Genomic DNA, 57,671 nt, shown 5'->3' on the forward strand with positions numbered 1-57,671 from the left:
AATAACAATCTTCAATCTCTGCGTTTTGGGCGGCGTAAAACTTCAGCGCTTCGGTATTCGTATCGGCGATCTGCCACTTCAGAAGGCGGCATTCGTGGCGCTTACCCACTTCCAATAGTGCATCCCAGAGTTGCTGTCCGATGCCCCGGCGGCGGTAGGCCGGGTCCAGTACGAAGTCCTCCAGGTAGATCATGCGGCCCTTCCAGGTGCTGTAAGTGAGGTAGTACAGGGCCATGCCTACTACTTTTTCCTCCTCCGTAGCTACGAGGGCCTTGAAGTAGCCCGCCGCAAAATCCCTTTCGTAATCGGCGATCGTAGCCGTGAAATCTGGCAGGTGGCCAACGTATTCCGCCAGTTCCGCCACCAGCGCGTGGATGGCGGGCAAATCTTTCAATTCAGCGTCTCTGGTTGTGATGGGCATGGTACAAATTTTTAGCAAAGCTAATAAGCGCACCACCGTAAATTTGGGCGCTGCCGCAGGTGCCTTGCGAATGGGGAATAAACAAGGGTACGCTGCCGGCAAAAGACTATATCTCAATGGCTGAATTCCAACTCCACGAAGACCGGATCCGCAAAAACCTGGAACTGATCGCCGACGTAGCCGCCGCGGCCGACGTCCGGATCATCCTCGCCCTCAAGGCCTTCGCCTACTGGCCCGCCTTCCCCATTTTCGCGGAATACCTGACTGGCGCAACGGCCTCCAGCCTCAACGAAGCGACGCTCATCCAACGGCACTTCGGGAAGGCCCCCCACGTTTACGCCCCGGTTTACGTACCGGAGGAATTCGACCAGGTCCTTTCGCTGGCGGGCCACCTCACTTTTAACAGCCTGACCGAACTGGAACGCTACCGTCCTCAGTGGGAGGATTCCTCCGTAAGCGTAGGCCTTCGCGTCAACCCGGAATACAGCCCCGTCGCTACGGACCTTTACAACCCAGCTTCCCCCCGGGGCCGGCTCGGTGAAACCCTGCCCAATCTTCCGACTAAGCCTCCTCCAGGGCTCAAGGGTCTCCACGTCCACACTCTCTGTGAATCTACGGCAGCGCAAACGGCTACACTGATTGAAAGGATCAAAGCCCAGTTTGGCCACTATCTCGGCCAGTTGGAATGGCTCAACCTCGGCGGCGGCCACCTAATGACGAAAGCCGGCTACGATGTGGATGAGTTGGTTCGGACACTTCGACAACTCCGCGAACGCTACCCGAACCTGGAGGTGATCCTGGAACCGGGCTCCGCCATGCTCTGGAATACGGGAACGCTGAACGCCCGCGTGCTGGACATCGTGAACAACTACGGCACCCAAACCCTGATGCTCGACGTGAGCTTCACCTGCCACATGCCCGATACGCTGGAAATGCCCTACCGCCCGGAGATCCGCGGCGCCAGCACGACGGAAGACCCCACTTACCCCTACGCTTACCGACTTGGTGGGATGTCCTGCCTCGCCGGTGATTACCTCGCTGAATACTACTTCCGCCAGCCTGTCCGCCCCGGCGATACCCTGATCTTTGAGGACATGGCCCATTACACCACTGTGAAAACGACGATGTTCAACGGCGTCCCTCACCCAGACATCGTATTACTCGACGCCGATGGGGAGGAACTCCACCGGCGCTCCTTCAGCTACCAGGACTACGAAGCGCGGATGGGCTAGGACTTGCGTATATTTCACTAATAGCCACGATACGCCTGTGACGTCTCCCCTCTCCTTTGGAGAGGGGCCGTGGGAGAGGGCTATGCGAATTCACGAACATTAGTAGAAGCCCTCTTTAGTGATCTTGTCTTGGACAATGACCTATTCCGCGGAAGAAGGGTCGGGGACCTCCGCCTTCCCCGTAGCCGTCTGAATAAAGTATACGCCCGCCAACATCACCACCCCCGCCAGGATGGTTTGCTTGGTGACGACCTCCCCGTTCAGCAAAGCACCCAACACGACGGCAACGACTGGATTGACGTAGGTATTCGTCGCCGCCTTATCCGGACTGACACGCGACAACAAAAAATTGAAAGCGGAAAAAGCCAGAATCGCGCCAAAGAGCACCAGGAACACCCAGGCCAGGGCGGACTTCAGGCTTACCTGCTCCACCGCAAAGCCGTCCCAGTCATTCGCCGCAAAACTGAAGGCGAGTAGCACGGCCCCACCCACCAGCATCTGCATGGAGGTGGCCCGAAATTTATTTTTTCCCATGTCCAGCTTCGGCGTCAGCGTCATGCCGAAGGCCCAGCAGCCCATCCCGAAAAGGATACCGAGAATTCCCTTGTAGGCGCCGTCCCCCGTCAGCGTAGCCGGTTGGTTGATGAGCAGAAACATCCCGCCGATGCTGACGGCCGCACCGATAAACGCTTTCGGGCCGGGCCGCTCGGTAAAGACCAACCACATGATGAGCATCACCAGCAGGGGCTCGAAAGCGATGATGAGCGCCGTCGTACTGGTAGGCACCCATTGCTGGGCCCAGACGACCGTACCGGTACCCATCGTCAGGAAAAGTATCCCAATCAAACCGCAGTTAAGGAACTGGCGCAGGGTCGGCGTGCCGCGGTCCCCAAAGAAAAGTGATAGGATCCACAACAGTACCCCGGCCGTGAGAAAACGGGCACCGCCCATCCCGAAAACGGGCAAAGTTTCAATGGCCCAGTAATTGGCCAGGTAGGTCGATCCCCACACAAAATAGGTGGTGAAAAAGGCGGCAACGATGAGCCACTTTTCTTTTTGCATGGGTTGGTTTACTGTGGGGTACGGATGAAGAAACGCAAAGGTAAACGCTCGCACTTGCCCACGCTGATAAAGCGTATCTTTGCGGCCCAAATTTGAAATCTTATGACTCGTTTCGTATCCACCCTGTTGCCGGCCGTGCTGTTCGTAACTCTGGCCACGCTCACCAGCTGCCAGCCACAAGAAAATGCAGCGTCTGCATCTACCACCACGGATGCAGCTAGCCACCAGGGGCTCAACCTGGTCTTCATCCGCCTCGATAGCCTGCAGAACGGCTACACCGCGCTGGCGACCGAACTCGACCGCTTGGAAACCAACGCCAACGCGGCACAGGAGAATATCCAGAAGGAAGTAGTTGCCCTGGAAAACGAAGTGCGCAAACTCCAAAACCAGGCCCAACAGGGTCTCCTTACGCCGAATAAGATCAAGTCGGAACAGCAGCGCATCGCCCAAAAGGAGCAGCAGATCATGCAGCAGCGGGACATCGCGCTGGGTAGTATCCAGGAAGACCAGATGCGGCTTCAGACGGAATTCGGCATCAAGGTGAAGGACATCCTCCGCGAACTGCGCGACGAGAAAGGTTACGACATGATCTTCAACGAAGGTGGCGGCAGCGGCCTGCTGATGGGCGCCGATGCGATGGACATCACCCCACTCGTCCTCGAACGCCTCAACGCCATGGAGGATACGACTGAAGCAGACGCTGAGGCGACGGAAGAGTAGCTCGCTTGTAGTCAGCGCAATAAGCCGGCTTCTATTTTAGCCTATAAACAGCGGCACAGTAGCTTAATCGCATCCACCCGCAGGATGGGGTATTCCTCGTACCCCCCGGCCCAAAATACCCGAACGTAATCGATCGCTTCCCGCTGCAGCGTACTCAACTCGTTGCGCTTTAGTGGGTAGTCGACGTCGTAATTGAGGGTTTGCTGGAGGTGGTTGACGATGCCGACACTCTCCCGTTCTCCTGAAAGGACGAGGCTGCGGCCATCCAAAAAGTGGATACTAAGTGAAGGTCCCTGGGGCAGTGTCCCGTAGGCATTTCGCGCTACGGCATTGCTGAATCCAAACTGCAAATGCAGAAATGCAGATTGGTTCTGATCCCGACTCACGTACGCGGAGGCCGTCAGGTATTCTTTTCCTTCCAGAAAGGGACGGAGGCTCTCTTCGGTGAAGCTGAAGAAGGGTAATAACGGCGTCTGGGGTTGGGCTCCATTGCTTGCCTTGGGGGCGGGGACTTGCCGGCAGGGGAGGGGCTCGCGGATTCCGTCCCTTGCTTTGGCTGGTCCGTAGCCCGTGAACTCCGCTTCTTTGGGGTAGAGTAGGGATAGAGTGCGGTCCTGCCCGGTGGGTCGATCTACGGACTCCAGCCGTTTGGCGGTGCGGCGGCGGTCTTCATTGTAAGCTTTCACGAACTTGCCGGATTCTAACAATCCTTCAATTACGCCGACTTGCTGCTGGGCGTCGGCCTCGTCGTCCTGGGCCTTGATCTCCAAATCCTTGGCCAAATTGAAGCGGCGGCTGAGGGCGGAGAGCTCCGTCAGGTTACCGGCCCGGCGGGCGGCGTCCATTTCATTTTCCAGTTGTTCTCTGTTGGTCGTTGCGGCGCTGGCGCGGGTGCTGGCTAAGGATAATGCAGTGCGCGCCAGGTTGAGGCGGCGTTCGGCGATGTGGCGGAGGTCCGCCTCCGTCGGGGTGAGGGCATCACCGAGGGGTTCGATGTTGACGGAGAGGACGGTATAGGCTGCATCGTCTCCAGCTGCCCCCGTCACCGGTTGCCCGTCGTTAAAGTAGCGGGCGGACCCATCCGGTTGGACGATGATCTTTTCGCCCGTGGCCGTCGTCCGTAATGCTTGCCCATTTCCTGGCACCTGCGCCAGCGCCCAAATCCCCGCGCAAAGCAGGATGGGAAGACAGGATCGACTGGTTGAAGGGCGGAAAAGCATGGGGCGAATATACGGCCACGCGCGTGCCTATATTTGCGGCCGTGCTACCACTCCTCTTCAAAATTGGTTTCCTACCGGTGGATATCTGGGATTTCCTGGACATCTTCATCGTAGCGGTACTGCTGTACCAACTTTACCGGCTGCTGAAGGGAAGTATTGCCCTGAATATTTTCGTGGGGATGGTCCTGCTCTTCCTGAGCTACCAGGTGTTTCAGGCGCTCGGGATGGACCTGCTGAGTAGCATCCTGACCCAGTTCATCAACATCGGTTTCGTCAGTCTCATCATCATCTTCCAACCGGAAGTGCGCCGCTTCCTGCTGCTGCTGGGGACGAACACCCTCAAGCAACGGGATTCAGTTTGGGGCCGCCTGCTCGGAAAGGAGGAAGACGTGCACGCCAACTCCCCCGAACTGGAAGATATCAGCCGGGCGTTTCTCCGGATGGCGCGCAGCAAAACCGGTGCCCTGTTGGTCTGCACCCAGGAGGCTGACCCGGCCACGGTCATCACCGGCGGCACGGCCCTGCATTCGGACATCAGTTACGGACTGCTGGTGAGCATCTTCCACAAAGAAAGCCCCCTGCACGATGGCGCCGTCGTGATAGAAAACCGGCGCATCACCAGGGCCAGCGCCATCCTCCCCGTCTCCGAAAATGAGGACTTGCCTAAATCGGTAGGCCTGCGCCACCGCGCCGCCGTCGGCGTAACGGAAAAGATCGACGTGGTCTGCTTCATCGTCTCCGAAGAGACCGGCAAGATCTCCTTCAGCAAAGGCGGCGAGCTGGAGCGGGGGATTACAGAGAAGCGGCTTAGGGGGTTGTTGTTGGAATATCTCTGAGGATTCTCGATTCTCGATTTGCTGCGCAGTACTTCGTGCTCTCGATTGGCGATTCTTGATTTGCTGCCGCTGGTTCAGTCGCTTCGCTCCGCTACCGCTGTGACAAATGCGGGAGCACGCAGTGCGACAAAGCCGTACGGTAGCTAAATCAGTCCTTACTTATCGAGAATCGAGAGTACGACGTATTGCGCAGCAAATCGTCAATCGAATTTTGATAACTGCGTTGCTGTTTCGCGATCGCTACCGCTGAAGCACTTGCGGGAGCACGCAGTGCGACAAAGCCGTGCGGTAGCTAAATCAGTCCTCGCCAATCGAGAATCGAGAATCGCCAATCATTTCAGCTTAATCTCCTCATCATCCCCATCATAAAACTTGAACGTCGTGATCGGGAAGTCACTATCCTGCACGATGTTGAGCCAGCGGTAATACTTCAGGTACCACTTCATCTGCGTGCTCGGCATGCCACGCTTGAGGTAGGCGGCGATGAAGGGGTGCACCTTGAGTTTCAGCTTGGCCTTGGGCCGTGACTCCATGATGAAGTTGAGGTCGCGTTCGATGTCATCCGTCAGCAGGAGGGTAGCGTTGACTTTGCCGGTGCCGCCACAAGTGGGGCATTTCTCGGCGGTGGTGATCTTCACCTCGGGGCGGACCCGCTGGCGGGTGATCTGCATCAGACCGAACTTGCTGAGGCCGAGCACGGTGTGCTGAGCGCGGTCGTTCTTCATGGCCTTGCGCATGATGGCGAGCAGTTGCTTGCGGTGCTCGGCGTCGCGCATGTCGATGAAGTCGATGACGATGATGCCACCGATGTCCCGTAGCCGTAGCTGGCGGGCGATCTCTTCGGCGCATTCGGAATTGACCTTGAAGACGGCCTCCGCCTGGTTCTGGCTCGGCATCTTGTTGCCGCTGTTGACGTCGATGGTGTGCATCGCTTCCGTATGCTCGATGACGACGTAGGCGCCGGAGGGTAGGGTAGCCGTCTTGCCAAAACTGCTCTTGATCTGCTTCGTGACGCCGTTGACGTCAAAGATTGGCTTATTGCTCTTGTGTAACTGGACAATACCGGCGCGCTGGGGCCCGGAGATGTCGGTGACGTACTTGCGGGCAGATTCGTAGAGCGCCTTGTCGTCCACCACAATCTTGGTGAAGTCCGGGGTGAGCAAATCACGGAGGAGGCCCGTGGTTTTGTCCACCTCGCTCAGCAATTTCGCGGGCGCTTGTGCAGTTTGGGCGGCTTCGTAGATCTCTTCCCACTTGGCCATGAGGAGTTCGATCTCTTCGAGTAGGTCGCCTACGCCCTTACCCTCGGCGGCAGTGCGGACAATCACCCCAAAGTTTTGTGGGCGAATAGATTCGACCAACACGAGCAGACGCTTCCGTTCTTCCGTCGTGCTGATCTTTTTGGAAACAGCGACCGTCTGGTTAAACGGCGTGATGACGATGTAGCGTCCGGGAATCGTGATCTCACAGCTCAGGCGGGGCCCCTTCGTGCTGATGGGCTCCTTGAGTACCTGAGTGATCACGGTGTCCTTCCGTTTCAGGACTTCGTCGATCTTACCGGTTTTCACGATCTCCTTTTCCATTTGGAAATCACCTAGCCGTGCCGTTTTCTGCTTCTTGGAAGCGGCACCGCGGTACCATTTCTGGAGAGAGCGGACGCGTGGGCCCAGGTCGGTGTAATGGAGGAAGGCATCCTTTTTGTGGCCAATGTCCACGAAGGCGGCATTCATTGGGGCGCTGACGCGCTTGACCTTGCCGATGAAGACGTCACCAACCATGAACTGGTCGGTCGCTTTTTGTTTGTGTATCTCTACGAGCCGACCGTTTTCGATCAGCGCAACCTCAACGTCGGAGCCGCTGGAGGATACTATCATTTCTTTTTCCACGCCAGTTAGCGTTTAGGGGGAAGGCCCGGTCTCTTGCGGGTCCGGCGTTGGGTAGGTACCCAAAACACGTTTGGCCCTTCGCGATGCAGTGATCGGAAGCGGCGCAAGGGGGCTCAACCAAATAATTTAGAGTGTACCGGGTAGTACGGTCAAACGCAGCCGTTAGTGGCCCTGGATATCAAATGGAAACGGAATACAAACCCGGAATACGTGGCGATGCTGGCCACGGGAAAAAGGCAGCGTCCGCGAGTGGCACCCGTTAAGTTGGCGGGTGATCCGTTCAGTCGGATACGCGGTGGATGGACGGGGGTACGGCAATCTGATCGCTTTCAGCTCTGCACTGGGGGGAAGTTGACCGAGGCCGTGGTGTCCATAATTAGAAGGGAACCTGACCGGGGTAAAGATCTTGGAGAATGGAGTAGCGAACCTAAATCGGGCTCGGGCTACCGTGGCAGAAGTGAAAATTGAATGACCGACGTATCTGGCCTTGGTGTTGCGTGTTAGTGTAGTAGGTGTTCTTAATTGGTAACGTAAGGGCGCAAAACCTAAACCTAGAGGGACGTACGTCCGAAAAACTTGGATTTGATAAGGAGTTCGTTTACTCCGTTTCGATAAGGAATCAGTGGGCCAGTTGTCTGACGGGCGAAGGGCATACTACCACTCGCGGCCGGCTCGGGGAATAAACCCAAAGCCGGCCGGATATCGGTAGTTAATTCATTCACGAAGAAAAGGGCTAGCACGAGAACGTGTGGCCCTTTAGGTCGCTAAGACTTATTTCTTCTTCTTGTGGCGGTTCTTGCGCAGACGCTTTTTCCGCTTATGGGTAGCAATCTTATGACGCTTCCGCTTCTTTCCACACGGCATAGTTAGTCGTTTAGGGTGATGAAAAATGGTTGACGAAGTGCCGAAGCACGTATATAGTACACCCGGAGGGTAGCTATTGTTGCTTTTTAGCGGTTCTCTGCTCGAGCACTGCCGTACAACGGGCCGCAAAGATAGCCGATTTTTCGGGATTCCCGAGGTTTTCGTAGACGCGCGCCAGCGGGCAGAGGGCATCCGGGTTTTCCGGAGTGAGTTCCACCGCTTTTTCGAGGCGTTGCGCGGCCTTTTCAAACTGGCCGGTCTTGATGGCCAGCTGTGCGAGGGTAGTGTACACCCGGACTTCCTTTGGATACTGCTTCTCAATGTCCCGCAGCATCATGATGCCTTTCATCGGGTTTGCTAAAGAGGGCGCATCCGTATAGGTGAGAGCAAGGTTGATGCGGTTGTCCACGTTATCCGGCTCCAGACTGATGGCTGCCTGGTAGGCTTCCACCGCCTGCTCGGCGCAGAACTGGCGGGTCTTTTCATCACTTGCTTCCTGGCGGAGGCAGATGGTGAACGTCGTGGCAGCGATGGACCAGGCCTCACCCGTGTTGGTATCATCCGCAATACGGCGGGCGTAGATTCCGGAGATGGCCGGGTGGCCAGCCTGGTACCACTCGCCAGCGAGTTGCTCGTGCAATTCCCGTCGTTTGCCGTCGTCCGTCTGCGTTTCGAGGCGCTCTTCGAGGCTGGCCAGCGTCGCCATTTGGGCCGGAGTCAGACTGGCGCGCGCCGACCGAATTAAACTTTCCAACCCGGTAGACGCCGAGGGGCGGGCTACCAAACCTTCTTCCAAATCGGGTGGCTGTACGCTGCAAAACTGAAAGGTCACCAGCGTGAGGAGCGCGGTGATGGCAATGGCGATGTACTGGCTTTTTCCCATGGGGTTAAAGGTTGGCGGGTAGCCGGGGCGACCGGTTATGAGCTTACTCCTGGTCTTCCGGCAGGGCCGTTACCTTGTCCTTCACCTGCTCAACGAAGATCTTGGCGGGCTTGAAAGAGGGGATGTAGTGCTCGGGGATTTCAATGGCGCGGTTCTCCTGAATGTGGCGACCCACTTTCTTAGCACGTTTCTTGACGACAAAGGAGCCGAAGCCACGGATGTAGACATTCTCACCGTCCGCCAGGCTACCCTTCACTTCTTTAAAGAAGGCTTCGAGGGCGACGAGCACGTCCACTTTAGGTACGCCCGTCGTGTCGGCGATGTTGGCTACGATATCTGCTTTTCTCATGCTAAATCTTGTTGTTGTTGGGGGCTGATTTCTAAGGGGGTGCAAATATCGTAATCTTTCGCACAGTGGCCTATCTTTTTACATTATTTCTTTACAAATCAGTTAGTTACGCCCAAATGCAAGGTGGGGGAATTACCGCGGTACTGGCCTGTTTTTAGCGTAACTTTGCCGTCATAATCCTCAATCCATTCCCCAATCACTGATTGTTACTTAACCCTGCTGGGCACCGCCACTTCCCAGGGCGTACCCGTCATCGGGTGCGACTGCGCCGTTTGCCGGTCGGCTGACCCCCGCGACACCCGGTTGCGGACCAGCGCTTTGCTCTCCGAAGGGGACCAACATTTGGCCATCGATGCCGGCCCGGACTTCCGCACTCAAATGCTACGGGCGAGCGTACAAGAGTTGGCGGGCCTTATCCTCACCCACGAGCACAATGATCATACGGCCGGCCTGGATGACGTCCGCCCCTTCTGTTTCAAACAAAGGATCGACATGCCCGTCTACTGTCTGCCGCGGGTAGCTAAGGATATAAGAAGCCGCTTTGCCTACGCCTTCACGGACTACCCCGGCGTTCCCCGCCTCGACGTGCGGGAGGTGAATTTTGGCGACTTTATCCCCTTCGGGTCCGGGGCGGTGGAAATCCTGGAGGTTACCCACGGCAAGCTCCCCATCATTGGCCTGCGCTGGCACGACCTGGTGTACCTGACGGACGTAAAGGAGCTTACGGCGCTGACGCAGGTGCGGTGTAAAGGGGCAAAAACGGTCGTCATCTCCAGCCTGAACCGGCGCGGAACACACAGCCACCTCTCCCTGGCGGAGTCGCTAACCTATATAAAGGACATCGGCGCCGACCATAACGTACTCATCCACTTCAGCCACCGGATGGGCCGGGTAGCGGAGGTGAACCCGGAATTACCCACGGGCGTAGAATGCGGCTACGACGGAATGAGATTGACGGTTGGAAAGAGTGCTGCAGGCGCACAATAAGCCATAATGCTAGCCGTCAGCTGTCACGCGTCTAAAATCGAAAGTCCAACTTCTAAAATCTAGTTAGAAAGCATCACCGGCATCACCAACATCATAATGTCCTGCCCCGCGTTTTGCTCCGTAGGGACGAGGATACCGGCCCGGGTGGCGGTGGACATCTCCAGGCGAACTTCTTCACCCTCCAGCACGCCCAGCATTTCTACGAGGAACTTGGCGTTAAAACCAATCGTCAGTGGCTCGCCATCGTAGGTGCAGGAGAGTTGCTCAGTAGCCTCATTGCTGAAGTCTAAATCCTGCGCGGAGACGGTCAGGCTGCCATCGGCAATGTTCAGGATAACCTGGTTAGTCGTCTTGTTGGCGTAGATCACGATCCGCTTCAGGCTCTGCTGCAGGTCGGAGCGGCTGATCATTAATTCGTTCGGGTTGTCTACCGGAATGACCGCATTGTAATCGGGGTAGCGGGCATCGATTAGGCGGCAAGCCATCTTGGTGTCACCGAAGGTGAAGAAAGCGTTGGCCTTGTCGAAGTTGACCTGTACTTGCTCGTCCGTACTCGGGAGAGCGCCCTTAAGCAGGTTTAGGGCTTTCTTGGGAATGATGAACTGGCTCGTTACCTCACCCGTGATGTCGCTTACGGCGTACTTCACCAGTTTGTGGGCGTCGGTAGCTACCATCACCAGCTTGGAGAAATCTACCTGGAAGAACACGCCCGTCATGGCTGGGCGAAGTTCATCGGTGCTCGTCGCGAATAGCGTTTTGTTGATGCCTTCTAAGAGGGCAAGGGCTGAGAGGCTTACTTCATCCGCCTCCTCCGGGGTAGGAATATCGGGGTAGTCCTCCCCGTTCTCTCCCGCCAGTTTGTATTTACCGTAGGCACTGGTGATCTCGATGCCGAAAGTATCCATGTTCACGCTGAAGGTGATCGGCTGCTGGGGCAGGGCCTTAAGTGTATCGATCAGGATCTTGGCGGGAACGGCCACCGTGCCGTCACCATCCGCATTGACTTCGATGCTGGTGATGACGCTGGTCTCCAGATCAGTCGCCGCAATCGTCAGTGTACTACCCTCAATCTTGAAGAGAAAATCTTCCAGGATCGGTAGGACGGGATTGGAACTGATGGCTCCTCCGGCAAGGGTGAGCTTCTTCTGCAAATCGGAAGAGGAGACGCTGAACTTCATAAGTGATTGGGCTTTGGGCAAACTTACGTAAAGTATCGTGGCGTAGTTCAGCCTAATCAAATAAGGCCTCCGCTTTTTTTGAACAAGGGCTGTGGAAAACGGCCGGCCAGCCAACTTACCCCCCAAATTTCGGTTCCAACATAGGGTATGAATTCCGGAATGCGCGTATTATGTGCAATGGTTTGCAAATTTCCTTACTTTTGCGGCCGATTTTCTACGTCATGCGCGTACACCCTGTTTTCCAAAATTCAATCCTAAGTACATGAAGCTTACTCTAAAACAAATCATGCCCCGCGGGCTGGTCTTGTTCGCTTTGCTATTGGTCAGCCACCTGATGGTCGCCCAAAGCACGGTGACGGGCACGCTCACGGACGCCGATAGCGGGGACCCGCTGATTGGTGCCTACATCCTCGCCGTGGGGACTTCCACCGGTGCGGTGACCGATTACGACGGTAACTACTCCGTCACCGTCCCCGCTGGTGTAACCCAGCTGCAGTTCAGCTACACCGGTTACTCCAATCAGGTGGTGGACATCAACGGCCAGTCCGTTATCAACCTGGCGATGACCTCCGGCCAGGACCTCGAAGAAGTGGTCGTCATCGGTTACGGTACCGTCAAACGCGACGAAGTGACCGGTGCTGTAGAAACGGTCAGCAGTGCCCAATTCAACCAGGGTGCCGTTACCTCCGCTCAGGAACTTGTCTCCGGTAAGGTGGCTGGTGTCCAGATCACCACGGACGGTTCACCCGGCGGTGGCGCGGCTATTCGCATTCGTGGTGGCTCTTCGCTGAGTGCGAGCAACGATCCGCTGATCATCATTGACGGCGTCCCCCTCCCCACCGGTGGCGTGGACGGTAGCCGTAACCCACTTAACCTCATCAACCCGAACGACATCGAGACCTTTACGGTCCTGAAGGATGCTTCCGCCGCCGCCATTTATGGTTCGCGCGCCTCCAACGGTGTCATCATCATCACCACCAAGAAGGGTAAGGCCGGCGCCGACCTCCGCGTCAGCTACAACGGTAAGGTGGGCGTTGGCTCCGCTATCCAAACGCTGGACGTACTGAACGCTGCGGACTACCGCGCGCTCATCGAAGAACGCTTCGGCGCCGAAAGCACGCAGGCTGCTCTCCTCGGTGAGGCCGATACGGACTGGCAGGATGAAGTGCTTCAGAACAGCCTCTTCCACGACCACAATGTGGGCCTGAGTGGTGCCATAAAGTCCTTACCCTTCCGCGTATCCGTTGGGTACACCAACCAGGAAGGCGTCCTGAAGACGGACCAATTCTCCCGTATCACCTACGGTCTGAATGTGAGCCCGAGCTTCTTTGAAAATACACTCCAGATCAACGCCGGTATCAAGGGCATTAGCTCTGACAACCACTTCGCGGACCGGGGTGCCATCGGTGCCGCCGCTGCCTTCGACCCCACTCAGCCCGTGCGGGCGGAGAACGACTTCGGTGGTTACTACTTTACTCCGCAGACGGGTAGTGCTAATCCCAATACGTTAGCGCCGAATAATCCCCTAGCTCTTCTTGAGCAGCGGGACGATGACTCCAACGTACAGCGTTACATCGCCAACTTTACGGCGGATTACCGCATGCCATTCCTGCCCGCCCTGCGCGCGAACGTGAATATGTCCACGGACCGCAGCAATAGCGATGGTACGACGATGATCCCCGACAATGCCGCCTTCGCCTTTGAAGCTGGTGGTTCCGGTGGTTTCATGAGCGAGTACGATGGGGAGACTTCCTCGAACCTCTTCGAATCCTACCTCAACTACGCGGATGACCTGACCGATGGCGTACGCCTCGACATCATGGGTGGTTACTCCTGGCAGAACTTCTACCGCGAGAACAGCTTCATGCGCTCCGACCTTGACGGTAGTGACCCCGAGATGGACGATTCCGCCAGCGAGTACTTCCTGGTTTCCCTCTTCAGCCGGGCCATCCTGACGCTCAATGATCGCCTCACGCTGACCGGTACCCTCCGCCGTGATGCCTCTTCCCGGTTCAATGCGGACAACCGCGCCGAGATCTTCCCTGGTGCATCCGCGGGCTACAACCTGATCGATCTGGACGACAACTTGAAGGGCCTCAACTTCCTGAAACTACGCGTCGGTTATGGATTGACGGGCCAGCAGGAAGTGGGTGGTGTCTACCCCTCACAGGCGCAGTACCTGGGTAGCCAGGAGAACGCTCGTTACCCGTTCGGTGGCCGCTTCATTACGACGCTGCGCCCCGAAGGCTACAACGCTAACCTCAAGTGGGAAGAGACCACTACCCTCAACTTTGGGGTGGACGCCGGTTTCTTCAACGACCGCCTGACCGGTTCGGTGGACGTCTACCAACGTGAGACTTCCGACCTCCTGAACTTCATCCCCGTACCCGCCGGTACGAATCTGACCAACTTCATCACCTCTAACGTAGGTGATCTGGAAGTCCGTGGTTTTGAACTTGCCCTCTCCGGTGATGCCATCAGTACCGAGAAGAGTACGCTCTCGCTCAGTGCCAACTTCACGGTCAACCAAGTGGAGATTACCCGCCTGACTGCAACGGAAGACCCTGACTACATCGGCGTCCCCGTCGGTGGTATCGCCGGTGGTGTAGGTAACAACATCCAGATCCACAGCGTGGGCTTTGCACCTAATACCTTCTACGTATACGAGCAGGTGTACGATGAAAGCGGTACCCCCGTCGAAGGCGTTTACGTGGACCGTAACGGTGACGGCACCGTTGATGAAAATGACCTGTACCGCTACGAGAACCCCGCTGCTCAGTCCTTCCTCGGATTGACGGCTAACTACCGCTACAACAATTTCGACCTCAGCTTCGCGGGCCGGGCCAGTTTCGGTAACTACGTGTACGACAACAACCTCTCCAACCGCGCGCTGTACAGCCAGCTGGCGAATAGCAACGGTTTCCTGACGAACACCATCCCCGCCATTCGCGACGTGGACTTCAACGATGCCCAGTATTTCTCTGACCTCTACGTACGGGATGCGTCGTTCTTCCGACTCGACCACATCACTGCGGGGTATAACTTTGCCGACCTGATCGGTGAGGGAAGTTCCATCCGCACCTACATCACGGTGCAGAACCCACTTTTGATCACTGACTACGAGGGCATCGACCCGGAAGTATTTGGTGGTATTGACAACAACATTTATCCACGAGCCCGCACCATCCTCTTCGGAGTAGGTGCCAGCTTCTAATAGTAAACTATCATGCAAAAATTAGGAACACTCTCCCGCAGCCTGTTGCTGCTCCTGTTGATGACCGGTTTCACCGCGTGTTTCAACGATCTCGACACCGTCCCGCTGGACGAGGATGTACAAACGGCTAACGTCGTTTACGACAGCCCCGAAGCTTACGAGCAGGTACTGGCCAAGCTTTACGCTGGTCTTGCCCTCAGTGGCCAGCAGGGCCCCGCCGGGCAGCCGGATATTGCCGGTATTGACGAAGGTTTCTCTACCTACCTCCGCCAGTACTGGAAGATCCAGGAACTCCCCACGGACGAGGCGGTCATCGCCTGGAACGACGGTAATATCCACGACTACGAGGATATGGACTGGACGCCCTCCAACGAATTCATCACGGCCATGTACAACCGTATCTTTTACCAGATCACGTTGGCCAATGAATTCATTCGGGAGTCTTCGGACGACAAACTGAACAGCCGCGGCCAGTCCGGTATCGCCGATCAGATTTCTCAATTCCGTGCCGAAGCCCGCCTGCTGCGCGCCCTCAGTTACTACCACGCGCTGGATCTCTTCCGCAACGTGCCATTCGTAACCGAAGAGGATGCCGTCGGTGCCTTCTTCCCCGAGCAGATCAACGCAGACAATCTCTTCGACTACGTAGAGAGCGAAGTGCTCGCCGTAGAAAGTGAGCTCGCCGAGCCACGCATGAATGACTACGGCCGCCTTGACAAAGCCGCAGCGTGGATGTTGCTTTCCAAGCTCTACCTCAACGCTGAGGTTTACAATGGCACCCAGCGCTACGATGATGTCGTGACGTACACGCAGCGCGTCATCGACGCCGGCTACGAGTTGGAGCCTGACTACGCTAACCTTTACGTAGCGGACAACAACACTAGCCCCGAGGTGATCTTCCCCATCATTTTCGACGGTGACTTCACCCGCACCTGGGGTGGGATGACCTTTATTACCCACGCGGCGGTCGGGGGTTCCATGGACCCGCTCGCCTTTGGCCTCGACGGTGGCTGGGGTGGTACCCGCACGACCAGCGCCCTTGTAGAAAAATTCCCCTCCGTTGGTGGTGGTGGCATTGTGGTACAGGAGCCCGTGGATATGGCAACTAGCCTGTCCGTACTGAATGTCCCCGGTGCTTACCAAGGTTGGAACCCTGAGGACAACAGTACCGTACTCGTGGCTGACAACGCAGACAATCCTGATGCTTACACTGGTTTCATCTACTTCCCCGAAGGACTGGATTCCTACGAATTCAAGGTAGCGCGTGGTACCTGGGATGATTCATTCGGTATTGATGGTGACGGAAATGTCTCCGCCTCCGGTGGCAACTTCTCCGTAGAAGGCCCCGGCGTTTACCGCGCCGAGATCGACTTGGCGGCCATGACGGCCAACATATACCAGGTGCAGTTTGGCGTCATCGGTAGCGCAACCCTCGGCGGTTGGGACAGCGACCAGGACATGACTTGGAACGCTGAAATCGAAGCTTTCGAAATTACCACTCCACTGACAGCGGGCAACGAATTCAAATTCCGCGCCAACGACGATTGGGGACTCAACTTCGGTGACAACGATACGGACGGTACGTTGGAAGTGAACGGTGCCAACATTCCTAACGTACAGGGTGGCACTTACCGCATCCGTTTGTTCCTCAACAGCTCCAAGGCTTACACCTACAGCATCGACGTCCCGGCTTCCGATAGCCGCGCGATGTTCTTTACGGAAGGCCAGACCCTCGAGATTGACGACGTGTTTGAATTCACGCAAGGGTACGCCATTACCAAGTTCAAGAACGTAACCCGCGACGGTACGGTGGGTGCTGATTTGACCTTCCCCGATACGGACTTCATGCTCTTCCGCCTCGGAGACGCTTACCTGATGTATGCCGAAGCCGTTCTCCGTGGGGGTAATGGTGACAGCGATCTAGCACTCGAGTACGTGAACCGCTTGCGCCAGCGTGCCTACGGTGGTGAATCCGGCAACGTTCAGCGCAGCGAATTTGATCTGCCCTTCATCCTCGACGAGCGCGCTCGCGAGCTGTACTGGGAAGGCCACCGCCGCACGGACCTCGTCCGCTTCGGCCTCTTCACCAGCGGTGATTACGTATGGCCGCTCAAAGGTGGTACGCCTGAGGGAACCGGCGTCGCGGATTTCCGCAACGTATACCCGATCCCCGCCGCCGATATCGGTGCTAACCCTAATCTCACCCAGAACGAGGGTTACTAATTCAAATCATCCGATCAAGGGGGCTGGTAAATCATTGCCAGCCCCCCGATCGAAAAATAAATATCATGTTTAAGCAATCAATTTATTTGCTGGCGATCATGTTGGTTTTCGGATTTTCGTCCTGTGCGGATGAGGACCGTGACCCCGTGCTGCGCCTTGGTGATGCCGCATCTATCTCCGCCCCGGAAGATGGTGCTATTTTCATCGTGACGGAAGAGAATTTAGGTGAGGATATGACCACCTTCTCCTGGAGCGCCGCCGACTTTGGCGTTGCTACTGCCGTCAATTACATCCTGGAAGCAGACCTGGCGGGAAACGACTTCGCTGACCCCATCCGCCTGGTGCCCAGCACGACGGCTACTGACGGCTCCATTACCTACGCTACCGTGAACAGCTTTTTGCTGGGCCGCGAGGTAGCTCCCGGTACCCCCACCGAGATCCAAACCCGCGTGCGGGCATTCGTCGGCCGCGCGGAGGATGGCAACGAAACCGTTTCCAGCGTAACAACTCTCGTAGTAACGCCCTTCGAAGCTGCCCGTGAATTCCCGCAGTACTACGTCCCCGGTGCGTACCAGGGCTGGTCGCCCGGCGCGGATAACGTTGGTCGTCTTTATTCCATCGATGACAATGGTGTTTACCGTGGTTTCGTCAATTTTGGCAACGAAGGTTCTGAGTACAAGATCACCGATCAAGCGAACTGGGACAACGGTATTTTTGGCGCATCCGGTGAAGAAGGTGTGTTGACCTCCCCCGGTGACAACCTTGTATCCCCCGGCACTGGATTCCACTACTTGGATTTCAACGTCAATGACCTTTCATTTACCCAAACGGCCACGTCCTGGGGCATCATCGGTAGCGGTACCCCGACTGGTTGGGATAGCGATACCGATCTTGTTTTCAACGAGGCAGATGGTACCCTCAGCATCACCCTCGATCTTCTTGGCGGGCAGGATGCCGATGGCAACGACTACGCCTTCAAGTTCCGCGCCAACGACGCCTGGGATACGGACTTCGGTGACAACGATGCCGACGGTACCCTCGATTTCGGTGGAGCTAACATTGCCATCGCCGAATCTGGCAACTATACCGTCACGATGAATCTCCAGCAGGCGATTCCGACATACACGATCGTGAAGAACTAGGCAGGACCGCCGTTCTTTCATCTGGGCGCTGCCGCGGGTGCGAAGTAATGGGTAATTGGCCGGGGGATTTATCCTTTGCCGTACTACCCTTTACCTTGCACCTGCGGCAGCGCCCTTTTTATTTGACACCTAACGTCCGATACCATGAGAGTTCTCATCCTTGTTTTGGCTACACTTAGTAACCTATGCCTGACCGCACAATCAGAGTTTCTGACTGGCGCGGACCTGAGTTACGTTAATGAGATGGAGGATTGCGGGGTGACTTACAAAGTGGATAACGAAGAAAAGGACCCTTATGAAATCTTTGCCGATGCCGGAACCGGGATGGTCCGCCTTCGCCTGTGGCACACGCCCGCGTGGTACGATACGCTGAATGCCGGGCGGCGCTACAGTGATTTAAATGATGTGAAAAAGAGTATTGGCCGGGCCAAAGCCGCGGGAATGCAAGTACTGCTGGACTTTCACCTGACGGACTTTTGGGCGGATCCAAGTAGGCAGATCGTCCCCGCCGCCTGGGCGGAGGTGGTGGACGATACCGAGGTGTTGGGTGATTCCGTATACAACTACGTCAATAGCACCTTGCTGGAGTTGCACGCCGAAGGCCTCTTGCCGGACATGGTGCAAGTGGGTAACGAGACCAACAAGGGCATCCTGCAATCCGAAGTGGCGGATGCGAGCGGTTTTGTACTGGACTGGCCAAGGAATGCCGCCCTCTTCAACCGGGGGATTAAGGCCGTGCGGGATGCCAGCGCGGAAGCCGAAACACCGATCAAGGTGGCGCTGCACGTGGCCGGGCCAGAGAATGCTGGGTGGCTCTTTGCCGGCTTTAAGGAGCACGGCGTTACGGATTTTGATGTCATTGGCCTATCCTACTACTGGGCCTGGCACCAACCGACGACGATTCAGCGGACCGGGCAGATCATCGCCGATCTGAAGCGTACCTATAGTAAGGAGGTAATGATCTTCGAAACGGGCTACATCTGGACGATGGACAGTAATGATTCAGCGGACAACATCATCGGTTCCGTGCAATCCGGATACGCACCGGCGACCACCGAAAACCAACGGCAGTGGCTGATTGACCTGACTCAGGAAGTATACGACCGGGGAGGATTGGGTGTCCTTTACTGGGAGCCGGCTTGGGTATCCTCCACCTGTTTTACACCGTGGGGACAGGGTTCACACCAAGAGCACGCGGCTTTCTTCGATTTCGATACGAATCTCCACGAACGGGGTGGGGCTGACTTTTTGGGTTACGACTATCAGAATAGCACTTCCGTCACCACGCCGGCTGATGGCGCACCGTACCGGTTCACTTACCAACCGGAGGTGCGGGACATCTGGATGATGGGCCCATCCGAAAATTCAGCGCAGGCAGTTGAGTTATTGATTACCGATACGTTGGGGAGGCGCATTGAATCCGTTACTCTGACCGCTCGCGGAGACGGTGCATTCGCCGGGCGGTACCGGACGGACTTGCGAGGGACATTTGTCGTCACGGCCGTTCTGGAAGGCCAAGTATTGGGGAGCGGATTGTTGATATTCTAGGTGCCGGGCGGTTGATCCGGTTGTGGTAGAAGCGATGAAGGATAGTTCATATGAAGAATGGTCCATGCTTAAACCGGGCGGAATGGTAGGTAGGGTAGGGCTGCGCGCCCTATCTTTGCACAACTTTTAAGCAAAGCCCCCCCAGCTCCGTATATGGCCGACAACATTCACCCCGTATTTGATCGCATGGTTCCCCGTTCCGAACGGGAGGCACGTAACGGGCACGTTGGTGGAGTGTTCTGGCTAACCGGGCTTTCGGGTAGTGGTAAGTCTACCATCGCTACCGCCGCCGAGCGCTTGCTTTTTGATGCCGGCCATCACGTTGTGTTGCTGGATGGTGACAACATCCGTAGCGGCCTTTGTAATAATCTGGGCTTCAGTCTGGAGGATCGGCAGGAGAACATCCGCCGAATCGCCGAGGTGGCTAAACTCTTCGCCGTTTCTGGCGCGATCGTCATGTGCTCCTTCGTGAGCCCAACTCGGAAGATCCGCAGTATGGCCGGTAAGATCATTGGTTTGCAGGATTTTTACGAAGTGTTCGTCAACACCCCGTTGGAGATTTGTGAGCAACGTGATGTGAAGGGGCTTTACGCCAAAGCCCGCCGGGGTGAAATCAAAGGTTTTACGGGTATCGACAGCCCGTACGAGGCTCCGGAAGACCCATTTTTAGATCTGCGGACGGCGGACCTCACCGTTGAGGATGCCGCTGCCCAGCTCGTGAATACCATAAACAATCAATTGGTTTCTTGAGGAGCTGAAGCCCCCTCCATAACCAAGCCTGAGAATAGCATAACCGACCACCGATGTCTAACATAAACTACCAACTCAATCACCTGCGTGAGCTCGAATCCGAGTCCATCTTCGTACTCCGGGAAGTAGCTGCGCAATTTGAAAATCCCGTTCTGCTTTTTAGTGGAGGTAAGGATTCTATTTTGATGGTACACCTGGCGGTAAAAGCTTTTTACCCCGCTCGTATTCCCTTTACGCTGCTACACGTAGATACGGGCCACAACTTCCAGGAGGCGCTTGACTACCGGGATGCCCTCGTAGAAAAGACCGGCGCTAAGCTGGTGGTCGGATCCGTCCAGGAGGCCATCGACAGCGGGCTTGTCCGCGAGGAGACTGGCTTCAACGCTACCCGTAATTACCTGCAGACCGCCGTATTGCTAAAGTCCCTTGAAGACGGTAAGTACGATGCTGCCCTGGGTGGTGGCCGCCGCGATGAAGAGAAGGCACGCGCTAAAGAACGTTTCTTCAGCCACCGTGACGAGTTTGGCCAGTGGGACCCCAAAAACCAACGCCCCGAACTGTGGAACCTCTTCAACGGCCGCAAGCAGTACGGTGAGCACTTCCGGATCTTCCCCATCTCTAATTGGACGGAACTGGACGTGTGGCAGTACCTCGCCATGGAGAAAGTCGAGCTTCCCAGCCTGTACTTCGCCCACGAGCGGGAAGTACTCCACCGCGATGGTATGCTGCTCGCTACCGAGGGTGGCCTGATCCCCGTCCGGCCCGAAGAAAAAGTAGAAAAGCTGATGGTCCGCTGCCGCACGATCGGTGACATCACCACCACCGGCGTTTGGCGCTCCGAAGCTTCCAACCTGGAAGACATCATCGCCGAAGTATCCATGGCCCGCCAAACCGAACGGGGTGGCCGCGCCGATGATAAGCGCTCGGAAACGGCGATGGAGGACCGGAAGAAGCAAGGGTATTTCTAGATATGTGATATGCGATTGGTGATATGCGATTTTTGATTTAGCTACCGCATTTGGATGCTCATCGCTTCGCTCTTCGTCCGGATATCAGCGCTTGGATTCCATCAGAATATTTAACTATCACAGTAAGTACTACCGGACTACCAAACTACGCTACTAGGTACTACCCGACTACCATACTACCCGACTACAAGACTACGCTACTACCATACTAAACGACTATGAATACCGACCATACCGAACTCCTCCGCTTTACCACCGCCGGCTCCGTTGATGACGGTAAGTCTACGCTAATTGGCCGTCTGCTTTATGATTCCAAATCGATTTTTGAGGATCAGTACGAAGCCATTACCAAAACCTCCGAAAAACGGGGTGAGGAAGGCGTTAACCTGGCACTTTTGACGGACGGCCTCAAGGCGGAACGTGAGCAGGGAATTACTATCGACGTAGCCTACCGCTACTTCGCTACCCCCAAGCGGAAGTTCATCATCGCCGATACGCCCGGCCACATTCAGTACACCCGGAACATGGTGACCGGTGCCTCTACGGCAAACGTCGCCCTCATCCTGGTGGATGCCCGGCAGGGAGTAGTGGAGCAGACCCGCCGCCACGCATTCATTGCGAGCCTGTTGCAGATCCCACACATTGTGGTTTGTATCAACAAGATGGACCTGGTGGACTTTGACGAGACGGCGTACGAGAAGATCAAGGACGATTTCCAGAGTTTCAGCCACAAACTGGACGTTAAGGATATTGACTTCATCCCCATGTCTGCCCTCCTGGGTGATAACGTAGTCGAGCGGAGCGAGAATACCCCTTGGTACGAAGGCTCTACGTTGCTCTACACATTAGAGAACGTTCACATTGGCTCGGACAATAACTTTATCGATTGTCGTTTACCGGTTCAGACGGTTATCCGCCCCTACAATGATGAGTTCCACGACTACCGGGGCTACGCCGGACGGATTGCCGGTGGCGTCTTTAAGAAGGGAGATAAAGTGACGGTGCTGCCCAGTGGCTTCACCTCCACCATCGCCAAGATCGATACTTACGACGGGGAATTGCAGGAAGCCTACCCACCGATGTCCGTGACCCTATTATTGGAGGATGACATCGACATCAGCCGCGGCGATATGATCGTACGGGAGAACAACCAGCCCGACGTAAGCCAGGACGTTGAAGTAATGCTTTGCTGGTTCAACGAGCGGCCCCTGCAGCCACGCGGCAAGTACGCCATCATGCACACGACCAAAGAGGCGCGTTGTATGATCAAGGACGTACGCTACCGTCTGGACATCAATACCCTGCACCGGGACGAAGAGAACAAGGAAGTGAAGATGAACGACATCTGTCGGGTATTGCTGCGGACCACCGCGCCCCTCTTCACGGATGCCTACCGCAAAAACCGCATCACTGGTTCCATTATCCTCATTGACGAAGGGACTAACGAGACGGTTGCCGCAGGCATGGTGATATAATTCACCTCGCCTAAAGCCGGACCTCTTTGGATTTCGGCCTCATAGAAAAGCCCTTCCGTATCAATTTCGGAAGGGCTTTTTTAATTGGCTTTTGTAGTCCACCCGGAACGAGCGATGACTGTTAGCGCTGGCGTGCAAACACTTGCGTCCAGTACCGGTCCTGCTCGGCGAAGCCCATTTCGGTGTAGGTGGAAGACATCAGATTGCGGCAGTGGCCGGGGCTTCCCTTCCAGGCAGTGACCACGGCCGCTACGTCGGGTTGGTTCCAGGCGACGTTTTCGGCTACTGCCCGCCATTCGTAGCCCGTGCTGGATACGCGCTGGCCGACGTTTGACCCGTCGCTACCCTGGTGTTGCATCTTGTTGTTACGGGCCATGTCCGTGGAGTGCGCGTAGGCGGCGCGGTTGAGGGCAGGAGCCAACGCGAGGGGAGCCACGGGTGGCATTTGCTCAGTACCGCAGCGACAGCCTTCGGCCCGGATATCGTTGACCAATTCTAGCGCTCGTAACTGTTGGGAGGAGAAGGTGTTGGTCGGCGGTTCGTCCACTGGCTCTACAGTAGTGATGACCGTCGAATCACCGGAGACGGGTTCACCGGTTACAATGTCGGTTTCGCAGCCACACGATAGTAGCACGAATAAGCCGAGGAAAAGGGGAAGGGAAAAGGCACGTAGCTTCGTCATGGCATCATCAACGCGGAAGACACGAGACAAAGTATCCTGGGCGGTTCGGGGAATCCTAATGAGCCGTGCAGCCGTCACATCCGTCACATCCGTCAAAGGTGAGGAACTGAATGGGTCTACTTCCAGCCCACATTGTCCAGCCACATCGTGATGTCTTTCTCGTCTTCCCGGAAGTTCAGGTTGAGGCGCCATTCGTAGACGGCGTCCAGAAAGTCACCGTCACCCTTTGCTACGCTGAGGTTGACATCCTTAATGGGTAAGCGGACGGTCCTCCATTCTCCCGCTACGAAATCGGTGTACGCCCGGGGATCGATAAGGATGTCGTTCCAGTGCTCACTGGTGAGGTAAAGAGTGGCGCCGTCGAAGTCGTCACCGCCCGGCTCGAGGTAGTAATCGAAGAACAGCTCTTTCACTTTCGTGAAGTCCACTGGCTGCCCATTCATTTGCTGGACGATGGGGAGGAAGGCAATGTTGTTCAGTTCCGGCCGGCCCCGCATGCGGATGGCATTCGTTTCGTTGCCGCCGATCCCTTTCGCAAAGGCTTGGTTGGAGGCTTCAAAGACGCGGTAGGCCATGAGGGGATCCAACTCGGCGGGGTCATCAAAGGTGAAGGTGTAGCTTTGGTTAGGGATGCTCGGTTTGGAGAGCAGCGGCATGGCTACTCCGCCTTCTGGCTTAGCATCCGACAATTGGATACGGCTAACGTAATAAGCTTGGGGACCTTCCTGATTTGCATTGTAAGGATTGAGGGAGAGTTCCGCAACTGCGGAGAGCGGACTGCTTTCACCGTGCCACAGTTTGAAATCCTGTAGTTGTTTCTCCAGATCGATGACGATAGTCTGCCATTCCCCCCACTGGTCAGGGAAGTTATTGGCTACTTCGCCGATACCGCCAAAGTTCCCCTCAGCGTCGCGGAAGTTCAGTTTCATGGCGCGGACGTAGCTGCCTTTGGGCACAAGAAGATGGAGGGTGAGGTATTTCGCTTTGGTGAAGTCGAAGGTTTGCCCGTAGGTGTCTTCCAGGTTGAGTAGGTAGTCGCTGAACTCCTGGTCGGTCGTTACTTTGATGGCATTGAACCCAGCGATTGGGGTGGGTGCAGGGGAGGCTTCGCATCCTTCGCATATCGCGTGGTAATTATCGTCCGGCCCAAGTTTAGCGCCAGTCATACCCAGATCAAAAGTGAATTCACTGGTGGAGGTAGCTTTAATAAGCGGTGGGGCGGGGGCTTCGCTGGAAGGGCTATTGCACGCCGTTAGCAATATTAACAGGGTAACTAGGTGGGAGAGGGTCTTCATCGTCCGTAAGTTTCTTCCTGGAAGGTAACCCACCTCAGTCTTAGTGCTCCAATTAATTGCCGGAAAGTGCTCATTTGGTAGTTACCCTGGGTCCGAAACCCGGCACCTGCGGCAGCGCCCAAAACCTGATGTGGGGAGGCCGCCGTAAAACAATTACTTTTACCGCAAAGGAGTAATCTACATGGCCAACCGCCGCATCAGAAATCGGGTACACGAAATCATTTTCGAGGCGGACACGCCGACGGGGAAGTTCTTCGATATCCTGTTGCTCGTGATGATCGTGCTGAGCGTCATCACGGTGATGCTGGAGAGTTCGGATGATTACCAGGCCTCCTACGGGCAGTTATTTCTGGTGCTGGAATGGGGGTTTACCATCCTGTTTACGGTGGAATACCTGCTGCGCCTGTGGGTGACGATCCGGCCGTGGAAGTACGCCACCAGCTTTTACGGGATCATTGACCTGCTGGCGATCCTGCCAACTTACCTCACGATCTTCCTGTCCGGTTTTGGCGCCCAGGCCTTCGTCATTATTCGGATCCTGCGCCTGTTGCGGGTCTTCCGGATCTTCAAACTGGGGAAATTTCTCGGGGAAGGGGACCAACTACGGCGCGCCCTGATTGCCAGCCGGAATAAGATCACCGTCTTTCTTTTTGCCGTGACGCTGCTGGTCATCATCATCGGCGCCATCATGTACCTCGTGGAGGGCGGCTCCAACGAAGGCTTCAGCTCCATCCCCCGCGCCGTGTACTGGGCGATCGTGACGCTGACGACCGTGGGCTACGGCGACATTACGCCGAAGACCAACATCGGCCAGTTCCTTTCCGCAATGGTGATGATCATCGGTTACGCCATCATCGCCGTGCCCACCGGCATCGTCACCAACGAAATGTTGAGTTCGACGAATAGGGATAAGCACCGCAATACCCAGGTCTGCCGCTACTGCGCCAAGGACGGCCACGATAACGATGCCATTCACTGTAAGTACTGCGGTGGCCGCCTCAACGAGGAAACTTAGGCGATAGGCGTTAGAGTACGCCGAACGATTCCAACGAACTTGCCTCCGCGGTTCCCGTTAAATCGGGAAAGCAAACTATCGTGGAGCAGCATACAATTTTTAGCCGCGCCTGGGGATTTACCAAGGAATTATTCCAGAATTATACCGACGACGACGCCCTCAACCTCGGGGCCGCCCTGGCTTACTATACTGTCTTCAGTTTTGCTCCACTACTAATGGTGGCTACCACCATTGCGAGTTATTTCTTCGGAGAAGAAGCAGTTTCCGGGCGCTTGTACGGGGAGCTGGCCAGTTTACTCGGACCCAAATCGGCGGAAACCATTCAGGAAATTGTTTCCAACGCATATACTTCGGGGGATTCCTGGTGGGCTACGGCCATCAGCATCGGTACGCTCGTCTTCGCTGCTACCGGGGTGTTTGCCAACCTGCAAATCAGTTTGAATAAGATCTGGGAGATCAAACCGAAGCCGGAGAACGGCATCAAGGCGTTCATCATGAAGCGCATCCTCAGCTTCAGTTTCGTTGTGGGCCTGGGTTTTCTCCTGATGGTCACGCTCGTCGTCAACGCCCTCGTCCTGGGTTTTATGGATAAGATCGCCGAGATGATTCCCGGCCTGGGGACCTACGTACTGGCCATCGGTACCTGGCTCCTGACCACCATCATCACGGCCGGGGTTTTTGCCATGATGTTCCGTTACCTACCGGACGCCAAGGCGCGGTGGCGCGACATCCTCGTGGGCTCCGTCTTCACGGCCATTTTGTTTGGAATTGGCCGCATCCTGATCGGCTTCTACATTGGTAACAGTGACTTCAGCAGTACCTACGGAGCAGCGGGGGCCCTCATTACCCTGTTGGTTTGGACGTACTACAACAGCCAGATCCTATTTCTGGGAGCCGAATTCACCTTTGTCTGGGCGGCCAGAAACGGAAATCCCATTTTGCCGGACGACCACGCCGTGAAGATCGTTACCGAAGAGATTGTGCTAACCGAGAAGCAAATTCACCAACAGGCCCAGGAAACGGCGGTGAATGGAGCTATTACAACTCCGCCGCGGCCGGTAAAGGACCCGGACCGTATTTCCCAACGGCCGGTAGGTTAAAACAAATGTGTTGGAAATTATTTGAAGAAGTTTGAAAAGTGTTTGCGATATAAAACAAAGTGTTTTATATTTGTAATCGAAGCCGCGGAATAGTTTTGTCCGGCGGCAGGTTGCAAAAAAATCTCAAGAACATGTCTTCTTCAAACACTGCTCCGGCGCGCACCGCCGGTAATGACCGCGTACTCACTATTGACTGGTCACTCCTTTTCCGGCGCATCGCTTCCCGTGGTCGCCAGGCTTTCACCTCCGCTCGCTATCAGGCGCAGCAAACCGAATACGTTCCGTCCGCCTGGATGCAACGGCTAGGCATCAGCTGGTTCCGTTTAGGTCTAATCGCCATTGCCCTTTTCGTCTTCACGCAGAAGCAAGTTGACTTCAAAGTCAGCATGGGTGAGGAAGGATTGGCCTTTGGTGTCAGCCAACGCACCGCTTCTCCTACCGAGGGCGCTGCCGCAGGTGCCGGGGAAGGACGGACGGCCACGATGAGCCTGATCCCCTCCTTCACTGGGAACAGTAAAGAAACCGCGGTACCCGCCTGGAGCGTGGACGAATTAGACGAAGCCGCCGTACGGGCCTACATCAGCCGATTCGAAAAGGTGGCCCAGGGGGAAGAGCGCAAGTACAGCATCCCCGCTGCAGCGAACATGGCCCTGGCCATCATTCACAGCAATGCGGGTAAGAGTACGGCCGCTACGAAAAAGAACAACCACTTCTTCCCCGTAACCGCTAACACCTACTACGAGAATGCCTGGATGAACTGGCGTTCCCACAGCAAGTTGATCAGCGAGAAGTACCCGGAACTGGCCGCAGAATCCGTCAACTACCAGCAATGGACGGCCGCCCTCGCCCGTACGAACTACAGCAACAATCCTAAGCTAGCTGACCGCATCATGGACGTCGTCGAACGCTACGGCCTGGAACGTCTGTAACTAGGTTGGTATGGCTAAACACTAGTCATGAATATCCCAGCATTCAACCTAAACCCAGCAATTAATGCCCTGACCCTTCCGGAACTAACATTCGAGGTGGGGCACAACAAGATTTGAATTCTCTAAGTGGTTTTTAGAGGCCTTTCACCTGCACTTGGGTGGAGGGCCTTTTTTACTAACTGGTTCCCTGTTCAAAATAGCCTATCGACAAGGTCCGGCTAGATCATTGCACTGCCGGTGGTCGCAACTCAATGCAGGCTACCACAACGGCTTCTTCGAGGTAACGGAAGTGGAGGTTAAAGACCATTTCGGTCGGCCCCTTGCGCAACATGGCGGAAGCGGTGGTCTGGCCGGGCTGGTAGTTACCGAAGTCTACGTAAAGGTGTTCCCGGAAGTCCAGCTCTCGTTTGCCAAAAGCCTTGTACATGGCCTCCTTTGCCGACCAGATCAGGTGCATCTGCATGATCCGGTGTTGATTCTTGATCTGGACAAATTCGGCATCGCTAATGAAGCGAGGGGCAATCCGTTCAATCTTGGTGACGATCCGTTGCACGTCGATGCCACAGGGATCAGGGTGGGCAACCGCCGCAGCGTAGTTGACCGTATGGCTAATGGAAACGTGGAAGTGGGAGTTGGCCAGGTGAGGTTTACCGTCGTTGTCCTTGTATAATTCGCCCCGCTCGTGGCGGCCACTCATTTTGTGGAGGAGCAGGCGTGCCGCGAGGTATTCCCGGCGTTGTCCGCTACCCTTTATCCGATCAATTTGCTCCTGCTCCAAGGGGAAAAGAGGGACGGACGCCGCCAACTCCTCTTCAGCCTCGGTAATGTGGAACAGACCCCATTCGCCGGGTGCGCTAAGTGTTTCGTGAAATTGAATGGGCATGAAGAGTCGCTTGGGCGCTAACGAAGGTACCTCGGGCCAAACTGATAGCGGCCCGAATATTGCGCCTTATTTGAAGTGCTCAGGAGAACTTGGTGTTCATAATCGCCCGGCGAATGAGCGCGTGGGTGATTTGCTTACGGCAGTAAATGCTAAATTGGCTAAGCAATGCTGGTTTTAGTGGAAAGCAGCAGGTGCTAAGCGTATCCTTCCATGTCCGTTTCGAAAGCGGTGAAAAGAAGCGTTAGTAGTAAGAAGAAGAGGGCAACCGCTGCAAACCATTGTCCGGTAGCGCCAAGTGCGGGAAATAGGAACCCACTGGCAAAAAAGACCAGGGCGATGAATAAATATTTCATGTGGGTTAGTTTAGATAGGGAAAGACAAAAAACACTAGCCAGACTGAGCGTAGCCTTCAAAAAACTAAGTGTCGGCATTGACTACTAAACCGGTTGCGGAAGCACCGTGTTCGAAATCTACCTATGCTGAAAAGAATCGCCGAGCGCAACGGCCACCTAGGCGCTATTTATGATTTGGAGCCTGCACCCGATGGTTTCTACTCCGCTGCAGCCGATGGTTACATCGTACACTGGCACTTACAGGACGTAGACTTCGGCCAGGTAGTCGCCCGCGTGGAAGGCGGCAAATTCTTTTCACTGGTGACGTTAGCAAGCGGGGGCTTCGTAGCCGGCGCGTTGGACGGTGGTGTCCACTGGCTCTACCCTGGCAACGATGACCATAACCTACACGTGGCCGCTCACCAGCGCCCGGTGTACGCAGCGGTAGTAGTGGCGGGTTGGCTATTTACTGCCGGTGGGGATGGAGTGCTCATCAAATGGGATCTCCAGCAACGCCGGACGGTTGAGAGTAGCGTCTTGAGCCCTAATTCTCTGCGATGCATCACCGCTGGGCCCGACGGCACTTTACTGGTTGGTGCCAGCGACGGCTACATATATATTGTACAGCAAGATTCGATGGAGGTACTGAGGAAGGTTTATGCCAACCAGCCTTCGGTATTCACCGTTGCCAGCGTACCGGGAGCAGCTGAATCTACTCTCATTTCCGGTGGACGGGATGCTCGTCTGTTAATTATGGAACTCAGCGGGGCCGCAGCCCAGACGGTTAGTGTGGACGCCCACCTATCTACGGTTAATCACCTCTCGTTCAGCCCCAACGGAGAATACCTGGCCACGGCCAGCCGGGATAAGACCGTTAAACTATGGCGTTACAATAGTGGAAGCTTGACCTTACTAAAGGTCGCCGAAGTCGTCCGTGACCGCGGGCACGTCAATTCCGTGAATACTTTATTGTGGTTGGACGACCAGACACTCATCACCGCTGGCGACGATCGTAGAATCCTGGAATGGCGGGTAGGGTAGGGCGTACGGTCACCACTTTACACAAAGAGCAGCACGAGCGTGAGGACGATGCCACCGATCGTCCAGTACATTCCCTTTTTAAACACTTCCGTGGTTGGGCGGAACATCCAGAAGCTGGAGATGACGAAGAAGAAGAGGGCCGCGCCAAAGAACAGGTTCAGGTAATACAGAGGATCGTTCGTAGTAGCCTTATGCAGGTGGGTCATTTTGCCCAGCACGTAGGGAAGTTCCTTTTTGACCTGTACGGCTTCACCGGTGGCAGCGGTGTACTGTCCACCCTTGAAGTAAAGCGTGCCACCCTCGTTGCGCTCCACTTTGAAATCCTTGATTTTTAGTTCCTTCCCTACCTCACGTTCCGACAGGTTGGCAGCGAGTTGTACCTCCACGCGTTTTTCCTGTTTTAGGAAATCCGTTTTGCGGTAGATCAGCACCATTCCGCTGAGGGCGTAAACGGCCATGATGCCGGCCAAAAAGAAGCCAAGGTAACGGTGAAGGACGCGCATACTCATAACGGTAGGGTTTTGCGCAAAGATAGACTGTTTAGATAAAGTCTAGGTAGTGAAAGGGACTTTGCCAGACTTCGTTTATTTATCCGCGGTGACGATTCCCTCGTCTTCATTCAGCTCTACCACCGCTGGCATTTCTTGGTCATCCTCCCATGCGGCGATCAAGCCTTCGATTTCATCTGCGGAGAGGTAGTACTTCTCCAGGCGTTTTTTGTAGTGAGGCGGCAGAGTGCTGTGGCCCATCAGGTAGTTCTTGGTCGCAATGATTTCCTGCCCGAAGCCGTGGTTGACGGCGATTTGATCCGCCCGTCTTTCGGCGGCGCGCATATAGCGTGACCACAGCGCATATCCTAAACCGAAGCTTACCATTCCGAGCGCGGGGCGGTGGAGGTAATCGACGACGTGGCCCAACTCGTGGGCGAACCAGCCTACTACAACCTCCTTGGGCACTTTATGGATCTTCACGTGCTGCGTCACCTTCAGGTGGCTACTGAAGTCCACTCGGTATTCCCGCGTGGCCCGGCGGAAGAACTTCCGGTTCAGTACGGGTTGGGCGCGCATGGTCGAGCGCTTCATATTGAGTTGGCGAAGGTAGACGGTCCGGCCGGCTAGCGCGGGGTACTGATGGAGCACATCGCAGAACCAATCCTTAAGTCGGGGGTCCGCTACGTTTTGGAATTTGCAATCGTGGGTGGGTTTGGGCATATCAGGTCCAACGTCCTTTGCTACACGAGGTTCTCAAGGAGCTGGCAAAACCAGTGTTTCTGCTAACAACGAACATGGGAATGCTTGCTTCCGTACTATTAAGCGACCACCGTCCGGTGACAGCGGGCATTCATTAACCAATTAATACCATACATCATGTTACGTTACGCCCTGATCTTTTTCGTTGTTGCCATTATTGCTGGAGTTTTAGGCCTTGGTGGCCTTGCCGGCGCCGCCTCCGGAATCGCAACGATCTTCTTTTACATTTTCTTGGCACTGTTGGTGATCAGCTTGGTCTCCGGCCTCTTCAAGAAAGCATAATAAACATACCGCAATAACTGCGGTTTATCAATCAGTGGCTGTGCCGTACCCTACGGCGCAGCCACTTTGCTATTAATAAAATAAATACCATGACGCAGCGCATTCAACGACTATTCTTCGGTTTTCTTGCCACCATTTTCAGCGTGACCACACTGTTGGCGCAGGCGGATCAGGAAAGTCCCTTCCAGGCCAGTGAGCCAGTTACGAAAAGCGGCGAAGGCCTGGGTTCTACCATTTGGATCATCGTTGGTATTGTTTTCCTGGTCGTCGTTTTTTTCTTGCTCAAGAAGGGCGGATCGGGCGCTACCCGCGCGGGCAATCCCAAATAAAATATATATCCGAAATACGGAGCATAATTAACTGGCGCTGCCGCAGGTGCCAAGAAATGGGAAGGGGACTAACGCAAAACGACGTTGGTCCCCTTCTCTACGTTGAAAACGAACATTGTTTGTAGAAACCCGGTAGTAATTAGTGGTTGGAAGGGCCAAGCTTTGACAATCATTCTGCTCCAATCTATCGGGAGCCTTTTTTATCGCATTATTAAACTATACACATCATGATTTCCCAGCAGACAATTGACTCCCTGGCGCAGGCAAACGGAGAACATCTCGTATCCCTAGTCGTCCCCACCGCCCAGGACAACGACAGTGAAAAGAACCGCATCCGGTTAAAAAATGCCCTCCAGGAAGCTAAAAATGAGCTCACTAAAAGAGGAATGAACGACCGGCAGGCCATGGAATACCTGACCAAGGGAACCAACCTAAGCGAAGATTTTGATTTTACTCAGATCGACAAAGCCGTTGCATTATTTATTGGCGACGATATTTTTGAATTCGTAAGCTTGGATGAAGTTGCTAATGAGGCGGTGACGGTCGGACCTGAATTCGAATTGAACTCGCTGCTCAACACGAGCTCTAACTCCGATCATTCTTTCTTCCTATTAGCGCTTAGTCGTGGTGGGACTAAGTTATTTATCGCCAAAGACGGCACCTTACAGCTTATCGATGCCACGGGTATTATTCCAGAAGATATGGAAGCTGCCTTGTTGCTTGATGATCCGGATCGCCAACTCAATCAAGCTGGCCGCGCAGGTCGCGAAGGCACCTACTTTGGCCATGGTGCCGGTAAGGACGAAGAAAGCGGCCACCTTAAAGCCTACCTGGATATCGTGGACCAGGGCGTCAACACCCTGCTCAAAAACGAAAAGCGACCCCTGCTCCTCGCCGGCGTGACCGAGATTGTTGCTATCTACCGCCAGGCCAATCAGTACAATCACCTCATTGAGGATCGCTACATCAGTGGTAACGTCAACGACGTACCTACGCAGGAGCTCTTCGAACAAGCAACGGTGGTGCTCGGTGATTACTTCAACGAACAGCAGGAAAGAGATGTAGAATTATTCGGCCTCAATTTTGCCAAGGGCGAAGCCGGTGCTTCACTAGATAAAATCGTCCCTGCTGCCATCAACGGTCGAGTAGAAGTCCTCTGGGTGAAAAAGGGCAGCCGAGCCTTCGGTAGCTACGACGCAGCTACTAATGGGGTCAACTACCTCGAGGAGGGCGATGCTAATGCTAAGGATCTGTTCCAAACCGCACTCCGCCATACTCGCAAAAACGGCGGCCGCGTCTACTACGTGGAAGCCGATAAGATGCCCAAAGAGAACACAGACGTCTGTGCCATTTACCGTTACGGTACCAGCGCAGTTACTACGAACTTTAATTAAGATTTGTAGTTAGGCCTTTAGCGGGGGATGAGTCCCCGTCCAATTGCTTAGCACCTGCGGCAGCGCCAACTTATAAAGACCACAACCACTCTGAGTATCTAACTCAACCGTGGTCACCGCAGCTACAAGAACAGGGTAATACTGACCGCTATCTAAACGGAGATGTATATAAACTCCCGGCGAATGTACTTAATGTACTCACCGGAAGGCCCATCATCGGAAAAGCCCTTCCCCGTTTTACGGAGGAAGGGCTTTCTGTTGCTGGCCAAAGGCCTGGAGCCGCCCATCGGACTCGAACCGACGACCTATTCATTACGAATGAATTGCTCTACCAGCTGAGCTAGGGCGGCGTGGCGGAGCGCAAAGGTAAATGCTTCCGCGGAATTTTGTTGGTCATAGAAAAATAATTTATCACGACCACTTCCTACACTTTTTCTCGCTGTCTCAACTTCTCCTGCAAAACCGATTTTCTATCCGGACCGAAGGTCCAACACTAAAGCGCCGCAGGCCTCTCCATCTACCCAACCTCGCCTGCTCCTGCGAAACCAAATCGCCGTAGGCCTCTCCTTCTCCCCAACCTCGCCTGCTCCTGCGAAACCAAAGCGCCGCAGGCCTCTCCGTCCGCCCAACTTCATCTGCTCCTGCGAGCACTGAGTACTGCGAAGCAAAACTCTCCCCCGCCGTACCTTCGCGCCCCATGACCAACCAGACCAAAGAAATTGCCCGCCGCCGCACTTTCGGCATCGTCGCCCACCCGGACGCTGGCAAGACGACACTGACGGAAAAGCTGCTCCTTTTTGGTGGCGCCATCCAGGTAGCCGGCGCGGTGAAGAGCAATAAGATAAAAAAGTCGACCACCTCCGACTTTATGGAGATCGAACGCCAACGGGGCATCTCCGTAGCGACCTCCGTGATGGCTTTCGACTACGCGGACAAGAAGATCAATATTCTGGACACCCCCGGCCACAAAGATTTCGCCGAGGATACCTACCGCACCCTCACCGCCGTGGATTCCGTGATCGTCGTGATCGACGTCGCCAAGGGCGTCGAGGAACAGACGGAGAAACTCGTGGAGGTCTGCCGGATGCGGAAAACGCCGGTCATCGTCTTTATTAATAAAATGGATCGGCCCGGTAAGGAAGCCTTTGATTTGCTGGACGAAGTAGAGCAAAAACTCCTCCTCCGCTGCACGCCGCTGAGTTGGCCAATTGGTATGGGCGACCGGTTCCAGGGCGTCTACAATATCTTCGAACGCCGCCTCGTCCTCTTCCGGCCGGACAACAAACAGGGCCGCCCCGAAGAAACCATCGAATTTACCGATCTGGACGATCCGGAACTCGACAAATTGGTAGGTGAAGCCGCCGCTGAAGAACTCCGCGAGGAGGTGGAGATGATCACTGAGGTTTACCCACCCTTCGAGCAACAGGAATACCTGACCCAGGAAGTAAGTCCGGTCTTCTTCGGCTCCGCCGTCAACAACTTCGGCGTGAAGGAACTACTGGATTGTTTCGTGCAGATCGCCCCCCAACCCCGGCCGCGCCCGGCGGAGGAGCGGCAGGTCCTGCCGAACGAGGATAAGTTTTCGGGCTTCGTCTTCAAGATCCACGCCAATATGGACCCGCGCCACCGCGATCGGATCGCCTTCCTGCGCATCTGCTCCGGCACCTTTGAGCGGAATACGAATTACCTCCACGTCCGCCAGCAACGCAAGATGAAGTTTGCTAACCCCACCAGCTTCATGGCGGAACGCAAAGAAGTGATCGACGAAGCCTTCGCCGGCGACGTAGTGGGCTTATACGACTCCGGCAACTTCAAAATCGGCGATACGCTGACGGAAGGGGAGCAGTTGCACTTTAAGGGCATTCCGAGCTTCAGCCCCGAGCAATTCCGCCGCGTTTACAACGGCGACCCGCTAAAGTCTAAACAGCTAGCCAAGGGAATTGACCAGCTGATGGACGAAGGCGTTGCCCAGCTCTTCGTCCGGGAGGTGGACAATGCCCAGATCATCGGTTGCGTCGGTGCCCTCCAGTTCGACGTCATCCAGTACCGGCTCGAGCACGAATACGGCGCAACGGTGCAGTACGAAGGCATCAACCTCCACAAAGCGCTATGGGTTACTTGCGATGACGATGCCGCCCTCGAACAATTCAAGGAGCGCCGCCGTCAACACATCGGCTACGATAAAGAAGGACGCCTCGTCTACCTCGCTGACTCCGCCTGGACGCTCCAGATGGCGAAGGATAATCACCCGGAGGTGGAATTTCATGCCACTTCGGAGTTTTAGAGTTGAAAGTAGCGAGTTGCAAGTGACGAGTCTCGCAACTCAATACTCGCTACTTGCAACTCGCTACTCGACACTTGACACTCGCAACTATAACACTCGCAACTCGCAACTTGCAACTTGCAACTTTACACTCGACACTCGCAACTAGAAACATGACCGTCAACGTACCCGCCGAAACTGCGCCCCTCAAAAAGGTGATCATTCACCGTCCTGACGCCGGAACGGCCAGCATTACTCCACGGCGCGCGGAGGAGCTTTTGTTTGACGACATCGTCTACCTACCCCAGATGCAACGGGAGCATGATGTCTTTACGCGAATCCTACGCCGCTTCATTGGTGACAACGGTGTGCTGGAGATCGCGGACTTGCTAGCCGAAGCCATTGTCGCCAACGAAAAGGCAACCCAAGACGCGCTTGAGCTGATCATCGGCTGGGAAGAGCTACCGAAAAAGTTCGTAGGTGAACTATTGGATCTTTCCCCCCGGGAGTTAGCGGACGTCCTCATCACGGGGTACCATGAGACGGGAGAGCGTCGACTGTTTGACCCCATCCCCAACTTCATCTTCACGCGGGATATCGCCGTAACGATCAACGACCATTTGCTCATCACTAAAGCGGCTAAGGCTGCCAGGAGCCGGGAGAACTTTCTGACCCGCCTGGTGATTTTCGCCCACCCCGCCTTCGCTGAACTGCGGGACGCCGGCCGCATCATCAACCTGAACGACGTGGAAGCCTTCCCTCCCGGCGCTGACGGCGAAAAGGTCGCCATTGAAGGAGGTGACGTGATGATTCTCAATGAGGATACACTACTAATTGGCGAGAGTGAACGGTCGAGCAACTACTCCCTGAAAGTCCTGGCCGACGAACTGTTCCGGCGCCAGGTGGTGAAAAGGGTCGTGCGCGTGAGCGTCCCCGCCGAGCGCAGCTTCATGCATTTGGATACCATTTTTACCCAGATCGATGCCCACGACTTCGTCTGCTACGAGCCCATCATCTGTACGGGCGGCCGCCTGGCTGGCGTGGAAGTGTGGAACATTGATGGGACGACGAGCAGCTACCTTAGCCTCAAGGAATGCATCCTTGCAGAGATCGATCCCGTTGCCCGTTTCCTGCCCGCCGGCGACGGCCGCAGCCCCTTCCAGGAGCGGGAGCAGTGGACGGACGGTTGTAACCTCGTCGCGTTGCGGCCCGGGGTAGCGCTGACGTACGACCGTAACCCCGTCACCGCCCGGATGCTGCAGAACGCGGGGTACACCGTCACCGGCGCCATGCGTTTGCTGGAACAGATTGATAATGATGGGCTCAACCCGGCTACCATCACTAAAACGATCATCACCTTGCCGAGCGGTGAGCTCAGCCGGGGTAGGGGAGGGAGTCACTGTATGACTTGTCCGATCCTGCGGGGGTAGGTGAGCAGCTAAGGATTGAGGTCAAAGAGTTAATGGGATCCGTCCGAATCTAAGATTTGGCTTCTACCTTCCGTTGGCCATCGTTTTGTGGCAGTTGACTATTCTTTACCTTTGCCCCGCATAAAGTTGGTGGCTTCAAAATAAGCCCCATCAAGCATCCGTTAATAAAGCCTTAAAGGGATCAGCTCACTTATCAAAACTGCGTTTCCTCTTACCCCTTTAACAGTATCATCAAGCCACGGATTTCCCTGGCGCCTGATCATTTCCCCCATGCAACGAAACTTACTTAGCTCACTGAGCACTTTGGCACTCTGTCTTTTCGGTTTCTCTTCCCTCTCCGCGCAATTTTGTGTTCAGGACGGTGACGATATCACTGGACCCGACGGTGGCCCCTGCGTCAACACCGTTATCAGTGCCGTTCCCTTTCTTCGCATCAATCCGGATGCCCGGGGTGGGGCGATGGGAGATGCTGGCCTGGCCCTTTCGGCGGATGCCAACTCCCTCCACTACAACGCCAGCCGTTTGGCCTTTGCTAAGGAAGACGCCGCGCTTGGCGCCACGTATACGCCCTGGCTACAGGCCCTGGGCTTGAATGACGTCTACCTCGCCTACGTCGGCGGCTACAAGAAACTGGATGAGTTCCAGGCCATCGGTGGCTCACTGCGCTACTTCAGCCTGGGTGATATTCAGTTTACCGACGTGAACGGTACCCCTACCATGACGGGCCGCCCGAACGAGTTCGAAGTTGCCCTGGCTTACACCCGGAAGCTCTCCGATCGTTTCTCCGCCAGCCTTACCGGTAAGTACATCAACTCCAACTTGGCTGCCGGCCAGGAAGTGGACGGAGTAGTGCTGGAGGCCGGTCAGGCTTTCGCCGCCGACCTGGGCTTTACTTACCGCAACGAAGACACCAATAAGGGTGACGCGTTTGCCGTCGGTGCCGCCATCTCCAACATTGGTAATAAGATCTCTTACTCCAACGATACCATTCGCGACTTCCTCCCCGCTAACCTCGGTATTGGCGCAGCCTACACGTTCCGCCTCGATGAGTACAATGAGATCACCGTTACGGCGGAGACCAATAAACTGCTCGTTCCTACGCCCTGTAGCGTAGCGGGTGCTGACTGTGAGCAGGAGAACGAGCGCCTGAACGACCAATCTCCCGTCTCTTCCATCTTCTCTTCCTTTAGCGATGCGCCCGAAGGTTTCAGCGAAGAGTTGCGCGAGTTCACCTTCAGCGCTGGTGCAGAATACTGGTACGATCAGCAATTTGCCGTGCGGGCCGGGTACTTCCACGAACACAGCACGAAGGGTGGCCGGAAGTACATCACGGCTGGTCTTGGCCTGAAGTACAACATCTTTGGCCTCAACTTCAGCTACCTGGTGCCCACCAGCAATCAGCGTAACCCGCTCGATAATACCCTGCGCTTTTCGCTGCTGTTTGACTTTGGTGCGCAGTCCAAGTAACACCAATTATAATTAGGACTTATATGTTAAAGGCCGCTCGCAATTAGCATTAGTCGCCTCATCACCCTAATATTACATATGTAAACGGAGCACTTGCACAATTTCGCTCCGCCAAAATTTTTTATAACTGGGGTTTAGTTCAGGGAAGGTGCGTCACTTGTGACGTGCCTTTCTTTTTTTTGGGAAGATAGATGTGGGCGCTGCCGCGGGTGCGGAGAAAAGTGGACGGGCGAACATCCACAGCGATAAATACTCGCGTGGCGTCCGTAAGCCTACACCACCAATCCTCCGCCTCGCCGTACCTTGGCGCACCACCAGCTTTTGCTACATGCCTGCTTCGACTTTGCGTCTTGTTATCCTCGTCATCTTCACCAGTTTCGCATACTGCGGGCTCAACGGCCAGTGCGAAAACCTTGGGGAAAACATCTTCACCGACGGCGATTTTGGTTCGGGGACGGACAACGTAGTTCCGGTCGATCCCGGCATTGCTCCCGGCTTTACCTACCAGCCATTTCCTCCACCAAACGATGGTTTCTACACCATCACCAACAATACGGGTGGCCCGCGGTGGAACAGCATCTTTGGTACCTGGTCTCGCTTCCGCGACAACAGCAACGACCCCAACGGGTACATGATGATCGTCAACGCGAACTTCACGCCGGGTAAGTTTTACGAGCAGCGCGTAGATGGCCTCTGCGAAAACACCGAATATCAATTTGCCGTCGACGTTCGAAACGTTCTGGCACCGGGGCCTCCAGGACTTTTCCCCGACGTGGCCTTCCTTATCGATGGGGTGGTGCGGGATTCTACGGACAACGTTCCGCAGGATGGAGCCTGGCATACTTACGACCTAACTTTCAGCACAATGCCTGGGCAAACTTCAGTCTTGCTCACACTCGCTAATAATAATCCGGGTGGTTTGGGGAACGACTTAGCGATTGACAATATTTCCTTCCGCGCCTGCGGGCCACAGGCACAAATCGAAGGCGCCCGCACTACGGTGGATGCGTGTTTGGGTGGCGACCCACCAATTCTTATTTCTGAGATCATTGGTGACCAGTACCCCACGCCCGCCTTTCAGTGGCAACGCAGTCTGGACGGGGGGCTTACCTGGGAAGACATCCCCGGAGAGAATTCGGACCGTTACCAAGCGCCCATGTTACCCGTGGGGCGGCACCCGTTTCGCTACCTGGTAGCGGCGGCACCTTCCAACATCAATAACAATAAATGCAGGGTTACTTCCACGATCGTGGAGGTGAACGTTCAACCTTTGGAGTTTACCATCATCGATACGATCTGCGCTGGTTTATCCTTTCCCGTTGGCAACTCTGCGTACACTGAGAGTGGCGTTTATCGTGACGATCTGATCTCCTCGCTGGGGTGCGACAGCACCGTCATCACCCAATTGACGGTCGTGCCCGATCCGGGGTTGGTTCCCAATTTTCAGGTAAATGATACGCGTTGTTCTGACGTTACCGATGGTTCCGTTTTGCTGCTTGACGTTGCCGGCGCCGCCCCGCCATTCACTTTAACGTTCGATGATAAATTCGCTGCCGGACGCATCGATAGTCTTGCGCCCGGTCCGTATTCCTATTCCATCACTGATCGGTTTGGATGCGCTGCCGCAGGTGCGGTGGAAGTAGGATCACCCGCCCCATTCGTGGTGGACCTGGGCCCCGACCTGGAGGTCGAGCTCGGAGATGAAGTGGCCGTCTTTCCCAACTCAAACTATGGCATATCCTCCCTGACCTACAGCCCTCCCGTTCCAGGGTGCGAAATGGGTTGTGACGATCTCCTTTTTACGCCCACCTCCACCCTGAACCTGCGTTTACTCGCCCTAAGCGATACGGGGTGTGTGGCCGTAGATAGTCTGGAAATCGTGGTGGTGAAGAACCGGGAAGTGTACTTTCCCAACAGCTTTAGCCCGAACGGCGACGGGGTGAACGATGACTTCGCTCCCTTCACCAGGGCTTCACGAATAGTGGCCGTGTCCTACCTGCGGGTGTTTGACCGCTGGGGCAGCCTCGTCTTCGAAGCCGAAAACATCCCCGCCAACGAATTGAGCGCGGGTTGGGATGGTAAGATCGGTGAAGAACTGGCGCCTCCGGGAAGCTACGTATACGCCTCGGAGGTCCTGTACGTGGACGGTGAAAGCCGCCGCTTCAGCGGGAGCCTGATGCTACTTCGCTAACGGCCGAGCCCATAATTGTGGCGGCTGATGATGACCCGCCCCGTCGTGGTTATATCCGCCGTCGTGGTGGAATCACTGATGGGCCAGGAGCGGAGGATGAAATCGGCCTCGGTGCTGTCCTGCACGACCGGAACCCCCGCCCGTAATAAAGCTGGAAGCGCCACGTCCGTTCCCTCGCCGGGGCTAATGTAGACGGGGAGTTTGACTTCCATTTTCTGAACGAGTTGCTCCGCCCACTGCCGCTCCGTTTCGAAGTAAGGGTACACCTGGACCCAGAAAAAGAGAATACTGAGTAGCCCGGCCAGTAGGGTGCCACCGAGGGCAAAATCACGCTTATCTCCGTAGAGGCCGATGACGCCCAGCAGGGAGAAGATCCAGTAGGCTGCTACCATTCCGAGGGCCGCGCGGAAGCCGGCGCCGGGGAAGGAAATACCACCAAACAATAGGACGAAAAAAGCGCCGAGAAAGGCAAAAATGAGGTGAATAACGGCGCCTCCCCGCACCCAATCCTTCCAAGGGTAATTGGGCGCATTGAAGTACAATTGCATCTGCTTACCCGCAAGAAGCGCCAGAACCAGGGGGAAAACGAGTGACTGGGTAAGCAGCGAGATGGCGAGGCCAGCGGCGAACAAACGCCCGGCCTGCTCTCCCCGGGCTACCTTATAAAAGAGGTCGCGCACCCCCGCCAAAAAGAATCCGAAGAGGGGAAGGAACCCAAGCGCGACGTATCCGATAAACTTAAGGTACGCCAGGGGCTGGCTCCCCCAAAACCAGTAGGAACGCACGCCCTGGTTGCCCTGAAGCAAGAGGATGACCAATGGCAAAGAGACCAAGATCATGGCGCTCAACCACTGCTTGCCTCCACCTAGGATGAACCGCGCCGCGACGATGGTCGCTACCCCAAATACCAAGGTTGAAATTGGCGCCGCCAGGCCGGCTACAAAAAGAAAGATTCCCGCCGGCAATAGATAATTGCGGCTTTTATCCGCACCCATTAGGAAGACGGTAAGCAGAAACCCGGTCTGGCCAAGTAGCGCCAGCGCATCTGGCGTAGCGACTTTACCGAAGAAGGGGAGAAAGAGCGAAGCCCCCGCTGCCAACAGACCAAGTGCGATACCTGATTTACCAAACAGCCGGGAGCCGTATTTATAAGTGAAGTAGGCCGTCAGTAGCACGGCAACCGAACTCAGCAGGCGGGGGAACAACCAAACTGCTTGCGTACTCGCATCAATGGCCGACCCGTAGCCAAAGAGTTGGTAGTAAAGAAAAGAGAGCAAACTGTAGCCCCGGAGGTTGCTGAGGGCGTGGCCGAGCGAAAGGCTTTCCGCACCGGGCCAGGGGCTGATAACGTCGGTACGAATCAGGAGCGCAGCGAAGAAAAAGAAGGAACAGATCCACAAAAAGAACTGAAAGCGGGAGGAATAACCCACCGCTGATTCGGATGTCTCCACGGTTGCCGGGGCCGGCTTCTTTTTGCGGTTCTTTTTGGGCAAGGCCTGATACTTTAATGAGTCCTACTAATGCAAGCGCCGGGGTATTGTTGGCCGAGCACCCTCCTTAAATATAGGTAGGGTGCCGCTGGCATTTACACACCTTCGTTCTTCTCCATGAACTCCTGGGCCAGGTTAAGGAAGTTGGTCGCCCCCCGGCTGCCCGCATTGATCATGACGACCGGCGCGTGCATATTCGGAGCCTCACTGATACGGGCATTGCGGTGGATGATGGTTTCGAAAACCTGGGGCCCGTACATCTCCCGGACTTTCTTGACGACCATGTTCGCCAGGCGCAGCCGTTGGTCGTACATGCTCAGTAGAATACCTTCAATTTCCAGCGACGGGTTAAGTTGTTTCTTGACGAGGCTGATGGTGTTCTCCAATTTCTTCAGACCCTCCAGGGCAAAGTATTCACACTGCACGGGGACGAGTACCGTGTCTGCCGCCGTAAGCGCATTGACGGTGATGAGGCCTAGGCTGGGAAGGCAATCGATAAAAACGTAATCGTAAGCGTCGCGCACTTTGTCGATGACGTTGGCCTTCATGACGTCTTCGCGGCGGAAACGATTGATAAGTTCCACTTCCGCACCGACGAGGTTGATGCCCGCCGGGATGAGGTGCAAATTGGGCGTTTCCGTCTCGTAAATGACCTCGTTGACGTCAAGATCGCTGACGAGGACGTCGTAAATCGTTTCGTCCAGGTTGTCGCTGGGAATTCCTACGCCACTGCTGGAATTCCCCTGCGGATCTGCATCGATGAGTAAGACCTTTCGCTCCAAAATAGCGAGGCTCGCAGCCAGGTTAATGGCTGTGGTCGTCTTCCCGACGCCACCCTTCTGGTTGGCTATGGCAATTACTTTTCCCATGGGGGGCGAAGGTAGGGAATAGTCAACAGTCCGGAACCGTTCCGCAGGACTTTGGTCGTTCGGTGATTAACTGCGCGAACGGTTGACTCCGCTCATCTAGTAGAACTGATCCAGAGCATGCTTATGTCGAATAGTTCAGGCAGATTCAAAGGCCGAAGGCGCAGTGAAGGAGTAGTGGTTGCGGGGCATAAGCTTCGTCGATCGTTGCTCGTTAGTGTACCGTGATGTCGAGACCCGCTACCGTATACTCTTTGTCCACTTCTTCCAGGTAGACTCCGCCGATGGCTGCTTTCAAGGCTTTTACTTTATCCGCCACCTGGCTGCGGGGAATTTCTAGCTGGACGGTAGCCGAATCCCCAAAATCCTGGCTGGCCATTTCCAGGTCTAACTGGCTCAGGGCGGACATCACTGGCGTCATCAATTCGTACCCGAATTTTATTTCAACGCGCCCGACGAGGGGTTGCCAACCCTTCTCTACGGATTCCACCGCCAGTGCCGCCGCTTCCCGGTAAGCATTGATGAGGCCGGAGGCGCCAAGTTTCGTCCCACCCCAGTAACGGGAAACGACGATGACGACGTCGGACAGCCCCGCCTTATCAATTTGCCCGAGGATGGGTTTGCCGGCGGTTCCACTCGGTTCGCCGTCGTCGTTAGCCCGCCAGCGGTCGGTTCCCTCGCCGATGCGGTAGGCGTAACAGTGGTGATTACACTTGTGGTGGAGGGCGGCCTCTTCCTCCACGATGGCCAGTGCTGCGGCCTCATCGCGCACGTGGGCCAGCCGGGCGACGAATTTGCTGCCCCGGTCACGGAACTCCCCGTGGGCGTCGCCGCCGGTGGGAATGAGGTAGCGATCTTGGTTAGGGTCAGGCATTTGTCGTGGCTTGGAAAGGCCGGAAAGGTACAATTGCCGGCCAGTACTATTTCCAATTGGCGTTGTCCGCCTTGATGTAAGCGTTGAGTTCTTTAGAATCCAGCACACCGTTGGTGCTCTTGAGGTACTCATGTATCTGTACCGTCTTTTTTACACGCGTGGCCGCACCCTTTGGCTTTCCCATCAGGTACAACATACTGCGTTGGCGGCCTAAGGTCAATAGATGAAAAACGCGGCGGGCCTCCTCATCCATCGCCCATAACTCGGACACCTCCTCGGGTAGTGGCATCCCGTATTTGGAGTCATCCGGGCGGAGGGTGATCTCAATCTCTTCGCCATCATCCACCCGGTGCTCCTTTTGGATCTCTTTACTGATCAGAATAAAGTAGTTGCCATTCCCATCCGGGTGCAGCGCCCGGTGGGTTGCCCCTTCACCGTTGATCTGCATGATGACCCGGGTAAGGGCGTTGTCCGGATCTAACAAATCGGCGACCACCTTTCGCTTCACCTTGATGATATTGAGGTAGACGCCGCCGTAGTTCGTGCCGTCTTCGGCGGAGGAGATAATGGAAGTAAAAGTGATTTGCATGGGCGCAGAGTTATCAAAAAATCATTGCTGGAAAAACATCGTTGGTACAGTTCTACCGGCCAAGTTCTTTCAATACTACCTCAATGGCTTTATCCAACTGCGGGTCCCGCCCCAACTGGCGGTCGGCGGCCGTGTTGTCGATACGAATGTCGGGTTCCACGCCGGTCTTTTCGAGGTTGCGACCATCCAGCCCGTACACACCCCAGCTGGGGAGACGGTAGTAGGAGCCATCGACCAGGCCCTTGCCGGAGGTGAAGATGATCCAGCGGTAGGTTGGCGTTCCGACGACGGTGCCCAGACCTAGTTGCTTGAAGCCCTCCGTGGTAACCTCAGCGTCGCTAAGGCTCTGTTCATTGATCAGTAGGACGATGGGTTTTGCCTGAGGAGCGAAGTTCGGCTGGGTAGCCGCGGCACCACCGCGGTACTTCCAGGTAGCGTAGGGGCGCTGGCTCAGGAACTGCAGCACAGCATCGTGCACGTTACCACCCGTATTGTAGCGGAGGTCCAGGATGAGCCCGTCACGTTGGTAGCTTTCGCTGACCATTTCGTCGAGGAAGGCATCCAGCTGACTGCCGCCCATGTTTTTCATGTGGACGTACGCTACTTTTTTGTCGGTCTTCCGGTCCACTCTGCCTTGGTTATCGTCCACCCATTCGTCGTAGCGGTGGTTTCTCTCGGTAGGGTAGGATACGGGGTGGAGGCGGACGGTTTTTGCTTGCCCATTTCCTCGCACCAGCGACAGCGCCACCTCCTGGTCGCGGGAGGGGAGGGCCAGGTAGAATTCCCGGTTCATGGATTCGTCGACCGGCGTGCCGTTGATGGCTACCAATTTGTCTCCCGCTTTAATGTCAAGGCCCGCGCGGTCGGCCGGCCCGTCGGCGATGATGGAAGCAACGCGGTAGGGATCGTCCTGATCAAAGGCCAAACCGAGGGCCACGGTGGTAAGGTCAACCTGAGTTTGCTCTTCGCTGCCGTTGGAATTGAAGCCGAAGTGGGAGGTGTTGAGCTCGCCCAGTAAGTCATTGGTCAGGCGCCGCAGATCGGCCCGATTGGTGAGGTGAGGGAGGTAGCGGGCGTACGCATCGCGAAGGGCGGCCCAGTCGGTACCGTGGAAATCTTCGTTGTAAAAATTCTCCTCCATGTTGGCCCAGGTTTCGTAGAACATTTGGGCAAACTCTGGAGCCAGGGAACGGCGAAAGGCATGTTTAATCGTGATGGGTTTCAATTTGCCCTGCCCAACGTTGATGCTCTGAATTTGCCCCCGACCCAGGAGGTAGTATTTTCCTTTCACTTCCACCAGATCGTTGGCGCCGCCGACGCCACTACCTTCGATCTCTTTGGTTTTAGGTGCTTCGAAGGGCTCAAAGGTCGTCACGTAGAAACTGCGTTTGCCGGCGTGATCAGAGCCGTAGAAAACCATGGTTTTTTCACCGTCCATCACTACGTAAGGATCGGACTGACTGCCGGCGCGGGGGCCAACGGGCTCGAGCCTTTCCATAATATTGGTCAGGTCAATTTTTACTTCGACGGAGTCTGATTTTTCCTTCTTATCTCCAGCAAATAATTCATCAAATTTTTCCTGGCGGAAGGGAGCATCGAACCGTAGCAGGGGAAGGCGGAAGAGACGCTCATCCCCACCTCCCCGTGGATAATTAGGTTGGTGGCGGGAAGAGGTGAAGTAGATATACTTTCCGTCCGGTGACCACACCGGTACATTCTCACTTACTCCGGTATTCGTGACGGCCAATTTCCGATTATTATTCTTGGTATCAATTAAAAAGATATCCTGCTCGAAATTCCGGTAGGCGGTGTACATCACGTAGCGGCCATCGGGCGACCAACGGGGAAGGCTATTTTGAAAGCCCCAAATCTCGTCTTGCACTAGTGTTTCGGTGGCAAAATTTTGAAGGTTCATCAGCCGGATCTCGTCGCGGCCACTCTGGTAGATCAGGCGGGTGGTGTCCCCCGCAATCTGTAGTCCACGATTGTTACGTTGGTCCGTGGTGCGCGCCACGGGGCTGCCCTTTCCCGTAGCGTCAATCGTGAATAAGTTTGTATAACCACCCTCCGTCATGGTGTAAATCAGGGTAGAATCGCCCCGTAGCCACTTGACTTCGGTGGCGCGTCCATCGCCGGCGGGCAGTTGCCGTACGAATTTTCCGGCGATATCGCTAACGAATAATTCCCCTCTGGCGATGAAGGCTAATTTCTTCCCGTCAAGCGCCACGTCGAAGTCGCTAATGTTACGATGTGTGGTAAAGTCCGCCGGCTGGCCAAGTCCCGCGTAGCTGCTCACCGTGATGTTGGGCTTCGTGGTTTTGCCAGACGCAGTATCGTAAATATGAATTTGGTAATCCTTGATGAAGGCAATTTGCTGCCCGTTTGCTGCCATGCTGGGCGCCATCACCGAGGTGGAAAATTTAGTCAGCCTTTTTGCTTTCTTCCCATCGAGACGGTATAGATTATATTCCCCGTTATCGCGGTCGGAAACGAAATATACCTTTCCGGCACGGTCCGTCATGGGCCACATATCTTTTCCCTCCCAAGTGGTGTGGACACTTACACTTTTGCGTTCCCGGTCAAATGATTTTATTTCCGGGTTGTACGGGCCTTTATAGCCCTTGCGGTGGGTGAAGAGGCTCGATTCCCAGCTTTCATTAAAGTAAAGGTGGCCGGTATTGGCCTCTTCGGCTACGTTATGAATAATATTAAAATAATTATCAAATAGCCGTTTAGGCGTGCCCCCCGTCACGTCTACGGTAAAGGTCGTGATACGGTTATACCGGTTACTGGTGAAGTAAATCCGTTCGCTATCCCAGCTCCAATTGGCTATCTCGTCATTCGCCGTGTGGTAAGTCAGTTGGCGGATTGGCCCTCCGGCCAATGGCATTATGTAAACATCGGCGTTTCCCTTCTGCGCGGAACTGAAGGCCAGCCACTTCCCGTCGGGAGAAACCTTTGGGTGACTTTCGGCTCCTTCCAGGCTGGTGATCTGGCGAGCATTCCCACCATTGGTGGGCACCGTCCACAAGTCGCCGTTGTACGCAAAGAATAGGGTAGATCCGTCGGGGCTCAGCGCCGGGTCGTCCGCAAATATTGGGCTATTCTGGGCGCTGACGCAGGTGCTAAATAGGAGGGCAAGCAACAAAAGAGTAAATCTCATCGAAAGGGAAAGTTCAAGGGTATTTGCAGGGCAGGTTCAATCGAATCGTAAGCTACGAAACCCACCATAATTACGGACCTTTACCGAAGCCCGGCCACTCGCCACTCCAACCGTTACCTCTCGAACCCATGCCTCCCGTAACCCCGCCTATCCATCTTTCTACTACTTACCTCCGCAATCCGGACGGCACCTACGAGAATGGATACGTCTACTCCCGCGCCGGGAACCCCAACCGGCAAGCCCTAGAGGAACAACTGGCCGAGTTGGAAGGCGGCGCCTACGCCCTCGCCTTCAGCTCCGGAATGGCCGCCATCCAAAGCCTCTTCCTCGCCCTCAAAACCGGGGATCATCTCCTCTTACCGGACGACGTCTACTTCAACGTCCGCCTCCTCCTCGACGAAGTAATGGCCGATTGGGGGCTCACCTACACGGCGGTTGACATGACCGATCTCCAAGCCATTGAAGATGCCCTCCAGCAAAACACCCGGCTCGTCTGGTTGGAAACCCCTTCCAACCCCCAACTTAAGGTGACCGATATTGCCGCCGTCTGTTCCCTGGTTGATGATCGTGATATCCGTGTCGCGGTCGACAACACTTGGCCAACGCCCATCCACCAGTTGCCCTTCGCACTGGGGGCGGATTACGTGGTGCACTCCACCACCAAATACATGGGAGGGCATTCTGATGTCCTAGGTGGCGCCCTCATCGCTAAGCAAGAAGATGATTGGGCGGCGAAACTCCGTCGCATCCAACACGTGGGTGGGGCGGTGCCCAGCCCCATGGATTGTTACCTCGTTTCCCGGGGACTCCAAACGCTGCGGTTACGGGTGCAGGCCCAAACAACAAGCGCTCACCAATTGGCAACCTTCCTGGAAGGACACGACGAAATTGAAGCCGTGCTATACCCCGGATTGCCCAGCCACCCTCAGCATGACGTCGCCAAAAAGCAAATGCGGGAAGGTTTTGGAGCTATGCTCTCCGTTCTTGTGCGGGGAGACGCCAAGCGGGCCATGTCCGTCGCCGCAAAACTCCAGCACTTTGCCGTAGCCACCAGCCTGGGTGGGGTAGAGAGCTTGGTGGAGCACCGGAAGTCCGTCGAAGGGCCAGCATCCGCCACGCCCAATAATCTGTTGCGCCTCTCCGTTGGGGTGGAGCCGGTCGCTACCCTGATTGAAGATTGGGAGCAAGCCTTGGCCACCAATTAGCGTCCTCGCGTATCCCTTTAGCCCTGACCACCTCGCCCAATATGCGTTTTCTCGCCGCTGCATTATTTCTCCTTACCGTCCTATCGGCCACTGGCTGCTACGAAGACCGGATCGCCTGCCTCGACCCGGATGCCTCCAACTACGATCTGCGGGCCGACGAGCAGTGCCCGGATGGCTGCTGCCAGTACCCCAACCTCGCGTTGGAGGTAAGCCGCCGCTGGGGCGATGACCCATTTTCAGTTGATAGCCTCTACCGGGACGGCGCCGGCAACGAATTCAAGGTCCAACGCTTCCGCTTCTACCTCGGCGACGTCGAGCTGATGGGAGATAACGTCTCTTTTGAAACGCCGGATAACGAATTTGAAATCGGCTTACTCAGCGGCGGCGATACCGTCCTGACGGAGGTCAACGCCAACCTGGCGCTCGTGACGGTTACCGGGACGACCAACCTTACCGTCGGAACTTTCAGGAGTAATAACCAGGCAATTAGCGGCATCTCCGCTACGGTTGGGTTGCCCGACTTCCTCGACGCCGCCGTCCCCACCACGGCACCCGCGGCAGCGCCCCTCTCCGTTCAACCTGGTTTGTTGCGGTTCAATAATGGCCTTGGTTACGTTAGTAGTAGTATGGAGTACATTCTGACGGCCACCGATGATACGCTGCGCATCAATAACTACGCCAACTCACCGCTGGCCTTGTCCCTCCCCGCACCCGTTGCTCCCCAGCGTGGCAGTGGACTTACTTTGCTGCTCGACGTAAATCTTGAAGCCATTCTGAATGGTGTGGATCTTACTAATAGTAATGCAGTCATTGACGTCTCTCCCGGACTAGAACTGACCGGCGCGCGATAAAAAAGGCCCGCACCTCCGGATGGAAATGCGGGCCTAAATGCATTGGTTTGCAAGCAGTGACTTACCGCTTCACAACGCGCAGCGTAGAGACGCCCCCTTCATTTGCGAGGCGAATTACGTAGGTGCCGGCAGCCAGGTTGGCGGTGGGTAAGGCCAACTTCCCATCCCGGAAATTCAGTACCTGCGAACGCAACGTACGGCCCGTTAGGTCAAGAACCGTCAGCGTGGTGCTGGCGGCGTTCAGGCCACGAACGTCAACGATCAGTTCTCCCGCAAACGGGTTCGGGTAAGCCGTTACGGATGCGCCGGCGGGCGTAAGGGTAGTGCCGCTAACGGCGTCATTTTCCGCACAAGTAGTCGGGGCCGCGAAGGCAAACTCTTGCGTAGCAGTATTCAGCACGCGCTGCAAGGAACGGTCGGTATTCAAGGCGCCGAACGTAGCATCGGTACGCCACAGACCGGCTTCAACGGCCGCAGTCGGGTTGGTTTCCGTACCCCAGGTAGCGTAAGAAATCATCGTGCCATTAGGCGTTTCCAGGCTCAGTTCATCGCCGTCAGCGGCGAGGTAGCCACTCAGGTCTACCACGAGTAGATCGCCACGTTTCATGATCATACCGCCACAGTTAATGACCAGGTCACCCAGTTGGGCGCTGCCGCTGGTGCTGGCTAAGGACAGGAGGCTAACGTCCAGCGATTGGTTACCCAGATTGATGAGCTCGACGAAACCTTCCGCCGTAACCTCATTGATGGCAATGGTGCCGGGGGCCAGGCCATCGGCGCAGTCGGAACCCGTCAGGCGGTTCACCGTCAGGAAGGAGGACAGGGAGAAACAGCCGCCGAGGCCGCCAATCGTGCCTTCCATTTCAAGTCCGGTAACGGTGGCGTCGTAAGCGATGTGCCAGATCAAGCAAGAGCCGGCGCCCGCTCCCTCCAGGTTGAAGGGTGGCGCGAGGGGCATTCCCACAATGTTGAAGTTCTCGTCAGTGATGATGTAGCGCATGCTATCTCCCTCAGCGTTTTCAACCGTGACGTTGATGAGGTCATCCTCACCATCGTCGGCACAAATTGTGATCTCCGCACCGGTAGAATCCGCAAAGGCGATGGCGCCACCGCTGGCGGTACAATCCGTCGTGGGGCACTCCTCACCACTCAGGCGAGTGATCGTAATGAAGTTATCGGACAAATCAAAACAACCCGATAGTTGGAGAGCGTTGTCTCCGACGGCGGGTACTTCAAACTCATCATCGAAGGCTAACGACCAAAGTAAGCACACGCCATCACCGGCACCTTCAAGGTCGAAGGGTTGGGCCATCGGCAATCCTAAAATTTCACCCGTTTCATCGGTAATGACGTAAGTGAAATTGGTAGCGGAAGTATCCGACACCACCACGTTGAAGGGGTCTTCAATGCCATCGCCGGCACAGATGGTAAGCGCATCACCGCCATCTTCAAGGGCGAGGGTGCCACCGTTTTCTGAACAGTTGGCGCTCCCGTCCAGCAGCAGGTTAATGGTGCGATATTCATCCGGGGTGTTGACGCTACCGTCACCGGCAAAAATGCGGTAACGGAGGTCAAACTGGAGGCCATCAAAGGCACCGCGAGCAATGAGGGTGTCGTAGACGGCGTCAAAGGTCCGCGCAACCGTAGTATCGCGGCCAATGGTGTAGAGTACGGTCACGGGAATCAGGGCGCCTTCTACCGTCGTAAACTCGACGCTGTAGACGACTAGGTCACCGTTAGGGTCCTCGGCCGAGGAGAAGGTGCCTCCAACGAGGTTGCTATTGCCGGAGGAAACAACGATGCTATCTCCGTCCGCAGGTGATTCAATGACCACGGCTTCGGGGAAGGCGTTATCGTCGCGGAGGATCTGTCCCCGAATTTCTCCCGAAGGATTACCGGTAGTATGCAGGTTGAGGTAGTTGTTTCCGTTGATGAGCCGCGCTCGTTGGTTCGTATTCATCGCGAAACTGTTCTCGCTGGCTTCGTAGACACCAGACCGGAGGTCAGCGGAAGTCTGGGCGTTCAGCTCAAAGAAGATTGGCCCCGAACGGCTGGCGTCTCCCCGGTGAATGTGGGAACCACCGGCGATGTTGGCGTCGAAATCACTCGAAAGGTCCTGGAAGGAGCCCGTTACGTTAAAGGTGCGGTCCTGCAGTTCGTACATCACGAAGCCGTTACCCGTTGTCAGGATGGCGGCGGGGCGTGCGTTAAGGCCATTAAGGTTAGAGCCGAGGTACCCTTTGGCCAGGTTCATGACCTGCCCACGGACTTCGCCCGACATCACGGCCGGGGTGTGCACGTTGACGTAGTAGCGGCGATCCAGGATGGATTGCACCTGCTCGTCCGTAACGGTAAAGGTGTTATTGGCAGCGGACCAAACACCAGCGTTACCAGCATCGTCCAGGTCGATATTCAGCGGGAACTCAATGCCTCCGGACTGTCCGGCAAGGCCGAGGTGCAAGTGAGCACCACCGGCGAGGCTGACGAGTACTTCGTCAGAAAGGTCCGCAACGGAACCGAATACGGTGATCTCGTTGCCCGTCAGGTTGATCTGTACCCGGCCGTTACCGTCGGTGTTGACGGGAGCGGGGCGTTCCTGGTGTCCGCTCAGGTCAGCGTAAAAGCTGGTCGTACTATTATCGGTGATCTGTCCGCGCAATTCTCCGGACAAAAATTCGGAGGAGTGAACGTTGACGTAGAGGCCGTTCTCCTCCATCAATTCCACGAGGGCATCGGTGAGGTCGTAAGTATTATCCTCGGCTCGGAATATGGCGGAGGTCATATCGTCGCTCATATCCAAGTTCAGTGGAATAAGTACCGGACCGTTGCGGCCAACGACGCCCATGTGGATGTGTGCCCCACCGGCCAACTGCGTAGCAATGGGACCAGATAGGCCGGTAAAGCTGCCGGTGACGACGATTTCGTTACCGTTACGCTCGATTGCCACCCCGCCGTAGGCAGTGGTGATGATGGAGGGGACTTCATTTACGCCGAAGAGGTAAGCACGAGAATAGGTATCTGCTTCGGGCAGTGCCTGACCGCGGATCTCTCCCGCGGGGTTGTCCACGGAGTGAATATTCAGATAAATGCCACGGGCCTGCATAGCGGCGATCTGTTCCTCATTCAGCGTGAAAGTATTTTCCGCTGCCTCGAAGGTGCCACCACGGAGGTCGTCATCCACTTTGGTGTTAAGGATCACCGAAACAGGGCCAGCCTGGCCGGCAAAACCAAGGTGGAGGTGAGCACCACCCGCAGCGTTAAAATCGTAATCAGAGCTCAAGCCGGAGAAGCTTCCTTCAACAACCAGTTCCGTTCCCCGCAGGGTAGCAGTGACGGAGCCGGTTGCCAGGGAGGTCACCGGTACGGGAACTTGATTTACACCGTTTAGGTCGATGTTAAAGGTGACGGGGTCAAAGCAGTCATTACCCTGCAGGCGGTTCACGGTGATGGGGTTGGAGAGGTTGAAGCAACCCTCAAATCCATCGGCGTTGAGGCCAACCGCCAGACCGGTAAAGTCATCACCGTAAGCCAGGTGCCAGATCAAACAGGTGCCAGTACCAGCGCCGCTAAGGTCGAATGGGCCATTGCCACCGGGGATGCCGAGAATTTGACCCGTATTGTCGGTAATGATGAAAGTGGTCGTCTCTCCGTCAATGTCTCCGGAAAGCGTCACGTCTACGGCGGAGTCTGAGCCTTCATCAATACAGATAGTGGTGCTTTCGCCACTACCGTCCGCCAAGGTGATTTGGCCGGCCATGGCCGTACACTCCACTTCGCAATCTTCTCCCGCGTTGCGGACGACCACGATGGCGTTACTTAAGTTGAAACACTCCGTTGCGCCGGCCATACAGACGTTGTCGTCGATGCCAACGTTGAAAAGCTCACCGGAGTAAGCCACGTGGTAGATAGCGAGAAATCCCGTCCCAAATTCGGAGAGATCAAACGGAGGGCCACCGACGGGGACGGAAAGGATCCGTCCACCCGTAGTGGTGATGAAGTACTGGCTCTCACCACCTACGAATCCGGTGCGGACAACGTCAACTGGTGGGTCACCGTCGTCAAGACATACGGTGTTCACGCGCATGCCGTCCGGGTTCGATAGCACCCCGGCGCTGAAGTTGCAGGGGTTGATCTGTGCACTGATCGAGAACGTGGCGAAGAGTAACAGCAACGTGGCAATTTGCCGGAAAAACGTGTAATGTGTTGATCTCATAGAAGGATTATTTAGTAGACGAAGCCAAATCTGAGTGAGCGCAGGTAACCGAAGATCAACTGCGCTCATCATCCCCCCTACCACAAAAAGGGGGGAATGGTTGCGTGGCAATTCTCAAAGTAAGGAAAATAGTTAGGTCTGCTCCTTTTACCCCCTAATCCTGACGGCTTTTCATCCCTATTCATCAGATCGCATGTTCTACTTTTGCCATCCTTCAAAAATCCCAAACAAGCTCTAAACGATACCCATGGTCTCCGCCGAACTTTCTCTGTACCCGCTTACCCCCGACTACGAAACCCCCATCATTGAATTTATTCATCGACTGCGGGCCCAACCCAGTGTAACGGTAGCTACCAACGGCTTATCCACCCAGCTCACTGGCGACTACCGGGCCGTGATGCGGGCCGTGACGATTGCCATGGAACCAACTCTGATGGGAGAAGTCACTTGTTCCTTCGTCATCAAAGTGCTGAACGTTGGCATCAAGCCCGGGGCGGAAGTAAAAGTATAGTTACCTAAAAGAAGCAGCCTCCCCGTACGCTTCGGTAGGGGAGGCTGATCGATGTCATTTGTTCGTAGAACGGGGGTCAATACTTGGAGAATAACCACCGACCCATCTCCGCCAGGGAACTCTTTTTACCGTAGTTGAGGATGCCCACCCGGTAGATCCGGGCCGTCAACCAAACCGTGCCTGCGGCAAAAAGGAGTACTGATAACAAGCTGCCAATAATCTGCCAGGCTGGTGGATCAAACGCTAGCCGCGCCGGCATCACGATGGGGGCAAACAAGGGAATGAAACTGGACCACACCGCCAAACTGGAATTCGGCGCTTGAATCGCCGCCATCATAATGTAGAGGGCAAGGATCACGGGGATGGTGATCGGGATAGTCAGCGACTGGCTCTCACCCATGTCGTCACCCATCGCCGATCCAACCGCCGCGAAAAGAGCGGCGTACATAAAGTATCCGCCAATGAAGTAGAGGATGAAGCACGGAATGATGATCCACCAGTTCAGCGTGGATAGCCCGCTCATCACCTTTTCTACCATGGACTGCATCTCCTCCGGGTCTACTTCACCCGCCGGGCCGGCGGCCTGCATTTGTTGCGCGGAATCCGCATCAAAACCGAAGAGAATGCTCACCAGGAAGATTACGCCGGGAATGAGGACCATCCAGGCGAGTACCTGTGTCAAGCCTACCGCGCCCACACCAATGATCTTTCCCAGTAACAGGGTAGTAGGTTTCACCGTAGAGATGATGACTTCTACGATGCGGTTCATCTTTTCTTCCATGACGGAGCGCATCACCATCATGCCGTAAATGAAGATGGAGAGGTACATCATGAAACCCATGATGGTACCCAATCCAGCGCCAACTATGCTGGCCATCGTCGTGTCGGTGGATTCTCCTTCCTCAACGGTGATCTTACTGGTCCGGATGTCGACGTCCGTTTCCAGCGCGGCCAGTAGAGTAGGGTCAAGGCCTAATTTCTCCACTTTATAGTCGCGTAGGGCCCGCTCCAACCGGCCGTCCAGCGCAAGTCGGGTGTCGATGGCGAGCGATTCATCGCTGAAGTATTCCACCCGTAGATCCTTGGCCTTGGGGTCCCGGATTTTGGGGATGACGATCGCCGCCGTGAAGCCACCTTCGGCCCCTTCTTTAATCTGGTCCTTAAGCACTTCTGGGTCCTCAGTGCTCTTTACGAAGTAGATGCCATCCTCGTCGGGGATGGCCCGGCCTTCGAACAGACCAGCGTTATCCACCACCGCGATGCGGGTCTTTTCATCGTTGCCGTACCCCAGAATAAATTGGGCGACGATGACGAATACCGCCAGCCCAAGCGGCGTCAGCAACGTAGCCAGGATGAAGGATTTACGGCGAACCCGGGTAATGTATTCCCGCTTGATGACGAGCCAGAGATTATTCATTTGCTTCTTTTTATTTGGTAGACCCTCGATTTTAGACTCCTGCTTCTTTCCTGCTCACCTGCTTGATGAAGACTTCGTTCAGGCTCGGCAGCAGTTCCTGGAAGGTCACGATGTGCACGCCGGCATCCAGCAGGTAGCGGAGGAGGTCATTGCCCGCTTGCCCTTCGGCCAACTGAATGTCTACGCCGGATGGGGTGGGGTTGATGAGTTCAAATCGCGCCTCCATACCCGTGGGTAGGGTGCCTTCGTACTCGAGGTGGTACTTGTTATCCTGAAAGCTGCGGCGGATCTCAGCTACCTTTCCCTCCAGGATGTTCTTTCCGTTGTTGATGAGGACGATGAACTCACAAAGTTCCTCCACCTGCTCCATTCGGTGGGTGGAGAAGATCACGCCCGTTCCCGTTGCGTGCAGACGGAGGATTTCCTGGCGCATCCGCGTGGCGTTCACCGGGTCCAGGCCGCTGAAGGGCTCATCCAGGATCAGCAATTTGGGTTCGTGAATTACGGTGGCGATGAATTGCACCTGCTGCTGCATGCCCTTACTTAACTCTTCGACGGGCTTCTTCCACTGCTCTTCCAGGTTGAATTTAGCCAGCCATTCTTTGGCCTTTGTCGTGGCTTCGGCCTGGCTCATCCCTTTCAGCCGAGCGAGGTACACCAGGTGCTCACCGACGTACATTTTCTTGTACAGTCCCCGTTCTTCGGGCAGATAACCGATCTGAGTCGGGTGGAAGCCGGAGAGTGGTTCGCCGTTAAAATATACCGTCCCGTTGTCCGGCGCCGTGATGGTGGTGATCATCCGGATCAACGATGTCTTTCCCGCGCCGTTCGGCCCGAGTAGCCCCAGGATGGCATCGGGCGGCATGGAAAACGATACGTCATCGACGGCTACTTTTTCGCCGTACTCCTTGCGGACCTTATCAACGCGAATGATGGGAGGGGTGGACATATACTTTCGTTACTGTTGAACTGACGCCAATACTGGCGGTATAAAGGACAAATGTGCCAATTTTATGGGCAAGGCCACGCCGATTACGACGAATAGCCTCAATTCGTCGACCTTTGGTGCCGTGCAAACGGATTCTCAGGCATGGCATTTCATCGTCAACCCAGCCGCGGGTGGTGGTAAGGCTCGACAACGGTGGCGGACGCTGTTACCCAAATTACAAACGGCTTTCCCACGTATGACCTTTGCCGTCAGCACCCCCGCGACCAGTTTAGGGGCGCTGGCGCAGGATGCCGTGCGAGAGGGCAAACACCACCTCATCGGGGTGGGGGGAGACGGAACGCACCACCAGATCCTCAACGGTTTGATGGTAACGGGAATGATCAGTAAGGTCGTCTACGCTCCGCTGGCCCTCGGCTCGGGGAATGATTGGGCGAGGTCCCTGGCCACCCCTCGCAAATTGGACCATTGGTTGGATCACTTCGAGAGTGGTTCGATCCAAAGCCAAATGATTGGCCACCTCACCTTCCCGGAAACGGGGGCCGAACATTACTTCCTCAACGTAGCGGGGTTTGCCTACGACGCCGAAGTCGTCCGCATCGCCGCCGAAGAGCGGGTACGTCACCAGTGGATGTATCCAATCCTGGCACTGAGTTACCTCTCCGAGTATCGGCCCCCTACTGTGTGCGTTTCCCCAAAACCTGG

General features: G+C 55.6%; 46 protein-coding genes, 1 tRNA gene and 2 pseudogenes (2 of these 49 running past the window's edge). 27 read left to right on the forward strand and 22 right to left on the reverse strand.

The window, feature by feature from the left end; all coding sequences use genetic code 11:
• Positions 1-421, reverse strand: partial view of a GNAT family N-acetyltransferase gene (locus A3850_RS09355; protein ID WP_068215893.1) — the 5' portion only. Its footprint begins 26 nt before the window's first position; only the first 421 of its 447 coding nucleotides appear in the window; its start codon is at positions 419-421; the stop codon falls past the left edge of the window.
• Positions 422-537: 116 nt separating this feature from the next.
• Here A3850_RS09355 and nspC point away from each other — a divergent pair, with 116 nt between their 5' ends.
• Positions 538-1,653, forward strand: coding sequence for a carboxynorspermidine decarboxylase (gene nspC / locus A3850_RS09360; protein ID WP_068215895.1), 1,116 nt, complete (start codon positions 538-540; stop codon positions 1,651-1,653).
• 141 nt (positions 1,654-1,794) lie between these two features.
• On the opposite strand, the gene A3850_RS09365 is transcribed toward nspC, so the two are convergent.
• Positions 1,795-2,715 carry an EamA family transporter gene (locus A3850_RS09365; protein WP_068215897.1) on the reverse strand — a complete coding sequence of 307 codons (921 nt, stop codon included), beginning with the start codon at positions 2,713-2,715 and terminating at the stop codon, positions 1,795-1,797.
• 102 nt (positions 2,716-2,817) lie between these two features.
• Here A3850_RS09365 and A3850_RS09370 point away from each other — a divergent pair, with 102 nt between their 5' ends.
• Positions 2,818-3,435, forward strand: a complete 618-nt coding sequence (locus tag A3850_RS09370; RefSeq protein ID WP_068215899.1) for an OmpH family outer membrane protein — start codon at positions 2,818-2,820, stop codon at positions 3,433-3,435.
• A gap of 41 nt (positions 3,436-3,476) precedes the next feature.
• Here A3850_RS09370 and A3850_RS09375 read toward each other — a convergent pair whose 3' ends face one another.
• The gene (locus A3850_RS09375) at positions 3,477-4,655 is read right to left on the reverse strand and encodes a hypothetical protein (RefSeq protein WP_068215901.1); all 1,179 of its coding nucleotides are present in this window, start codon (positions 4,653-4,655) and stop codon (positions 3,477-3,479) included.
• Positions 4,656-4,696: 41 nt separating this feature from the next.
• Between A3850_RS09375 and cdaA the strand changes: the two genes are divergently transcribed.
• A complete protein-coding gene (cdaA, locus tag A3850_RS09380; protein ID WP_068215902.1) occupies positions 4,697-5,491 on the forward strand; it encodes a diadenylate cyclase CdaA in 795 nt (264 codons plus the stop codon).
• A 332-nt stretch (positions 5,492-5,823) separates the two neighbouring features.
• Here cdaA and A3850_RS09385 read toward each other — a convergent pair whose 3' ends face one another.
• The 3 genes from A3850_RS09385 to A3850_RS09395 form a co-directional block, all read right to left on the reverse strand.
• On the reverse strand, positions 5,824-7,365 hold the full coding sequence (locus A3850_RS09385) for an Rne/Rng family ribonuclease (protein WP_231915302.1): 1,542 nt from the start codon (positions 7,363-7,365) through the stop codon (positions 5,824-5,826).
• A gap of 949 nt (positions 7,366-8,314) precedes the next feature.
• Positions 8,315-9,124, reverse strand: a complete 810-nt coding sequence (locus A3850_RS09390) for a tetratricopeptide repeat protein (RefSeq protein ID WP_068215904.1) — start codon at positions 9,122-9,124, stop codon at positions 8,315-8,317.
• Positions 9,125-9,167: 43 nt separating this feature from the next.
• Positions 9,168-9,473: an HU family DNA-binding protein gene (locus tag A3850_RS09395; protein WP_068215905.1), complete on the reverse strand. Its 306-nt coding sequence runs from the start codon at positions 9,471-9,473 to the stop codon at positions 9,168-9,170.
• A gap of 303 nt (positions 9,474-9,776) precedes the next feature.
• On the opposite strand from A3850_RS09395, the gene A3850_RS09400 reads away from it, so the two are divergent.
• Positions 9,777-10,460: an MBL fold metallo-hydrolase gene (locus A3850_RS09400; protein ID WP_197494025.1), complete on the forward strand. Its 684-nt coding sequence runs from the start codon at positions 9,777-9,779 to the stop codon at positions 10,458-10,460.
• 59 nt (positions 10,461-10,519) lie between these two features.
• Here A3850_RS09400 and dnaN read toward each other — a convergent pair whose 3' ends face one another.
• Positions 10,520-11,638, reverse strand: a complete 1,119-nt coding sequence (dnaN, locus tag A3850_RS09405) for a DNA polymerase III subunit beta (protein ID WP_068215910.1) — start codon at positions 11,636-11,638, stop codon at positions 10,520-10,522.
• Between the two features lie 262 nt (positions 11,639-11,900).
• Between dnaN and A3850_RS09410 the strand changes: the two genes are divergently transcribed.
• The 8 genes and pseudogenes from A3850_RS09410 (at position 11,901) to cysN (ending at position 22,958) form a co-directional block, all read left to right on the forward strand.
• Positions 11,901-14,852: a SusC/RagA family TonB-linked outer membrane protein gene (locus tag A3850_RS09410; protein WP_068215912.1), complete on the forward strand. Its 2,952-nt coding sequence runs from the start codon at positions 11,901-11,903 to the stop codon at positions 14,850-14,852.
• A gap of 60 nt (positions 14,853-14,912) precedes the next feature.
• Positions 14,913-15,596 (forward strand): annotated as a pseudogene (locus tag A3850_RS20580) (RagB/SusD family nutrient uptake outer membrane protein); the annotation flags it as partial.
• Positions 15,597-16,547: 951 nt separating this feature from the next.
• Positions 16,548-17,075: pseudogene (locus A3850_RS20585) on the forward strand (RagB/SusD family nutrient uptake outer membrane protein); the annotation flags it as partial.
• A gap of 65 nt (positions 17,076-17,140) precedes the next feature.
• Positions 17,141-18,217, forward strand: coding sequence for a SusE domain-containing protein (locus A3850_RS09420; RefSeq protein WP_068215917.1), 1,077 nt, complete (start codon positions 17,141-17,143; stop codon positions 18,215-18,217).
• A 144-nt stretch (positions 18,218-18,361) separates the two neighbouring features.
• The gene (locus tag A3850_RS09425; RefSeq protein ID WP_082921728.1) at positions 18,362-19,765 is read left to right on the forward strand and encodes a glycosyl hydrolase 53 family protein; all 1,404 of its coding nucleotides are present in this window, start codon (positions 18,362-18,364) and stop codon (positions 19,763-19,765) included.
• A gap of 153 nt (positions 19,766-19,918) precedes the next feature.
• Positions 19,919-20,515: an adenylyl-sulfate kinase gene (gene cysC, locus A3850_RS09430; RefSeq protein WP_068215922.1), complete on the forward strand. Its 597-nt coding sequence runs from the start codon at positions 19,919-19,921 to the stop codon at positions 20,513-20,515.
• 53 nt (positions 20,516-20,568) lie between these two features.
• Positions 20,569-21,483, forward strand: coding sequence for a sulfate adenylyltransferase subunit CysD (gene cysD, locus A3850_RS09435; RefSeq protein ID WP_068215924.1), 915 nt, complete (start codon positions 20,569-20,571; stop codon positions 21,481-21,483).
• 218 nt (positions 21,484-21,701) lie between these two features.
• Positions 21,702-22,958: a sulfate adenylyltransferase subunit CysN gene (gene cysN / locus A3850_RS09440; protein ID WP_068215926.1), complete on the forward strand. Its 1,257-nt coding sequence runs from the start codon at positions 21,702-21,704 to the stop codon at positions 22,956-22,958.
• A 121-nt stretch (positions 22,959-23,079) separates the two neighbouring features.
• Here cysN and A3850_RS09445 read toward each other — a convergent pair whose 3' ends face one another.
• Together A3850_RS09445 and A3850_RS09450 are read right to left on the reverse strand one after the other, a co-directional pair.
• A complete protein-coding gene (locus A3850_RS09445) occupies positions 23,080-23,784 on the reverse strand; it encodes a CAP domain-containing protein (RefSeq protein ID WP_197494026.1) in 705 nt (234 codons plus the stop codon).
• Positions 23,757-24,935, reverse strand: coding sequence for a hypothetical protein (locus A3850_RS09450; RefSeq protein WP_068215929.1), 1,179 nt, complete (start codon positions 24,933-24,935; stop codon positions 23,757-23,759). Before A3850_RS09450 ends, A3850_RS09445 begins: the two co-directional genes overlap by 28 nt.
• A gap of 181 nt (positions 24,936-25,116) precedes the next feature.
• Here A3850_RS09450 and A3850_RS09455 point away from each other — a divergent pair, with 181 nt between their 5' ends.
• From A3850_RS09455 to A3850_RS09465, 3 genes are all read left to right on the forward strand, one after another.
• Positions 25,117-25,950 (forward strand): ion transporter, encoded by an 834-nt coding sequence (locus tag A3850_RS09455; RefSeq protein WP_068215931.1) that lies wholly within the window; start codon positions 25,117-25,119, stop codon positions 25,948-25,950.
• Positions 25,951-26,030: 80 nt separating this feature from the next.
• Entirely contained in the window at positions 26,031-27,050 is a 1,020-nt protein-coding gene (locus tag A3850_RS09460) for a YihY/virulence factor BrkB family protein (RefSeq protein ID WP_068215933.1), read from the forward strand.
• 131 nt (positions 27,051-27,181) lie between these two features.
• Positions 27,182-27,979, forward strand: coding sequence for a glucosaminidase domain-containing protein (locus A3850_RS09465; RefSeq protein WP_157501021.1), 798 nt, complete (start codon positions 27,182-27,184; stop codon positions 27,977-27,979).
• A 223-nt stretch (positions 27,980-28,202) separates the two neighbouring features.
• Here the strand turns inward: A3850_RS09465 and A3850_RS09470 are convergent, their stop codons facing one another.
• Positions 28,203-28,862 (reverse strand): 4'-phosphopantetheinyl transferase superfamily protein, encoded by a 660-nt coding sequence (locus tag A3850_RS09470; protein WP_068215937.1) that lies wholly within the window; start codon positions 28,860-28,862, stop codon positions 28,203-28,205.
• Positions 28,863-29,056: 194 nt separating this feature from the next.
• A complete protein-coding gene (locus tag A3850_RS20175; RefSeq protein ID WP_157501023.1) occupies positions 29,057-29,215 on the reverse strand; it encodes a hypothetical protein in 159 nt (52 codons plus the stop codon).
• A gap of 123 nt (positions 29,216-29,338) precedes the next feature.
• On the opposite strand from A3850_RS20175, the gene A3850_RS09475 reads away from it, so the two are divergent.
• Complete coding sequence (locus A3850_RS09475; protein WP_068215939.1) at positions 29,339-30,235, forward strand: WD40 repeat domain-containing protein; 897 nt, start codon at positions 29,339-29,341, stop codon at positions 30,233-30,235.
• Positions 30,236-30,252: 17 nt separating this feature from the next.
• Here A3850_RS09475 and A3850_RS09480 read toward each other — a convergent pair whose 3' ends face one another.
• Both A3850_RS09480 and A3850_RS09485 read right to left on the reverse strand, forming a co-directional pair.
• Positions 30,253-30,738: a hypothetical protein gene (locus A3850_RS09480; protein WP_231915303.1), complete on the reverse strand. Its 486-nt coding sequence runs from the start codon at positions 30,736-30,738 to the stop codon at positions 30,253-30,255.
• A gap of 81 nt (positions 30,739-30,819) precedes the next feature.
• The gene (locus A3850_RS09485; RefSeq protein ID WP_068215943.1) at positions 30,820-31,446 is read right to left on the reverse strand and encodes a hypothetical protein; all 627 of its coding nucleotides are present in this window, start codon (positions 31,444-31,446) and stop codon (positions 30,820-30,822) included.
• A gap of 156 nt (positions 31,447-31,602) precedes the next feature.
• On the opposite strand from A3850_RS09485, the gene A3850_RS09490 reads away from it, so the two are divergent.
• From A3850_RS09490 to A3850_RS09500, 3 genes are all read left to right on the forward strand, one after another.
• On the forward strand, positions 31,603-31,767 hold the full coding sequence (locus A3850_RS09490) for a DUF1328 family protein (RefSeq protein ID WP_068215945.1): 165 nt from the start codon (positions 31,603-31,605) through the stop codon (positions 31,765-31,767).
• A gap of 89 nt (positions 31,768-31,856) precedes the next feature.
• Positions 31,857-32,096: a hypothetical protein gene (locus A3850_RS09495; RefSeq protein WP_068215947.1), complete on the forward strand. Its 240-nt coding sequence runs from the start codon at positions 31,857-31,859 to the stop codon at positions 32,094-32,096.
• Between the two features lie 227 nt (positions 32,097-32,323).
• Positions 32,324-33,490, forward strand: coding sequence for a hypothetical protein (locus tag A3850_RS09500; RefSeq protein ID WP_068215949.1), 1,167 nt, complete (start codon positions 32,324-32,326; stop codon positions 33,488-33,490).
• A gap of 274 nt (positions 33,491-33,764) precedes the next feature.
• Here the strand turns inward: A3850_RS09500 and A3850_RS09505 are convergent.
• Positions 33,765-33,840 (reverse strand) — tRNA-Thr (locus tag A3850_RS09505).
• 347 nt (positions 33,841-34,187) lie between these two features.
• On the opposite strand from A3850_RS09505, the gene A3850_RS09510 reads away from it, so the two are divergent.
• From A3850_RS09510 to A3850_RS09525, 4 genes are all read left to right on the forward strand, one after another.
• Complete coding sequence (locus tag A3850_RS09510; RefSeq protein WP_068215951.1) at positions 34,188-35,774, forward strand: peptide chain release factor 3; 1,587 nt, start codon at positions 34,188-34,190, stop codon at positions 35,772-35,774.
• 152 nt (positions 35,775-35,926) lie between these two features.
• Positions 35,927-37,183: an arginine deiminase family protein gene (locus A3850_RS09515; RefSeq protein WP_068215953.1), complete on the forward strand. Its 1,257-nt coding sequence runs from the start codon at positions 35,927-35,929 to the stop codon at positions 37,181-37,183.
• Positions 37,184-37,453: 270 nt separating this feature from the next.
• A complete protein-coding gene (gene porV, locus A3850_RS09520; protein ID WP_068215955.1) occupies positions 37,454-38,650 on the forward strand; it encodes a type IX secretion system outer membrane channel protein PorV in 1,197 nt (398 codons plus the stop codon).
• A gap of 328 nt (positions 38,651-38,978) precedes the next feature.
• Positions 38,979-40,841 (forward strand): gliding motility-associated C-terminal domain-containing protein, encoded by a 1,863-nt coding sequence (locus tag A3850_RS09525; RefSeq protein ID WP_068215956.1) that lies wholly within the window; start codon positions 38,979-38,981, stop codon positions 40,839-40,841.
• On the opposite strand, the gene A3850_RS09530 is transcribed toward A3850_RS09525, so the two are convergent.
• From A3850_RS09530 to A3850_RS09550, 5 genes are all read right to left on the reverse strand, one after another.
• Entirely contained in the window at positions 40,838-42,334 is a 1,497-nt protein-coding gene (locus A3850_RS09530; RefSeq protein ID WP_068215957.1) for a glycosyltransferase family 39 protein, read from the reverse strand. The two genes, A3850_RS09525 and A3850_RS09530, sit on opposite strands and share 4 nt — an antisense overlap.
• 92 nt (positions 42,335-42,426) lie before the next feature.
• Positions 42,427-43,200, reverse strand: a complete 774-nt coding sequence (locus A3850_RS09535; protein ID WP_068215958.1) for a ParA family protein — start codon at positions 43,198-43,200, stop codon at positions 42,427-42,429.
• Positions 43,201-43,411: 211 nt separating this feature from the next.
• Positions 43,412-44,071, reverse strand: coding sequence for a YigZ family protein (locus A3850_RS09540; RefSeq protein WP_157501025.1), 660 nt, complete (start codon positions 44,069-44,071; stop codon positions 43,412-43,414).
• 46 nt (positions 44,072-44,117) lie between these two features.
• A complete protein-coding gene (locus tag A3850_RS09545) occupies positions 44,118-44,660 on the reverse strand; it encodes a DUF1905 domain-containing protein (protein ID WP_068215960.1) in 543 nt (180 codons plus the stop codon).
• Between the two features lie 52 nt (positions 44,661-44,712).
• A complete protein-coding gene (locus A3850_RS09550; protein WP_068215962.1) occupies positions 44,713-47,823 on the reverse strand; it encodes a S41 family peptidase in 3,111 nt (1,036 codons plus the stop codon).
• A 128-nt stretch (positions 47,824-47,951) separates the two neighbouring features.
• Here A3850_RS09550 and A3850_RS09555 point away from each other — a divergent pair, with 128 nt between their 5' ends.
• Together A3850_RS09555 and A3850_RS09560 are read left to right on the forward strand one after the other, a co-directional pair.
• Positions 47,952-49,028, forward strand: coding sequence for a PLP-dependent aspartate aminotransferase family protein (locus A3850_RS09555; protein ID WP_068215964.1), 1,077 nt, complete (start codon positions 47,952-47,954; stop codon positions 49,026-49,028).
• Between the two features lie 41 nt (positions 49,029-49,069).
• Positions 49,070-49,879 (forward strand): MbnP family protein, encoded by an 810-nt coding sequence (locus A3850_RS09560; RefSeq protein WP_068215966.1) that lies wholly within the window; start codon positions 49,070-49,072, stop codon positions 49,877-49,879.
• Positions 49,880-49,940: 61 nt separating this feature from the next.
• On the opposite strand, the gene A3850_RS09565 is transcribed toward A3850_RS09560, so the two are convergent.
• Positions 49,941-54,092, reverse strand: a complete 4,152-nt coding sequence (locus A3850_RS09565; protein WP_197494027.1) for a CHRD domain-containing protein — start codon at positions 54,090-54,092, stop codon at positions 49,941-49,943.
• Between the two features lie 247 nt (positions 54,093-54,339).
• Between A3850_RS09565 and A3850_RS09570 the strand changes: the two genes are divergently transcribed.
• Positions 54,340-54,603, forward strand: coding sequence for a YkoF family thiamine/hydroxymethylpyrimidine-binding protein (locus A3850_RS09570; RefSeq protein WP_068215971.1), 264 nt, complete (start codon positions 54,340-54,342; stop codon positions 54,601-54,603).
• A gap of 76 nt (positions 54,604-54,679) precedes the next feature.
• Here A3850_RS09570 and A3850_RS09575 read toward each other — a convergent pair whose 3' ends face one another.
• On the reverse strand, positions 54,680-56,020 hold the full coding sequence (locus A3850_RS09575) for an ABC transporter permease (protein ID WP_068215972.1): 1,341 nt from the start codon (positions 56,018-56,020) through the stop codon (positions 54,680-54,682).
• A gap of 31 nt (positions 56,021-56,051) precedes the next feature.
• The gene (locus A3850_RS09580) at positions 56,052-56,969 is read right to left on the reverse strand and encodes an ABC transporter ATP-binding protein (RefSeq protein WP_068215973.1); all 918 of its coding nucleotides are present in this window, start codon (positions 56,967-56,969) and stop codon (positions 56,052-56,054) included.
• A 64-nt stretch (positions 56,970-57,033) separates the two neighbouring features.
• Here A3850_RS09580 and A3850_RS09585 point away from each other — a divergent pair, with 64 nt between their 5' ends.
• A protein-coding gene (locus A3850_RS09585) for a diacylglycerol kinase family protein (protein WP_068215974.1) crosses the window boundary here: on the forward strand, positions 57,034-57,671 show its 5' portion. The gene runs 358 nt beyond the window's last position; only the first 638 of its 996 coding nucleotides appear in the window; it begins with the start codon at positions 57,034-57,036; the stop codon falls past the right edge of the window.

This window comes from Lewinella sp. 4G2 (assembly GCF_001625015.1).
In the GTDB taxonomy this organism is placed as follows: domain Bacteria; phylum Bacteroidota; class Bacteroidia; order Chitinophagales; family Saprospiraceae; genus Neolewinella.

Coding starts and splice junctions, on each gene's coding strand:
- A3850_RS20175 (WP_157501023.1), bottom strand. CDS start 29,215: ATGAAATATTTATTCATCGCCCTGGTCTTTTTTGCCAGTGGGTTCCTA.
- nspC (WP_068215895.1), top strand. CDS start 538: ATGGCTGAATTCCAACTCCACGAAGACCGGATCCGCAAAAACCTGGAA.
- A3850_RS09490 (WP_068215945.1), top strand. CDS start 31,603: ATGTTACGTTACGCCCTGATCTTTTTCGTTGTTGCCATTATTGCTGGA.
- A3850_RS09410 (WP_068215912.1), top strand. CDS start 11,901: ATGAAGCTTACTCTAAAACAAATCATGCCCCGCGGGCTGGTCTTGTTC.
- A3850_RS09450 (WP_068215929.1), bottom strand. CDS start 24,935: ATGAAGACCCTCTCCCACCTAGTTACCCTGTTAATATTGCTAACGGCG.
- A3850_RS09570 (WP_068215971.1), top strand. CDS start 54,340: ATGGTCTCCGCCGAACTTTCTCTGTACCCGCTTACCCCCGACTACGAA.
- A3850_RS09425 (WP_082921728.1), top strand. CDS start 18,362: ATGAGAGTTCTCATCCTTGTTTTGGCTACACTTAGTAACCTATGCCTG.
- A3850_RS09525 (WP_068215956.1), top strand. CDS start 38,979: ATGCCTGCTTCGACTTTGCGTCTTGTTATCCTCGTCATCTTCACCAGT.
- cysC (WP_068215922.1), top strand. CDS start 19,919: ATGGCCGACAACATTCACCCCGTATTTGATCGCATGGTTCCCCGTTCC.
- A3850_RS09370 (WP_068215899.1), top strand. CDS start 2,818: ATGACTCGTTTCGTATCCACCCTGTTGCCGGCCGTGCTGTTCGTAACT.
- cysD (WP_068215924.1), top strand. CDS start 20,569: ATGTCTAACATAAACTACCAACTCAATCACCTGCGTGAGCTCGAATCC.
- A3850_RS09545 (WP_068215960.1), bottom strand. CDS start 44,660: ATGCAAATCACTTTTACTTCCATTATCTCCTCCGCCGAAGACGGCACG.
- A3850_RS09385 (WP_231915302.1), bottom strand. CDS start 7,365: ATGATAGTATCCTCCAGCGGCTCCGACGTTGAGGTTGCGCTGATCGAA.
- A3850_RS09500 (WP_068215949.1), top strand. CDS start 32,324: ATGATTTCCCAGCAGACAATTGACTCCCTGGCGCAGGCAAACGGAGAA.
- A3850_RS09485 (WP_068215943.1), bottom strand. CDS start 31,446: ATGCCCAAACCCACCCACGATTGCAAATTCCAAAACGTAGCGGACCCC.
- A3850_RS09455 (WP_068215931.1), top strand. CDS start 25,117: ATGGCCAACCGCCGCATCAGAAATCGGGTACACGAAATCATTTTCGAG.
- A3850_RS09475 (WP_068215939.1), top strand. CDS start 29,339: ATGCTGAAAAGAATCGCCGAGCGCAACGGCCACCTAGGCGCTATTTAT.
- A3850_RS09420 (WP_068215917.1), top strand. CDS start 17,141: ATGTTTAAGCAATCAATTTATTTGCTGGCGATCATGTTGGTTTTCGGA.
- dnaN (WP_068215910.1), bottom strand. CDS start 11,638: ATGAAGTTCAGCGTCTCCTCTTCCGATTTGCAGAAGAAGCTCACCCTT.
- porV (WP_068215955.1), top strand. CDS start 37,454: ATGCAACGAAACTTACTTAGCTCACTGAGCACTTTGGCACTCTGTCTT.
- A3850_RS09390 (WP_068215904.1), bottom strand. CDS start 9,124: ATGGGAAAAAGCCAGTACATCGCCATTGCCATCACCGCGCTCCTCACG.
- A3850_RS09550 (WP_068215962.1), bottom strand. CDS start 47,823: ATGAGATTTACTCTTTTGTTGCTTGCCCTCCTATTTAGCACCTGCGTC.
- A3850_RS09535 (WP_068215958.1), bottom strand. CDS start 43,200: ATGGGAAAAGTAATTGCCATAGCCAACCAGAAGGGTGGCGTCGGGAAG.
- A3850_RS09575 (WP_068215972.1), bottom strand. CDS start 56,020: ATGAATAATCTCTGGCTCGTCATCAAGCGGGAATACATTACCCGGGTT.
- cysN (WP_068215926.1), top strand. CDS start 21,702: ATGAATACCGACCATACCGAACTCCTCCGCTTTACCACCGCCGGCTCC.
- A3850_RS09515 (WP_068215953.1), top strand. CDS start 35,927: ATGACCGTCAACGTACCCGCCGAAACTGCGCCCCTCAAAAAGGTGATC.
- A3850_RS09495 (WP_068215947.1), top strand. CDS start 31,857: ATGACGCAGCGCATTCAACGACTATTCTTCGGTTTTCTTGCCACCATT.
- A3850_RS09540 (WP_157501025.1), bottom strand. CDS start 44,071: ATGCCTGACCCTAACCAAGATCGCTACCTCATTCCCACCGGCGGCGAC.
- A3850_RS09365 (WP_068215897.1), bottom strand. CDS start 2,715: ATGCAAAAAGAAAAGTGGCTCATCGTTGCCGCCTTTTTCACCACCTAT.
- A3850_RS09560 (WP_068215966.1), top strand. CDS start 49,070: ATGCGTTTTCTCGCCGCTGCATTATTTCTCCTTACCGTCCTATCGGCC.
- A3850_RS09395 (WP_068215905.1), bottom strand. CDS start 9,473: ATGAGAAAAGCAGATATCGTAGCCAACATCGCCGACACGACGGGCGTA.
- A3850_RS09565 (WP_197494027.1), bottom strand. CDS start 54,092: ATGAGATCAACACATTACACGTTTTTCCGGCAAATTGCCACGTTGCTG.
- A3850_RS09470 (WP_068215937.1), bottom strand. CDS start 28,862: ATGCCCATTCAATTTCACGAAACACTTAGCGCACCCGGCGAATGGGGT.
- A3850_RS09580 (WP_068215973.1), bottom strand. CDS start 56,969: ATGTCCACCCCTCCCATCATTCGCGTTGATAAGGTCCGCAAGGAGTAC.
- A3850_RS09510 (WP_068215951.1), top strand. CDS start 34,188: ATGACCAACCAGACCAAAGAAATTGCCCGCCGCCGCACTTTCGGCATC.
- A3850_RS09555 (WP_068215964.1), top strand. CDS start 47,952: ATGCCTCCCGTAACCCCGCCTATCCATCTTTCTACTACTTACCTCCGC.
- A3850_RS09465 (WP_157501021.1), top strand. CDS start 27,182: ATGTCTTCTTCAAACACTGCTCCGGCGCGCACCGCCGGTAATGACCGC.
- A3850_RS09375 (WP_068215901.1), bottom strand. CDS start 4,655: ATGCTTTTCCGCCCTTCAACCAGTCGATCCTGTCTTCCCATCCTGCTT.
- A3850_RS09480 (WP_231915303.1), bottom strand. CDS start 30,738: ATGCGCGTCCTTCACCGTTACCTTGGCTTCTTTTTGGCCGGCATCATG.